This window comes from Noviherbaspirillum galbum (assembly GCF_010974945.1).
In the GTDB taxonomy this organism is placed as follows: Bacteria; Pseudomonadota; Gammaproteobacteria; order Burkholderiales; family Burkholderiaceae_D; genus Noviherbaspirillum; species Noviherbaspirillum galbum.
Window position 1 is genome coordinate 230,450 of the sequence record NZ_JAAIVB010000008.1, and the last position, 55,897, is coordinate 286,346.

General features: G+C 63.9%; 57 protein-coding genes (2 of these 57 cut by a window edge). 25 read left to right on the forward strand and 32 right to left on the reverse strand.

What is annotated here, in order from left to right; genetic code table 11:
- Positions 1-76, reverse strand: partial view of an ATP-dependent chaperone ClpB gene (gene clpB / locus G3574_RS02135; RefSeq protein WP_163960352.1) — the 5' portion only. The gene continues 2,510 nt to the left of window position 1, outside the view; 76 of the gene's 2,586 nt are visible here — the first part of the coding sequence; its start codon is at positions 74-76; the stop codon falls past the left edge of the window.
- Positions 77-210: 134 nt separating this feature from the next.
- Here clpB and G3574_RS02140 point away from each other — a divergent pair, with 134 nt between their 5' ends.
- Entirely contained in the window at positions 211-738 is a 528-nt protein-coding gene (locus tag G3574_RS02140; RefSeq protein ID WP_163960353.1) for a hypothetical protein, read from the forward strand.
- Positions 739-759: 21 nt separating this feature from the next.
- On the opposite strand, the gene crcB is transcribed toward G3574_RS02140, so the two are convergent.
- The 7 genes from crcB to kbl all read right to left on the reverse strand — a co-directional run bounded on the left by crcB (position 760) and on the right by kbl (position 6,922).
- A complete protein-coding gene (gene crcB, locus G3574_RS02145; protein WP_163960354.1) occupies positions 760-1,134 on the reverse strand; it encodes a fluoride efflux transporter CrcB in 375 nt (124 codons plus the stop codon).
- Entirely contained in the window at positions 1,131-1,601 is a 471-nt protein-coding gene (moaE, locus tag G3574_RS02150) for a molybdopterin synthase catalytic subunit MoaE (protein ID WP_163960355.1), read from the reverse strand. Before moaE ends, crcB begins: the two co-directional genes overlap by 4 nt.
- Before the next feature lies 1 nt (position 1,602).
- On the reverse strand, positions 1,603-1,860 hold the full coding sequence (moaD, locus tag G3574_RS02155; protein WP_163960356.1) for a molybdopterin converting factor subunit 1: 258 nt from the start codon (positions 1,858-1,860) through the stop codon (positions 1,603-1,605).
- A gap of 11 nt (positions 1,861-1,871) precedes the next feature.
- Positions 1,872-3,113 carry a molybdopterin molybdotransferase MoeA gene (locus tag G3574_RS02160; protein WP_163960357.1) on the reverse strand — a complete coding sequence of 414 codons (1,242 nt, stop codon included), beginning with the start codon at positions 3,111-3,113 and terminating at the stop codon, positions 1,872-1,874.
- Between the two features lie 22 nt (positions 3,114-3,135).
- Positions 3,136-4,596, reverse strand: coding sequence for a threonine synthase (thrC, locus tag G3574_RS02165; protein WP_163960358.1), 1,461 nt, complete (start codon positions 4,594-4,596; stop codon positions 3,136-3,138).
- Positions 4,597-4,704: 108 nt separating this feature from the next.
- On the reverse strand, positions 4,705-5,670 hold the full coding sequence (locus tag G3574_RS02170) for an NAD-dependent epimerase/dehydratase family protein (RefSeq protein ID WP_163960359.1): 966 nt from the start codon (positions 5,668-5,670) through the stop codon (positions 4,705-4,707).
- A gap of 43 nt (positions 5,671-5,713) precedes the next feature.
- Positions 5,714-6,922, reverse strand: coding sequence for a glycine C-acetyltransferase (gene kbl, locus G3574_RS02175; protein WP_163960360.1), 1,209 nt, complete (start codon positions 6,920-6,922; stop codon positions 5,714-5,716).
- 170 nt (positions 6,923-7,092) lie between these two features.
- Here kbl and G3574_RS02180 point away from each other — a divergent pair, with 170 nt between their 5' ends.
- Positions 7,093-7,671: a helix-turn-helix domain-containing protein gene (locus G3574_RS02180; protein ID WP_163960361.1), complete on the forward strand. Its 579-nt coding sequence runs from the start codon at positions 7,093-7,095 to the stop codon at positions 7,669-7,671.
- 47 nt (positions 7,672-7,718) lie between these two features.
- On the opposite strand, the gene G3574_RS02185 is transcribed toward G3574_RS02180, so the two are convergent.
- From G3574_RS02185 to G3574_RS02195, 3 genes are all read right to left on the reverse strand, one after another.
- Positions 7,719-9,935: a S8 family serine peptidase gene (locus G3574_RS02185; RefSeq protein ID WP_163960362.1), complete on the reverse strand. Its 2,217-nt coding sequence runs from the start codon at positions 9,933-9,935 to the stop codon at positions 7,719-7,721.
- A gap of 256 nt (positions 9,936-10,191) precedes the next feature.
- Entirely contained in the window at positions 10,192-11,514 is a 1,323-nt protein-coding gene (locus tag G3574_RS02190; RefSeq protein WP_163960363.1) for a homoserine dehydrogenase, read from the reverse strand.
- Positions 11,515-11,592: 78 nt separating this feature from the next.
- Positions 11,593-12,831, reverse strand: coding sequence for a pyridoxal phosphate-dependent aminotransferase (locus tag G3574_RS02195; protein WP_163960364.1), 1,239 nt, complete (start codon positions 12,829-12,831; stop codon positions 11,593-11,595).
- A 188-nt stretch (positions 12,832-13,019) separates the two neighbouring features.
- Between G3574_RS02195 and G3574_RS02200 the strand changes: the two genes are divergently transcribed.
- From G3574_RS02200 to G3574_RS02245, 10 genes are all read left to right on the forward strand, one after another.
- The gene (locus G3574_RS02200) at positions 13,020-13,400 is read left to right on the forward strand and encodes an Mth938-like domain-containing protein (RefSeq protein WP_163960365.1); all 381 of its coding nucleotides are present in this window, start codon (positions 13,020-13,022) and stop codon (positions 13,398-13,400) included.
- Between the two features lie 8 nt (positions 13,401-13,408).
- On the forward strand, positions 13,409-15,097 hold the full coding sequence (locus G3574_RS02205; RefSeq protein ID WP_163960366.1) for a glycosyltransferase family 39 protein: 1,689 nt from the start codon (positions 13,409-13,411) through the stop codon (positions 15,095-15,097).
- Positions 15,094-15,465 (forward strand): EamA family transporter, encoded by a 372-nt coding sequence (locus tag G3574_RS02210; protein WP_163960367.1) that lies wholly within the window; start codon positions 15,094-15,096, stop codon positions 15,463-15,465. The genes G3574_RS02205 and G3574_RS02210 overlap by 4 nt, the downstream gene beginning before the upstream one ends.
- A gap of 49 nt (positions 15,466-15,514) precedes the next feature.
- On the forward strand, positions 15,515-16,639 hold the full coding sequence (locus G3574_RS02215) for a DegT/DnrJ/EryC1/StrS family aminotransferase (protein WP_163960368.1): 1,125 nt from the start codon (positions 15,515-15,517) through the stop codon (positions 16,637-16,639).
- 33 nt (positions 16,640-16,672) lie between these two features.
- Positions 16,673-17,662, forward strand: coding sequence for a glycosyltransferase (locus tag G3574_RS02220; RefSeq protein ID WP_163960369.1), 990 nt, complete (start codon positions 16,673-16,675; stop codon positions 17,660-17,662).
- Between the two features lie 3 nt (positions 17,663-17,665).
- Positions 17,666-18,571 (forward strand): formyltransferase, encoded by a 906-nt coding sequence (locus G3574_RS02225; RefSeq protein ID WP_163960370.1) that lies wholly within the window; start codon positions 17,666-17,668, stop codon positions 18,569-18,571.
- 38 nt (positions 18,572-18,609) lie between these two features.
- Positions 18,610-19,665, forward strand: coding sequence for a bifunctional UDP-4-keto-pentose/UDP-xylose synthase (locus G3574_RS02230; RefSeq protein ID WP_163960371.1), 1,056 nt, complete (start codon positions 18,610-18,612; stop codon positions 19,663-19,665).
- 7 nt (positions 19,666-19,672) lie between these two features.
- Positions 19,673-20,620: a polysaccharide deacetylase family protein gene (locus G3574_RS02235; RefSeq protein ID WP_163960372.1), complete on the forward strand. Its 948-nt coding sequence runs from the start codon at positions 19,673-19,675 to the stop codon at positions 20,618-20,620.
- A 60-nt stretch (positions 20,621-20,680) separates the two neighbouring features.
- Entirely contained in the window at positions 20,681-21,193 is a 513-nt protein-coding gene (locus tag G3574_RS02240) for a peroxiredoxin (protein ID WP_163960373.1), read from the forward strand.
- A 215-nt stretch (positions 21,194-21,408) separates the two neighbouring features.
- Entirely contained in the window at positions 21,409-23,082 is a 1,674-nt protein-coding gene (locus tag G3574_RS02245) for a PhoH family protein (protein WP_205609622.1), read from the forward strand.
- Between the two features lie 375 nt (positions 23,083-23,457).
- Here G3574_RS02245 and G3574_RS02250 read toward each other — a convergent pair whose 3' ends face one another.
- From G3574_RS02250 to G3574_RS02260, 3 genes are all read right to left on the reverse strand, one after another.
- Positions 23,458-24,465, reverse strand: a complete 1,008-nt coding sequence (locus G3574_RS02250) for an inorganic phosphate transporter (protein ID WP_163960374.1) — start codon at positions 24,463-24,465, stop codon at positions 23,458-23,460.
- Between the two features lie 39 nt (positions 24,466-24,504).
- The gene (locus G3574_RS02255) at positions 24,505-25,131 is read right to left on the reverse strand and encodes a DUF47 domain-containing protein (protein WP_163960375.1); all 627 of its coding nucleotides are present in this window, start codon (positions 25,129-25,131) and stop codon (positions 24,505-24,507) included.
- 78 nt (positions 25,132-25,209) lie between these two features.
- Positions 25,210-26,595 (reverse strand): replicative DNA helicase, encoded by a 1,386-nt coding sequence (locus G3574_RS02260; protein WP_163960376.1) that lies wholly within the window; start codon positions 26,593-26,595, stop codon positions 25,210-25,212.
- Between the two features lie 182 nt (positions 26,596-26,777).
- Here G3574_RS02260 and G3574_RS02265 point away from each other — a divergent pair, with 182 nt between their 5' ends.
- Genes G3574_RS02265 through G3574_RS02280 form a run of 4 tightly spaced genes read left to right on the forward strand, consistent with a single transcriptional unit; the run spans position 26,778 to position 31,509 of the window.
- The gene (locus tag G3574_RS02265; RefSeq protein ID WP_163960377.1) at positions 26,778-27,230 is read left to right on the forward strand and encodes a MarR family winged helix-turn-helix transcriptional regulator; all 453 of its coding nucleotides are present in this window, start codon (positions 26,778-26,780) and stop codon (positions 27,228-27,230) included.
- Between the two features lie 9 nt (positions 27,231-27,239).
- Positions 27,240-28,730, forward strand: coding sequence for an efflux transporter outer membrane subunit (locus tag G3574_RS02270; RefSeq protein WP_163960378.1), 1,491 nt, complete (start codon positions 27,240-27,242; stop codon positions 28,728-28,730).
- Between the two features lie 27 nt (positions 28,731-28,757).
- The gene (locus G3574_RS02275) at positions 28,758-29,954 is read left to right on the forward strand and encodes an HlyD family secretion protein (protein ID WP_163960379.1); all 1,197 of its coding nucleotides are present in this window, start codon (positions 28,758-28,760) and stop codon (positions 29,952-29,954) included.
- 4 nt (positions 29,955-29,958) lie between these two features.
- Positions 29,959-31,509: a DHA2 family efflux MFS transporter permease subunit gene (locus tag G3574_RS02280; protein WP_163960380.1), complete on the forward strand. Its 1,551-nt coding sequence runs from the start codon at positions 29,959-29,961 to the stop codon at positions 31,507-31,509.
- Between the two features lie 177 nt (positions 31,510-31,686).
- On the opposite strand, the gene rplI is transcribed toward G3574_RS02280, so the two are convergent.
- The 4 genes from rplI to rpsF are packed head-to-tail and all read right to left on the reverse strand — an operon-like array spanning position 31,687 to position 33,156.
- Entirely contained in the window at positions 31,687-32,139 is a 453-nt protein-coding gene (gene rplI / locus G3574_RS02285) for a 50S ribosomal protein L9 (RefSeq protein WP_163960381.1), read from the reverse strand.
- A gap of 27 nt (positions 32,140-32,166) precedes the next feature.
- Positions 32,167-32,451 carry a 30S ribosomal protein S18 gene (rpsR, locus tag G3574_RS02290; RefSeq protein WP_007882558.1) on the reverse strand — a complete coding sequence of 95 codons (285 nt, stop codon included), beginning with the start codon at positions 32,449-32,451 and terminating at the stop codon, positions 32,167-32,169.
- A gap of 15 nt (positions 32,452-32,466) precedes the next feature.
- The gene (gene priB, locus G3574_RS02295; protein WP_163960382.1) at positions 32,467-32,769 is read right to left on the reverse strand and encodes a primosomal replication protein N; all 303 of its coding nucleotides are present in this window, start codon (positions 32,767-32,769) and stop codon (positions 32,467-32,469) included.
- 18 nt (positions 32,770-32,787) lie between these two features.
- Entirely contained in the window at positions 32,788-33,156 is a 369-nt protein-coding gene (gene rpsF / locus G3574_RS02300; RefSeq protein ID WP_163960383.1) for a 30S ribosomal protein S6, read from the reverse strand.
- A gap of 243 nt (positions 33,157-33,399) precedes the next feature.
- On the opposite strand from rpsF, the gene lexA reads away from it, so the two are divergent.
- Positions 33,400-34,059, forward strand: coding sequence for a transcriptional repressor LexA (gene lexA, locus G3574_RS02305; RefSeq protein ID WP_163960384.1), 660 nt, complete (start codon positions 33,400-33,402; stop codon positions 34,057-34,059).
- 117 nt (positions 34,060-34,176) lie between these two features.
- Here lexA and G3574_RS02310 read toward each other — a convergent pair whose 3' ends face one another.
- Positions 34,177-34,947, reverse strand: a complete 771-nt coding sequence (locus tag G3574_RS02310; RefSeq protein ID WP_163960385.1) for an RNA methyltransferase — start codon at positions 34,945-34,947, stop codon at positions 34,177-34,179.
- 132 nt (positions 34,948-35,079) lie between these two features.
- Between G3574_RS02310 and G3574_RS02315 the strand changes: the two genes are divergently transcribed.
- The 4 genes from G3574_RS02315 (at position 35,080) to G3574_RS02330 (ending at position 41,092) form a co-directional block, all read left to right on the forward strand.
- The gene (locus tag G3574_RS02315; RefSeq protein WP_205609623.1) at positions 35,080-35,865 is read left to right on the forward strand and encodes an inositol monophosphatase family protein; all 786 of its coding nucleotides are present in this window, start codon (positions 35,080-35,082) and stop codon (positions 35,863-35,865) included.
- A gap of 100 nt (positions 35,866-35,965) precedes the next feature.
- A complete protein-coding gene (locus G3574_RS02320; RefSeq protein ID WP_163960387.1) occupies positions 35,966-37,318 on the forward strand; it encodes a DEAD/DEAH box helicase in 1,353 nt (450 codons plus the stop codon).
- Positions 37,319-37,484: 166 nt separating this feature from the next.
- The gene (gene mutS / locus G3574_RS02325) at positions 37,485-40,112 is read left to right on the forward strand and encodes a DNA mismatch repair protein MutS (RefSeq protein ID WP_205609634.1); all 2,628 of its coding nucleotides are present in this window, start codon (positions 37,485-37,487) and stop codon (positions 40,110-40,112) included.
- Positions 40,109-41,092 carry a hypothetical protein gene (locus G3574_RS02330; protein ID WP_163960388.1) on the forward strand — a complete coding sequence of 328 codons (984 nt, stop codon included), beginning with the start codon at positions 40,109-40,111 and terminating at the stop codon, positions 41,090-41,092. Before mutS ends, G3574_RS02330 begins: the two co-directional genes overlap by 4 nt.
- A gap of 53 nt (positions 41,093-41,145) precedes the next feature.
- Here the strand turns inward: G3574_RS02330 and G3574_RS02335 are convergent, their stop codons facing one another.
- Entirely contained in the window at positions 41,146-41,700 is a 555-nt protein-coding gene (locus tag G3574_RS02335; protein ID WP_163960389.1) for an FKBP-type peptidyl-prolyl cis-trans isomerase, read from the reverse strand.
- A 97-nt stretch (positions 41,701-41,797) separates the two neighbouring features.
- Here G3574_RS02335 and G3574_RS02340 point away from each other — a divergent pair, with 97 nt between their 5' ends.
- Both G3574_RS02340 and G3574_RS02345 read left to right on the forward strand, forming a co-directional pair.
- Entirely contained in the window at positions 41,798-42,919 is a 1,122-nt protein-coding gene (locus G3574_RS02340) for a ribosomal protein uL16 3-hydroxylase (RefSeq protein ID WP_163960390.1), read from the forward strand.
- 293 nt (positions 42,920-43,212) lie between these two features.
- Positions 43,213-43,506, forward strand: a complete 294-nt coding sequence (locus G3574_RS02345) for a hypothetical protein (RefSeq protein WP_163960391.1) — start codon at positions 43,213-43,215, stop codon at positions 43,504-43,506.
- Positions 43,507-43,650: 144 nt separating this feature from the next.
- Here the strand turns inward: G3574_RS02345 and G3574_RS02350 are convergent, their stop codons facing one another.
- The gene (locus G3574_RS02350) at positions 43,651-44,325 is read right to left on the reverse strand and encodes a cation transporter (RefSeq protein ID WP_163960392.1); all 675 of its coding nucleotides are present in this window, start codon (positions 44,323-44,325) and stop codon (positions 43,651-43,653) included.
- A gap of 72 nt (positions 44,326-44,397) precedes the next feature.
- Here G3574_RS02350 and cadR point away from each other — a divergent pair, with 72 nt between their 5' ends.
- Entirely contained in the window at positions 44,398-44,844 is a 447-nt protein-coding gene (cadR, locus tag G3574_RS02355) for a Cd(II)/Pb(II)-responsive transcriptional regulator (protein WP_163960393.1), read from the forward strand.
- A gap of 18 nt (positions 44,845-44,862) precedes the next feature.
- On the opposite strand, the gene G3574_RS02360 is transcribed toward cadR, so the two are convergent.
- From G3574_RS02360 to G3574_RS02405, 10 genes are all read right to left on the reverse strand, one after another.
- Positions 44,863-45,639 (reverse strand): MBL fold metallo-hydrolase, encoded by a 777-nt coding sequence (locus G3574_RS02360; RefSeq protein ID WP_163960394.1) that lies wholly within the window; start codon positions 45,637-45,639, stop codon positions 44,863-44,865.
- 23 nt (positions 45,640-45,662) lie between these two features.
- Positions 45,663-46,814 carry an outer membrane protein assembly factor BamC gene (gene bamC, locus G3574_RS02365; RefSeq protein WP_163960395.1) on the reverse strand — a complete coding sequence of 384 codons (1,152 nt, stop codon included), beginning with the start codon at positions 46,812-46,814 and terminating at the stop codon, positions 45,663-45,665.
- A gap of 52 nt (positions 46,815-46,866) precedes the next feature.
- Complete coding sequence (gene dapA / locus G3574_RS02370) at positions 46,867-47,745, reverse strand: 4-hydroxy-tetrahydrodipicolinate synthase (protein WP_163960396.1); 879 nt, start codon at positions 47,743-47,745, stop codon at positions 46,867-46,869.
- An 86-nt stretch (positions 47,746-47,831) separates the two neighbouring features.
- Positions 47,832-48,464: a class I SAM-dependent methyltransferase gene (locus tag G3574_RS02375; RefSeq protein WP_163960397.1), complete on the reverse strand. Its 633-nt coding sequence runs from the start codon at positions 48,462-48,464 to the stop codon at positions 47,832-47,834.
- A 4-nt stretch (positions 48,465-48,468) separates the two neighbouring features.
- Positions 48,469-49,671, reverse strand: coding sequence for a tryptophan--tRNA ligase (locus G3574_RS02380; protein ID WP_163960398.1), 1,203 nt, complete (start codon positions 49,669-49,671; stop codon positions 48,469-48,471).
- A gap of 6 nt (positions 49,672-49,677) precedes the next feature.
- Positions 49,678-50,337 carry a site-2 protease family protein gene (locus G3574_RS02385; protein ID WP_163960399.1) on the reverse strand — a complete coding sequence of 220 codons (660 nt, stop codon included), beginning with the start codon at positions 50,335-50,337 and terminating at the stop codon, positions 49,678-49,680.
- Between the two features lie 114 nt (positions 50,338-50,451).
- Positions 50,452-51,075: an L-threonylcarbamoyladenylate synthase gene (locus tag G3574_RS02390; protein ID WP_163960400.1), complete on the reverse strand. Its 624-nt coding sequence runs from the start codon at positions 51,073-51,075 to the stop codon at positions 50,452-50,454.
- Between the two features lie 53 nt (positions 51,076-51,128).
- A complete protein-coding gene (htpX, locus tag G3574_RS02395) occupies positions 51,129-52,007 on the reverse strand; it encodes a protease HtpX (RefSeq protein WP_163960401.1) in 879 nt (292 codons plus the stop codon).
- Positions 52,008-52,235: 228 nt separating this feature from the next.
- Positions 52,236-53,072, reverse strand: a complete 837-nt coding sequence (locus G3574_RS02400; RefSeq protein WP_163960402.1) for a 3',5'-nucleoside bisphosphate phosphatase — start codon at positions 53,070-53,072, stop codon at positions 52,236-52,238.
- Between the two features lie 118 nt (positions 53,073-53,190).
- Positions 53,191-54,069, reverse strand: coding sequence for an alpha/beta fold hydrolase (locus G3574_RS02405; protein ID WP_163960403.1), 879 nt, complete (start codon positions 54,067-54,069; stop codon positions 53,191-53,193).
- Positions 54,070-54,192: 123 nt separating this feature from the next.
- On the opposite strand from G3574_RS02405, the gene G3574_RS02410 reads away from it, so the two are divergent.
- On the forward strand, positions 54,193-55,872 hold the full coding sequence (locus tag G3574_RS02410; RefSeq protein ID WP_163960404.1) for an acyl-CoA synthetase: 1,680 nt from the start codon (positions 54,193-54,195) through the stop codon (positions 55,870-55,872).
- Between the two features lie 11 nt (positions 55,873-55,883).
- Here G3574_RS02410 and G3574_RS02415 read toward each other — a convergent pair whose 3' ends face one another.
- A protein-coding gene (locus G3574_RS02415; protein ID WP_163960405.1) for a hypothetical protein crosses the window boundary here: on the reverse strand, positions 55,884-55,897 show its final stretch. The gene runs 238 nt beyond the window's last position; only the last 14 of its 252 coding nucleotides appear in the window; its start codon lies beyond the right edge, outside the window; the stop codon is at positions 55,884-55,886.

A 55,897-nucleotide genomic window follows, 5' to 3' on the forward strand; every position in this document is an offset into this window, starting at 1 on the left:
TATCATTGCCGACGGCCAGGCTCTGGGCATCGGACAAGGCTTCTTGCAATTTGGTGGTAAGTTTGTCGAGTCGCATGGAATCAACCTCCGATCATGTCTTTGATGCCAACATTGGGCTGAAAATTCGCATTTCAAGAATGGAACATCGCCATTCCCCTGCCACATTCCATCCCCCTCACCCTTCGTCTATCGCCTTCGTCAAGCATGGAATTGCATCAACTACAAGTCGCCTATCAGGCGGAAGAAGACCGCCTGGTTCTCCGGGTTTCCCTGAAGCAGGAAGACGGAAACCTGCAGGAAGTCCGGGCCTGGTTCACGCGCCGCCTGGTGCAGCGCCTGTGGCCGGCCATGAACGACCTGCTGCAGACCAAGGTGACGCTGGAGTCGCCCCAGGCGGCGCATGCGAAGTCGGAGATCGTCAGCATGGAGCGCGAGGTGATGCTCACCGAGATGCGGGCGGCCGGCTCATTCAACCAGCCCTACGAGGAAAAGGCGGTTGCCTATCCGATGGGCGAGGTGCCGATGCTGGTGCATACCGTGAACTTCAAGGCGGATCCGAACCAGCCGATCGAGCTTGCGCTGCAGGATGCCGCGGGACGCAGCATCGCCCTGAACCTGGCGCCGGCGCTGTTCCATGCCTTCTCGGAACTATTGCGCGACGGCGTGAAGACGGCGGAATGGAACCTGGAGCTTCCCGTGCCCGGCACGACCGCGCCGCGCAGCACCGCGCTCAATTGACGGCGCCCGCCACGGGGAATCTCAGCTGGTGATCAGGCGGTAGGTGGCATAGCCGGCGATGCAGAGCGCGATCGATCCGAGCAGATGCAGTGCGGAATGGGCGAGCGCCCAGGCGTAGTCGCCGCGCTGCAGGAGCAGCAGGGATTCCGCCGAAAAACTGGAAAAGGTCGTGAGGCCGCCGAGAAAGCCGGTCACCGCGAACAGGCGCCATTCCGGCGGTACGCCAGCGTGGTCGGTGAAGAAACCGACGGCGATGCCGATCAGGTAACCTCCGATCAGGTTGGCCGACAAGGTGCCGAACAGCACGTGCGCATGCAGGTTGTTGAGCCAGATGCCCAGCCACCACCGGCTCCAGGCGCCGAGCGCCGCGCCCACCCCGACCGCGAGCCAGCTCATGGCTTGCCCTGCGGACCGCCCTGCCATTTCTCGAGGGCCTTGTCGTCGCTGACGCGGGCATCGACCCAGCGTGCGCCCTGGGGCGTCGTTTCCTTCTTCCAGAACGGCGCCTGGGTCTTGAGGTAGTCCATGATGAATTCGCAGGCGGCGAAGGCTTCCCCGCGGTGCGCCGAGGTCACCGCCACCAGCACGATCTGGTCCAGCGGTTTGAGCGGCCCGATGCGATGGATCACCAGCGCCTCGAAGATGTTCCAGCGCGCCTTTGCCTGGGCGACGATGTCCTCGAGCGACTTTTCCGTCATTCCCGGATAGTGCTCCAGCTCCATCTCGCTGACACCGCTGCCGTCGTTGATGTCGCGTACCGTGCCGATGAAGGAAGCGACCGCGCCGACGCGCGCATCGCCGGCACGCAGCCCCGCGATTTCCGCACCGACGTCGAAGTCCTGGGTTTGCACGCGCACCGGCATGTCAGCCTCCCGTGACCGGCGGGAAGAACGCCACTTCGCAGCCCTCGGAGAGACGCGCCGAGGCATCGGTCATCTGCTGGTTGTAGGCCATGCGCAGCGACCGTCCGTCTGCCAGCGTTTCCGCCCACGGGCCGCCGCGCTCGCGCAGGTGGGCGCGCAGGTCGCCGATGGTCTGCACATGAGCCGGCACGGCCAGGCTTTCCTGGCTGGTGCCGAGTTTTTCACGCACGCTGGCAAAGTAGCGGAGTTGTATGTTCATGTCGTGCAAGATCAGTGCAGCAAGTAGGCGAACGGCAGGAAGCGGACCGTATCGCCCGGCGCGATGGTGGCGCCCGGGGGGGTGTCGACTAGGCCGTCGCCCCAGACGGTGGAAGTCAGCACCGCCGAACTCTGGTTTGGGAACAGGTCCAGGCCGCCCTGGGGATTGATGCGCGCGCGCAGGAATTCATTGCGCCGGTCGGCCTTGGTCCAGGCAAAGTCCGCCCGCATGGAAAACGCTTTCGGTGCGACGTCGGCCACGCCCTGCAGGCGCAGCAGGAAAGGCCGCACGAAGAGCAGGAAGGTGACGAAGCTCGATACCGGATTGCCCGGCAGTCCGAGGAAGAACGCGCCTTCCCGGCCTTCGCTGCGGATCTCGCCGAAGGCCAGCGGCTTGCCCGGCTTGATCGCGATCTGCCACATGTTGAGCCGGCCTTCTGCCTCGACCGCCGGCTTGATGTGGTCTTCCTCGCCGACCGAGACGCCCCCGGAAGTGATGATGAGGTCGTTCTGCTCCGCGGCCCGGCGCAGGGTGTCGCGCGTGGCGGCCAGCGAATCGGGAACGATGCCGTAGTCGGCGATCTCGCAGCCGAGGTTCTCCAGCAGGCCGCGCAGGGTGAAGCGGTTGGAATTGTAGATCGCGCCCGGCTTGAGGGTTTCGCCGGGCATGGCAAGTTCGTCGCCGGTGAAGAACACCGCCACGCGCGGCCGGCGCTTGACAGGCAGTTCGGCGAGGCCGACCGATGCCGCCAGCCCGAGTTCCTGCGCCCGCAGCCGCGTGCCGGCGGCAAGGATTTCGGCGCCGGCGCGGATGTCCTCGCCGGTGCGCCGTATCCATTCGCCCGGCGCGGGCGCATGGCGCACCGTCACCACGTCGCCACCGGAATCGTTCTTGCCGGCCTCGCACTGCTCCTGCATCACCACCGCGTCCGCGCCTTCCGGGATCATGGCGCCGGTGAAGATGCGCGCCGCCGAGCCCGGCTGGAGCGTGGTGCCGACCACGCCTGCGGGAATGCGCTGCGACACCGGCAGGCATGCCGCGCCGCCCGCGCAATCCGCGGCGCGGACCGCGTAGCCGTCCATCTGGGTGTTGTCCATCGGCGGCACGTTCAGGCGCGATACCTGGGAGGCGGCCAGCACGCGGCCATTCGCGGCCAGCGTGGGCACGGTTTCCGTCTCGGTGATGGGGCGGACGGCAGACAGCAGGAAGTCGAGCGCCTGCGCCGCGGTGAGCATGGGCTTTTTCTCGGTCATGGCGATGCCTGGTGGGCCGGGATCAGAGGCCGGTGTGGTTGGCAATGAAACTCTTGATGGCGGCGACGTCCGCCGGCATCACCTCGAAACGCTGCGGCAGGTCCTCGATGCGCTCGAAGCCCGCCGGACGCTTGGCGTCGCGGCCCAGGGCTTCGCGAATCGTTTCGTTGAACTTGGCCGGCAAGGCGGTCTCGAGAATCAGCATGGGCACGCCCGGCTCGACATGTTCGCGGGCGACCTTGATGCCGTCGGCGGTATGGGTATCGATGGTGATGCCGTAGCGGTCCTGCACGTCGCGGATGGTGGCGATGCGGTCGGCATGCACCGACTTGCCGGAACGGAAGCCATAGCCGGCCACCTTGCCGAACTCGTCGCCATCGCTGCCCGGCTTGCCCGAGAGGTCGAAACCGCCCTGGGTCTCGACCTTGTGGAACAAGGCCCGCACGCGGCTGGCGTCGCGTCCCAGCAGGTCGAAAACGAAGCGCTCGAAGTTCGAGGCCTTGCTGATGTCCATGCTGGGGCTGGTGGTGTGGAAGGTTTCGGCCGACTTGCGCACGCGGTAGACGCCGGTGCGGAAGAATTCGTCGAGCACGTCGTTTTCGTTGGTGGCGACCACCAGCTTGGCGATGGGCACGCCCATCATGCGGGCGATGTGGCCGGCGCAGATGTTGCCGAAATTGCCCGACGGGACGGTGAAGGACACCTTCTGTTCATTGCTGGTGGTGGCGGCGAGATAGCCGCGGATGTAGTACACCACCTGCGCCACGACACGCGCCCAGTTGATCGAATTGACCGTGCCGATCTTCTGGCGCGCCTTGAACTCGAGATCGTTCGATACCGCCTTGACCATGTCCTGGCAATCGTCGAACACGCCTTCGACGGCGATGTTGAAGATGTTGGGATCCTGCAGGCTGAACATTTGCGCCGTCTGGAAGGCGCTCATCTTCTTGTGCGGCGAAAGCATGAAGACGCGGATGCCCTTCTTGCCGCGCATCGCGTATTCCGCGGCGCTGCCGGTGTCGCCCGAGGTCGCGCCGAAGATGTTCAGTTCGGCATGCTGCTTCGCCAGCGCGTATTCGAACAGGTTGCCGAGCAATTGCATGGCCATGTCCTTGAAGGCCAGCGTCGGGCCGTTGGACAGGGCCTGCAGCACCAGCTTCCTGCCGTCCTTGTCTTCCAGCACGCGCAGGGGCGTGACCTGGGCGGCGTCCTCGCCGGCGCGGACGTTGCGGTAGACATCGGCGGTGTAGGTCTTGTGGGCCAGCGCCTTGAGGTCGGCTTCGGGAATGTCGGTGGCAAACTTCTTCAGGACCTCGAAGGCCAGGTCGGCGTACGGCAGCTTGCGCCAGGCATCGAGTTCGACGTGGCTGACCTTCGGATACTCGACCGGCAGGTAGAGGCCACCATCCGGGGCCAGGCCGCCGAGCAGGATTTGCGAAAAGGATTGCGCGGGCGCCTGCCCGCGGGTGGAGACGTATTGCATAAAAGGGAACGAAAGGATGACGGATTTGCCGCCATTATACGGCAGCCGCGCCATCGTTCCCTGCTTTCGGGACGCATGATGCGCCGCCGGTTTCCCTCTGGGCGATGTTCAGGCGGCGTGGTGCAGGCTCGGCACCCGGACATGCGCCAGCATGTCGTCCACCAGCGCGTCCAGCCCGATTGCCGCTTGCCATCCCCAGTCGGCGCGGGCATGGGTGTCGTCGATGCTGTGCGGCCAGGTATCCGCGATCTCCTGGCGCTGGTCGGGCTGGTAGCCGATTTCGAAGCCGGGAACGCGCGCCTTGATGGCGGCCGCCAGTTCGCGCGGGTTGAAGCTCAGGCCGGCGACGTTGTAGGCGGACCGGATCCGGACCTGTTCCGGCGGCGCCGCCATCAACTCGATGGTCGCCCGGATGGCGTCCGGCATGTAGATCATCGGCAAGGTGGATTCCGGCCCAAGGTAGCAGCTGTAGCGCTCGCCGCGCTTGGCCGCATGGAAGATCGCGATCGCATAGTCGGTGGTGCCGCCGCCGGGAGGCGACTTGTAGCTGATGATGCCGGGATAGCGGATGCTGCGCACGTCCACGCCGAACTTGCTGAAGTAATAGTCGCAGAGACGCTCGCCGGCCTGCTTGCTGATGCCGTAGATCGTGGTTGGATCCATGACCGCCAGCTGCGGCGTGTCCACCGCCGGCGTATGCGGCCCGAAGGCGGCGATCGACGATGGCCAGAACACCTTCAGCGGCCGTCCGGCGGCGCCGCGCTCGCGCGCCAGTTCGAGCACGTTCAGCAAGCCGTTCATGTTCAGCGTCCACGCCTTCAGCGGCGCCTGTTCGCCGGTCACGGACAGCAGCGCTGCGAGCTGGTATACCTGGGTGATGCCGTGCCGCTCGACGATGGCCTGCAGCCGCGCGGTGTCGAGCACGTCGAGGGTTTCGTAGCGCGCGGCGCCGAACTGGCTGCGCGGCGCGATGTCGGCGGCGATGACGTTGCCGGCGCCATGCAGCGCGCCGAGCGCGTCGACGAGTTCGCTGCCGATCTGGCCGTTGGCGCCAATGATGAGTATGCGTTCCATGTCGTGTCCCTTCGTCGTTTTGTCGTTGTGTCGTTGTTCGGGTTCAGGCGGGGATCAGGCCGAGTTCCTTGCCGGCCTGGCGGAAGGCGTCGAGCGCGGCGTCGAGCTGGGCGCGGGTGTGGGCGGCGGAAAGCTGGACCCGGACCCGCGCCTGTCCCATGGGCACGACCGGATAGAAGAAGCCGGTGACGAGCACGCCGAGTTCATACAGGCGCGCGGCGAAACGCTGCGCCAGCGGCGCGTCGAACAGCATCACCGGCACCACGGGATGCGTTCCCGGCTTGATGATGAAGCCCATCCCGGCGATCTCCTTGCGGAAGTAGGCGGTGTTGCCGTGCAGCCGGTCGCGCAGCTCGGTCGATGCCGACAGGCGCTCCAGCACGGCCAGCGAGGCGCCGGCGATGGCGGGCGCGAGCGAATTCGAGAACAGGTAAGGACGGGATTTCTGGCGCAAGGTCTGGATGACTTCCTTGCGGGCGGCGGTGAAGCCGCCCATCGCGCCGCCAAGGGCCTTGCCGAGCGTGCCGGTGATGATGTCGATGCGGCCCATCACGCCGTGGTGTTCATGCGTGCCGCGTCCGGTCGCGCCCATGAAGCCGGACGCGTGGCATTCGTCGATCATGACCAGCGCGCCATGCTTGTCCGCCAGGTCGCAGATGCGGTCGAGCTGGGCGATGGTGCCATCCATCGAGAACACGCCATCGGTCACGATGATCTTGTGGCGCTTGCCCGCCGCGGCCTGCAGCTGGCGCTCCAGGTCGGCCATGTCGTTGTGCTCGTAGCGGAAGCGCGCCGCCTTGCACAGGCGGATGCCGTCGATGATGGAAGCATGGTTCAAGGCATCGGAAATGATGGCGTCGTTCTCGTCGAACAGGGGCTCGAACACGCCGCCGTTGGCGTCGAAGGCGGCCGCGTACAGGATGCAGTCTTCCATGCCGAGAAAGGACGACAGGGCTTGTTCGAGTTGCTTGTGCACGGTTTGCGTGCCGCAGATGAAACGCACCGAGGAGAGTCCGTAGCCGTATTGCTCGGTGGCGTAGTCGGCGGCGCGGACCATGGATTCATCGCCGGACAGGCCGAGGTAGTTGTTGGCGCACAGGTTGATGAGGGTGCGGCCATCGTCGCACCGGACCTCTGCGCCCTGGCGCGAGGAAAGCACCCGCTCAGTCTTGTAGAGACCCTGTTCGCGCAGCGTGTCGAGCTTGCCCGCCAGTTCCGTGTAGAAATCGTTTTTCTTTGCCGTGGTATCCATGGTCAACCTGTTGAGATGAGTCGGATTTCACCCTGGAAACGGCGGTTAGCCGCCCGGGGCAAGGTCTGCTACGATGCAATTTCAGCATTCTACTGAAAATTCATCATTTCGAACTTTTGTTCGATATATTGAATTTTCATGAAACAACTAAACGACGACCCCACTCCGTTATGAAAAAGCCTGGCACCCCGAGTTCCCCGCCCGAAGTTGGCGCGACCCTGCAGAAACTTCGCCTGAAGCGGGGCCTGACCCTGGACGACCTGTCGCGCGCCGCGGGCGTATCGAAGTCGATGCTGTCGCAGATCGAACGGGAGAAGGCAAACCCGACCATCGCCGTGGCCTGGCGCCTGGCGAACGCCCTGGGCGTGGGAATCGAGGAGTTGCTGTCCCATGGGGAAGATCACAGCGAGGCCATCCACGTGCTCGAACCGCACGAAACCCCTACCCTGCCCGGCAATCATGCGGGCTACGTGCTGCGCATCCTCGGGCCGATGGAACTTGCCGGGAAATACGAATGGTATGAACTGACGCTCGCGCCGAACGGCGTGCTGCGCTCGAATCCGCACGATCCGGGCACCATGGAGCACCTAACCCTGATGCATGGCGCACTGGATGTGGAAGTGGATGGCGTGGTACGGAAACTCAAGCCCGGCGGAACGGCCCGGTACATGGCCGACCGCGGCCATGCGATTTCCAATCCGGGAAAGGTGGAGGCGAAGGCGCTACTTGTGGTGATCCACCGGGGCTGACGGCCGCCGCCGGGCGCGGCGGGCGTCAGCCATCGGTTTGAGGCCGCTTACTTGATCAGGCTGAACAAGACCGCGTGGGCAACTTCCGCGCCGCCGGCGTTCACCTCCAGGAAGCCCTGGTGGTTGCCTGGCGCCGCGCCCTGCACCGCGTCCATGCTGACCCGCACCGTCGCCGATGCCCCGGGCGCGAGCGTGACGCTGCTCTGGTCGACGCTGAACTTCACGCTCGCATCGCCGCCCGAGGTGGAAAGATTCAGGGTACGGAAGGCGTTGCTCACGTTGCGCAGGTTCACGTCAATGCTGCGCGCCTGTCCGCTGCCTGAGGGCACCGGGCCGAAGCTGACGCTGACCGGGTCGAGGGTCACCGCGGCCTGCGTGGCGCGGGAGAGGTCCTCGCGTCCGGCGCCGACCACGTTGACGTCGTTCACCATGCCGCCGGTGGCGGTCTTGACGACGCCGCGCACCGCCGTATTCACGACAGCCGAGCGCACGTCCGACGAACTCCAGTCGGGATGCTGCCCGACCAGGACCGCAGCCGAGCCTGCAAGGTGCGGCGTCGCCATCGAGGTGCCGTTGAAGAAGGCGAAGCAAGGCGGCGCTGCGCAAGAACTGGCCGGGACGGAACTCAGCACGTTGGCACCGGGCGCCATCACGTCAGGCTTGGCACGGTAGGACACCGCCGTCGGGCCCCAGCTGCTGAAGCCGGCAAGCACGTCGTTTCCGTCGGCTGAAAAGACGTAGGTGCCGGTGGCGGAGATCGTCGCCGGGCTGCCGTTCCTGGCCATCAGGGCGGCGCGGTCCGAAAGGCCCACCATGTAGGCGGGAATGGTCGGCTGGCTGGCATCGTCGTTGGTGCCCATCACCGAGGGATCGCCCGCCTCGCGGTTGACCACGAGGGCGCCCACCGCCCCGGCCGCCTGCGCATTGCGGATTTTCACCGTGAAATCGCAGACGCCGCGCGAAATCAGGGCGATGCTGCCGCTCAGGCTGTTGGCGCCCACCGGCGCGCACAAGGTGCTCAGGCCGCCGTATGGGCTGCTGGCATCGGTCACCACGTTGAGCGGCGCTGTCAGGCCGCCGGGAGGAACCGAACCGAATTCTCCCTTGACCGACTGGAAGGTCTGGCCGCCGACGGTGACCAGCGTGACGATCTTGTGCCCCACCGAGGAGGCGCCCGCCGTCAGCGCGCGTTCCGCCGCGCCGGGCGACTCGACGGTGCCGTATCCCGGACCGGAATTGCCGGCCGCGATCGCCACCACCATGTTGGCCTGGTCGAGGTTGTTGACCGCCTGCATCTCGAGGTCGAGGTTGCCGTGGTAACCGCCACCGAGGCTCATGTTGATAACATCGAAGCCATCCTGGTAAGCCGCTTCCATGGCATTGAAGATGTCTTCCGAGCGGGCGTTGGCGACATGGCCGGGAAAGACGTTGTAGTTGCCGAGCAAGGCGCGCGGCGCCACGCCGGACATCTTGTAGGGAATGGCCACGCCATCCACCGTCACCGGGGTCTCGAAGTTGCAGGCGACGGTGCCGGACACGTGGGTACCATGGGAATCGATGGCTTGCGGCGTGTAGGCATTGCTGCCTGCGCGGTTGTTGAAGACCTTCGCGGCGATCACCTTGTTGTTGGTGAAGCGGCGGTCGCCGATCTGCGACTGGGCGGCATAGCCGGCGTCGCTGAAGCAGGGATGGGTCAAGTCGATGCCGCTGTCGATGATGGCTACCCTGACGCCCGCGCCGGCAGTCGCCGGGCCGCCGGACTGGGCCCAGGCATCGGTCGCGCGGATGACGGCGAGGTCGGGGTCGGCCGCGAGGGGGTAGAACACGTTCTGGTAGCGCGTCCGGGCCGCCATCGGCGCCGCGGCCACCTGCTCCAGCGTCGCGCCGTTGAGCTGCACCGCGACCGCATTGAGGGAAATGTCGAACTCGCCTGTCACCTTCGCGTTCGGCACGTTCGCGCGCAGCCATTGCTTGAAATCGTTGCGGGCCGCCGCGAGCTGGGCGCGGTAGGACTTGACGTTCTGGTTGTTGAAGTCGATCTTCTTGCCGCGGGCCGGCTTCGTCCTGACGTAGTTCGCCAGGGCATCGCCATTGAGCTCGACGATGACCGCGCTGCGGTCCTGTCCCTCGCGCTGTGCGGTGGCGTCGCTGATGTTCGCGGCGGCGGCCGGCATCGACATGCCGATCAGTCCGGCGGCTGCCAGCATGACCGAAATCAGGCGGAGGCTTGTGGCTCCCGCCTGGCGGTTGGTGGTGTACTCCATGTTGTTTCCCTCATTGAATGGATGGAATGCAGGGCTGGTATCGATTTGTCTTCCTCGCATGCCGACCGGCGCAAGCCGGACCCGCGGCTGGCGGGCTGGCTTGGCCGATCGACAGGAAATTCTAGGATTGCCGCCCCACCATCATTTGCCTAAATGAAGGGCGATTGCGAAACCGCAAGTTTGCTCTGCAACATGGACGAAAAAAACGGCAGCCGCAGCTGCCGTTGTCATTCCCGATGGAAACGATAGGGAATATTCAGCTCAATTGTTCGAGCCGGATCTTGGAGACGTGACCGACGACGGTGTCGAGCGACTCGATCTTCTGGATCGCGGTGACAATGTTCTTTTCCTGCGTCTGGTGGGTCAGGATGATGATGTCCGCCTTGGTCTCGCCTTCGGCCGGTTCCTTCTGCAGCATGGCATCGATGGAGATGGTCGAATCGGCCAGGATGCGCGTGATGTCGGCCAGAACGCCGGGCTGGTCGGCAACCTGCATGCGCAGGTAGTAACTGGTGGTGATTTCGGACATCGGCAGCACCGGCGTGTCGGACATCGACTCCGGCTGGAAAGCCAGGTGGGGAACGCGGTTGCCTGGATCGGCGGTGGCAAGGCGGGTGATGTCGACGAGGTCGGCGATCACGGCGGAGGCGGTCGGCTCCGAGCCGGCGCCCTTGCCGTAGTACAGCGTGGCGCCGACGGCATCGCCCTGCACCAGCACCGCATTCATGGCGCCTTCGACGTTGGCGATCAGGCGCTTGGCGGGAATCAGAGTCGGATGCACGCGCAGCTCGATGCCGTCGCGGCCATTGACCTTGGTGCGCTTGGTGATGCCCAGCAGCTTGATGCGGTAGCCGAGCTGTTCGGCGTAGCGGATGTCGGTGGCCTGCAGCTTGGTGATGCCTTCCACGTGCGCCTTGTCGAACTGCACCGGGATGCCGAAGGCGATGGCCGACATGATGGTGGCCTTGTGCGCGGCGTCGACGCCTTCGATGTCGAAGGTCGGGTCGGCCTCGGCGTAGCCCAGGCGCTGGGCTTCCTTGAGCACCACGTCGAAGTCCAGGCCCTTGTCGCGCATCTCGGAAAGGATGAAGTTGGTGGTGCCGTTGATGATGCCGGCGACCCATTCGATGCGGTTGGCGGTCAGGCCTTCGCGCAAGGCCTTGATGATGGGAATGCCGCCGGCGACCGCGGCTTCGAAGGCGACCATCACGCCCTTCTCCTGCGCGGCCTTGAAGATCTCGGTGCCGTGGGTGGCAAGGAGCGCCTTGTTGGCGGTGACGACGTGCTTGCCGTTGGCGATGGCCTTCATGACGAGATCCTTCGCCACGCCATAGCCGCCGATGAGTTCGATGACGATGTCGATGTCGGGATTGGTCACCACGAGGTTGCCGTCGCTGACGACTTCGCATTCGCCGTTGGTCAGTTCCTTGGCGCGCGCCACGTTGAGGTCGGCCACCATCGCGATCTCGATCGCGCGTCCGGCCCGCCCCTTGATTTCCGCCTGGTTGCGTTTCAGGACGTTGAAGGTGCCGGAGCCGACGGTGCCGATGCCAAGGAGGCCAACTTTGATGGGTTTCATATGCGTTTGGGAGTGGTGTTGATGTTCGGGTTGCCGCGATGTCCGCGGCGCCGGGGGAGCGGCGACGCGGGAGAGGAATCAGGCGGCGTGGTGCGTGCCGTGACGGCGGCGATAGCTGTCGAGGAAGCGGGCGATGCGGCCCATGGACTCGGTCAGGTCGTCGGTGTTGGGAAGGAACACGACGCGGAAATGATCCGGGGCGATCCAGTTGAATCCGGTGCCCTGCACGATGAGCACCTTTTCCTCCGCCAGCAGCTCGTAGGCGAACTGCTGGTCGTCGGCGATGGGGTAGAGCTTCGGGTCGAGGCGCGGGAACATGTAGAGCGCCGATTTCGGCTTGACGCAGGTGACGCCCGGAATCTCGGTCAGCAGCTTGTGCGCGAGGTCGCGCTGGCGCAGCAGGCGTCCGCCGGCGCCGACGAGGTCATTGATGCTCTGGTAGCCGCCGAGCGCGGTCTGGATGGCATATTGCCCCGGCGCATTCGCGCACAGGCGCATCGAGGCCAGCATGTTCAGGCCCTCGATGTAGTCCTTCGCATGCTTTTTCTCGCCGGAAACGACCATCCATCCGGCGCGGTAGCCGCAGGAACGGTAGTTCTTGGACAGGCCGTTGAGCGTGATGCACAGGACATCGTCCGCCAGGGAGGCGATCGAGGTGTGGACGTTGCCGTCGTACAAGGTCTTGTCGTAGATCTCGTCGGCGAACACGATGAGCTGGTGCTGGCGCGCCAGTTCGATGATTTCCTGCAGCAACTCTACCGGGTAGAGCGCGCCGGTCGGGTTGTTGGGGTTGATCACCACGATCGCCTTGGTGTTCGGAGTGATCTTCTTCTTGATGTCCTCGATGTCGGGGAACCAGTCGGCCTGCTCGTCGCAGATGTAGTGCACCGGCTTGCCGCCGGACAGGCTGACCGCGGCCGTCCACAGGGGGTAGTCCGGCGCGGGCACCAGCACTTCGTCGCCGGTGTTGAGCAGCGCGTTCATGCCCATCACGATCAGCTCGGACGCGCCGTTGCCGATGTAGATGTCGTCGATGTTCACGCCGGCGATCTTCTTTTCCTGCGTGTAATGCATGATGGCCTTGCGCGGCGCGAACATGCCCTTCGAGTCGGTGTAGCCCGAGGCGTTGGACATGTTGATGATCATGTCGTGCACGATCTCGTCCGGGGCGTCGAAGCCGAACACGGCGAGGTTGCCGATGTTGAGCTTGATGATCTTGTGGCCCTCGTCCTCCATCTGCTTGGCTTTTTCAAGCACGGGACCACGGATGTCGTAGCAAACGTCTGCCAGCTTTTTCGATTTCTGAATCGGTCGCACTCGAGCAATCCCTTCGGTAGAAAAACGGACATGGGATGCAATGCTGCACCGCCAAAACGACCATTTTGCCGAAAGCAACCCGTTTTATCAATGCGTGTTGCCGCCTTTTACGATGGAAACCGCTACAATGCCGCATCTTTTTGTTCTCGTTGCCGGAAATGTATCGCCAATAACGAGTCTATACGCGCATGAAGCTACATTCGACCCAGACCCAGCATTACCAGACTGTCACGGGCTACGACGACACGGGCGTCGAGATCAATGCCGTGCGTCATGCCCATAGCCTGATCGTCCTGCCGGAAAGCGCGCCCGAGCCCTGGGCGGTGACCTCCTTCGACGACCTGACCTCGGACGACATCGCGCAGATCGCCGCCCGCAACCCGGACGTCGTGATCCTGGGCACCGGCCGCCGCCAGCGCTTCATCCATCCGCGCCTGACCGCGTCGCTGACCGACAAGCGCGTCGGCATCGAATGCATGGATAGCCAGGCTGCCTGCCGCACCTACAACATCCTGATGGGCGAAGGCCGGCGCGTCGCGCTGGCGCTCATTTTCGACCCTGCCGGATAAGCCAGCCGATGAAGGAAACCCAACCATCACGGTCCTTCATGTGGGGACTGTTCCTCGTCTTTTGCCTGGTCTGGTTCTATGCCCTTGGCGCGCGCACGCTGGTGCCGACCGACGAAGGCCGCTATGCCGAGATGGCGCGCGAGATGCTTGCCACCGGCGACTGGATCACGCCGAGGCTCAACGGCATCAAGTACTTCGAGAAGCCGCCGCTGCAAACCTGGATGAACGCACTGACCTTCGCCGCATTCGGCCTCGGCGAATGGCAGGCGCGCCTCTGGACCGGCTTGTCCGGCCTGCTCGGCGTGGTGCTGGCGGGCTACACCGCCGGCCGACTGTACGGCCGCCGCACCGGCTTCCATGCGGGCATGGTGCTAGGCTCCAGCTTCCTGTGGGCCGCGCTTTCCCATGTCAACACGCTCGACATGGGCCTGGCCGGCATGATGACCCTTTCGTTGTGCAGCCTGCTGCTTGCGCAGCGCGACGCGGCGGATCCGCGGGAGCGCCGGCGCTGGATGTGGGCTTGCTGGGCGGGCATGGCGCTGGCCGTCCTGTCCAAGGGATTGATCGGCATCGTGCTGCCCGGCGCGGTGCTGGTGCTGTACACCCTGTTCTCGCGCGACTGGGGCATCTGGAAGCGGCTGCACCTGGTCAGCGGGCTGCTGGTGTTCTTCGCCATCACCACGCCGTGGTTCGTCCTGGTGTCGATGCGCAACCCGGAATTCCCTCAGTTCTTCTTCATCCACGAACATTTCCAGCGCTTCACCAGCAAGGTCCATCATCGCGAGGGGCCCTGGTATTACTTCTTCCCCATCCTGCTGCTCGGCATCGTTCCCTGGCTCGGTTTGCTGCCGCAAAGCCTGGCCGGGGCATTGCGTCCCGCCGGCGTGAACGGGAACACGACGGCTGAGCCATCGCGTTTTCGCCCAGGGATCATGCTGCTGACCTGGAGCGCCTTCATCTTTTTCTTCTTCAGCATTTCCGGCTCGAAGCTGCCCTCCTACATCCTGCCGATATTTCCGGCGCTGGCCATCCTGATCGCGCTGGAATTCGAACGCGCATCGCCGCGCGCGCTGATTTTCACGGCCGCCGTGCTCGCGGTCGCCGGCGCGGCCGGGCTGGCCTATGCGGGGCGCATTCCCCACCTGGCGAGCAATGCCTACGAGCAGCCGCTTTACACCGCCTATGCGCCCTGGGTCATGGCCGCCGCCGCCATCGGCCTGATCGGCGCCGTGGTCGCGATGGGACACGTCCGCCGGCAGCGGGACTGGGCGCTGGTGGCGCTGGCCGTCTCCGGCTTCGCCAGCGGCCAGGCCCTGATACTCGGCCACGAGCCCCTCGGCCGCTACAAGGCCGGCATCGAGCATGTGCCGGTCATGGCCAGGAACCTGCGGCCCGACACGCCGCTGTTCGCCGTGCAGATCTACGAGCAGTCCATCCCCTTCTACCTGCGCCGGACCTTCACCCTGGTCGGCTTCGCGGATGAAATGCAGTTCGGGGTCGACCAGGAGCCGCAGCTCTGGATTCCCGAGCGCAGCGCATTCGTCGCGCGCTGGAAAGCCTTGCGGGCCGAAGACAAGCTGGCCATGGCCATCATCAATCCCGACGCCTTCGCCCAGCTCGAGCAGGAAGGCGTGCCCATGCGCGTGATCGCCCGCGATCCGCGCCGCGTCATCGTGACCAACGACATCCGCCAATGACCCTGACCACCTTCGGCTTCATCCTCACCGGCATCTTTCTCAATGCCGTAGCCCAACTGCTGCTGAAGGCGGGCACGAACGCGGTCGGCGCGATCCATCTGACGGCGGACAACTGGTTCGCCACCGGCATCAAGCTGGCGAGCCAGCTTCCCATCATCGGCGGCCTGAGCTGCTACGTGATCTCGGTGGTGGTCTGGATCATCGGCCTGTCGCGCGTCGACGTGACCATCGCTTACCCGATGCTGTCGATCGGCTACGTCGTGAATGCCGTCGGGGCATGGTATTTTCTGGGCGAAGCGGTGTCCGCCCAGCGCCTGCTCGCCATCGGCATCATCATCGTGGGCGTCGCCCTGCTAGCCAGAAGCTGAATCCCGTCAACCCATCCGCCCACCCATCGGAACAACGGAAACCAAGTCCATGAGCCAATCCCCACTGCCCTTTTCCCGCCCCAGCATCGACGAAGCCACCATCGCCGCCGTCGGCGAGGTGCTGCGCTCCGGCTGGATCACCAGCGGCCCGAAGGTACAGGCCTTCGAAGCGGCCCTGTCGGCGCTGCTCGGCAACAGGATCGTGCGTACCTACAACTCCGGCACGTGCACCATGGAGATCGCCTTGCGCATCGCAGGCATCGGCCCGGGCGACGAAGTGATCACCACGCCCATCTCCTGGGTGGCGACGGCCAACGTCATCATCGAGGTCGGCGCCACACCGGTCTTCGCCGACATCGACCCGGTAACGCGCAACATCGACCTCGACAAGCTGGAAGCCGCCATCACGCCGCGCACCCGCGCCATCATCCCTGTGTATCTCGCCGGCATGCCTGTCGACATGGACCGCCTCTACGCCATCGCCGGCAAGCACGGCCTGCGCGTGGTCGAGGACGCGGCGCAGGCGCTCGGGTCGTCGTGGAAAGGCAAGCCGATCGGCTCCTTCGGCGACTTCGTCTCGTTCAGCTTCCAGGCCAACAAGAACATCACGACCTCCGAAGGCGGCTGCCTCGTGGTCAACGATGCGGACGAGGCGAAGCTCGCGGAAAAATTCCGCCTGCAGGGCGTGGTGCGCAGCGGACTCGACGGCATCGACGTCGACGTGCTGGGCGGCAAGTTCAACATGACCGACATCGCCGCCGCCATCGGCCTCGGCCAGCTGCCTCACCTCGACGCCATCACCGCGAGGCGGCGCGCCCTCGCCCGCCATTACTTCGCCTGCTTCGGCGATGACTTCGAGGAAACGACGGGCGCGCAGCTGCCGGTCAGGGATTTCCAGAATACGAACTGGCACCTGTTCCAGATCGTACTGCCCGAACGCATCACCCGCGCCGAATTCATGGCGAAGATGCTGGAACACCAGATCGCCTGCGGCTATCACTACGCGCCCATCCACCTGTTCACGCTGTACCGCGAACGCGGATTCAAGGAAGGCATGTTCCCCGTCGCCGAGCGCGTCGGGCGTCAGATCGTCACCTTGCCAATGTTCTTCGCCTTGACCGAAAACGATGTCGAAAGGACAGTCGGCGCGGTAAAATCCGTGCTTCAACAATAATCCACTTCCGGTCCGCTTACGATCACCGCACTGATGAAACCAGACCTTTCCGTCGTCATCCCGGTCTACAACGAGGAAGCCGGCCTGCAGAAGCTGTTCGACCGCCTTTATCCGGCGCTCGACAAGCTCGGCGTCCCCTACGAAATCGTGTTCGTCAACGACGGCAGCCGCGACCGTTCCCCGCTGATCCTCGCGGACCAGTTCCGCGCCCGGCCCGACGTCACCCGCGTGGTGCTCTTCAACGGCAACTACGGCCAGCACATGGCGATCGTCGCCGGCTTCAAGGCCACGCGCGGCGAGGTGGTCGTGACCCTCGACGCCGACCTGCAGAACCCGCCCGAGGAAATCGGCAACCTGCTGCTCAAGATGCGCGAGGGCTACGACTACGTGGGTTCGATCCGGCGCGAGCGCCAGGATTCCGCGTGGCGCACCATCGCCTCCAAGGCGATGAACCGCCTGCGCGAAAAGATCACCCGCATCAAGATGACCGACCAGGGCAACATGCTGCGCGCCTACGGCCGCAACGTCATCGACCTGGTCAACCAGTGCAGCGAGGTCAACACCTTCATTCCCGCGCTCGCCTACACCTTCGCGCGGCGCCCGACCGAGATCGTGGTCGAGCACGAGGAACGCGCCGCCGGCGAATCCAAGTATTCGCTCTACAGCCTGATCCGCCTCAACTTCGACCTGGTGACCGGCTTTTCCCTCATGCCGCTGCAGATCTTTTCCATGATGGGCATCGGTCTTTCCTTCGTGTCGGCCGCGCTGTTCGTGGTGCTGCTGGCACGGCGCTTCCTGTTCGGCGCCGAGGTCGAGGGCGTGTTCACCCTGTTCGCCATCGCCTTCTTCCTGATGGGCGTGATCCTGTTCGGCATCGGCCTGGTCGGCGAATACGTGGGCCGCATCTACCAGCAGGTGCGCGGCCGTCCGCGCTTCGTGATCCAGACCATCCTCGAGCAGCAGCCCGGCCTCCCCGTGCAGGACGTGGTGCAGACGCTGCCCAAGCCCAGGGAAGAGGTCTGAGTCATGCGCGCCGTCGTATTCGCCTATCACAATGTCGGCGTCCGCTGCCTGAAGGTCCTGCTTGCGCGCGGTGTGCAGGTCGGACTCGTGGTCACGCACGAAGACAACCCCAATGAAACCATCTGGTTCGAGTCGGTCGCGGAACTCTGCCGCGAGCAGGGCATTCCCTTCATCACGCCGGACGACCCGGCATCGCAGGCGCTGAAGGACCGGGTCGCCGCGGCCAAGCCAGACATCATCTTCAGCTTCTACTACCGCCACATGCTGCCGGTCGAGGTGCTGGCAATCGCGCCGCTGGGCGCCTACAACATGCACGGCTCGCTCCTGCCGCGCTATCGCGGCCGGGTGCCGGTCAACTGGGCGGTGCTGCACGGCGAAACCGAGACCGGCGCGACGCTGCACGAGATGGCGGCCAAACCGGATGCCGGCGCCATCATCGCCCAGGCCGCCGTACCCATCTTGCCCGACGATACCGCCTTCGAGGTGTTCGGCAAGGTCACCGTCGCGGCCGAGCAGGCCCTGTGGACGGTGTTGCCGGCCATGATCGCGGGCAAGATTCCCCGGCTGCCCAACGACTTGTCGCAGGGCAGCTATTTCGGCGGCCGCAAGCCGGAAGACGGCCGCATCGACTGGTCGAAACCGGCGCAGGACATCTACAACCTGCACCGCGCCGTCGCCCCGCCCTATCCCGGCGCCTGGACCATCGCCAACGGCAAGACCTTCACCCTCGTGCAAGCCCGCCTTGCCCGCGAAAAAACGCCGGATTTGCCGCAAGGCTTGGCTGTGGTGGATAATTGCATGTTTGGCGTCTGCGGCGACGGTCGCGCGCTGCGGATCCTCGCACTGTCGGCGGATGGCCAAGCCGTCTCGCCGGGCGAGTTACAACAATTCCTGTCAACGGCCGCCTGAACCGCGTCGGCCGCCCGGCAGCCAACCAAAGAATTCCTATGAAAAAAGTCCTCATCCTGGGTGTCAACGGCTTCATCGGCCATCATCTTTCCAAGCGCATTCTCGAAACCACCGACTGGCACGTGTTCGGCATGGACATGATGACCGACCGCATCACCGACCTGCTCGAGAACGATGCCTACAAGAGCCGCATGCACTTCTTCGAGGGCGACATCACCATCAACAAGGAATGGGTGGAATACCACGTCAAAAAATGCGACGTGATCCTCCCGCTGGTGGCGATCGCCACGCCGTCCACCTATGTCAAGCAGCCGCTGCGCGTGTTCGAACTCGATTTCGAGGCCAACCTGCCCATCGTGCGCTCCGCCGCCAAGTACGGCAAGCACCTGGTCTTCCCATCGACGTCCGAGGTCTATGGCATGTGCCATGACGAAGAATTCGATCCCGAGGAATCCGAGCTGATCTGCGGCCCCATCAACAAGCCGCGCTGGATCTACTCCTGCGCCAAGCAGCTCATGGATCGCGTGATCTGGGGCTACGGCATGGAAGACAACCTGAACTTCACCCTGTTCCGCCCCTTCAACTGGATCGGCGCCGGCCTCGACAACATCCATACGCCGAAGGAAGGCAGCTCGCGGGTCGTCACCCAGTTCTTCGGCCACATCGTCCGCGGTGAAAACATCTCGCTGGTCGACGGCGGCCAGCAGAAGCGCGCCTTCACCTACATCGACGACGGCATCGATGCCCTCATGCGCATCATCGCCAACGAAGGCGGCATCGCCAGCGGCAAGATCTACAACATCGGCAACCCGACCAACAACTACTCCATCCGCGACCTCGCCGGCATGATGCTCAAGCTGGCCGCCGAATATCCGGAGTACGCCGAACAGGCCAAGAAGGTGCAGCTGGTCGAAACCACCTCCGCCGCCTACTACGGCAAGGGTTACCAGGACGTGCAGAACCGCGTCCCCAAGATCACCAACACCTGCGACGAACTCGACTGGAAGCCCACCACGACCATGCAGGACACGCTGCGCAACATCTTCGACGCCTACCGCAGCCAGGTGGCCGAGGCGCGCGCCCTGATGGACTGACGCGCCGATGCCGCTGCTCACCCTCAAGATCGACGTCGATACCTATCGCGGCACCCGGGAAGGCGCACTGAACCTGGTGCGCCTGCTGCAGCGGCACCAGGCCAACGCCACCTTCCTCTATTCGCTCGGCCCCGACCACACCGGCTGGGCCTTGCGCCGGGCCTTCCGCCCCGGGTTCTTCCAGAAGGTATCGCGCACGTCGGTGGTGGAGCACTACGGCCTCAAGACCCTGATGTATGGCGTGCTGCTGCCGGCGCCCGACATCGGCAAGACCTGCGCCGACGAGATGCGACAGGCCCAGCGCGCCGGCTTCGAATGCGGCATCCACACCTGGGACCATGTCGTCTGGCAAGACAACGTCCGGCAGCGCGACGCCGACTGGACGGCGCGCCAGATGCAGCAATCCCATGATCGCTTCCAGGCCATCTTCGGCAGCGCGCCGCGCACCCACGGCGCGGCGGGCTGGCAGATGAACGAGCATGCCTTTGCCCGGCTCGACGCCTTCGGCATGGAGTACGCGTCGGACGGCCGCTGCCTGCTCAACGACGACGGCAGCCTGGCCGACCCCGGCGCCGGTCCGTATCGCCTGCAGGCGCTGGGCAAGACGCTGTCCTGCATCCAGCTGCCGACCACCCTGCCCACGCTGGATGAACTGCTTGGCCGCACCATAAATGGGCGTGTCATCGATGCGTCAAACATCGCCGCTACCATCCTCAAGCTGACCGAGCGGCAGCGTGACCATGTATTTACCCTGCATGCGGAACTTGAAGGACAGAAACTCGCCCCCATCTTCGAACAACTGCTCGACGGCTGGCGCCAACAAGGTTATCGTTTTGCTTCGATGGCGGATTATCATGCGGAAGTGAAGCATGGCGACCTGCCTATCCTGCCAGTCCGCTGGGGCAGCCTGCCCGGTCGATCCGGCGAGCTCATCGTCCGGCCCGGCCGCGCATGACGCAGTAAAAAATAAAAACGTTCGGCGGAGATGAAGCTCTCCGCCTCCCCCCGACCCGCCATGAGCGGCGCCAACCTTGGACAGGAGACCAACGTGGCTGATGACACCCCATCCGCACTCAACCTGACGGTACCCGATTTTTCCGCTGAAATGACCAGCGGCAAGACCTTCCGCCTCGCCGACTACCGCGGCAAGACCTTGGTACTGTACTTCTACCCGAAAGACAATACGCCGGGCTGCACCACGGAAGGCATGCAGTTCCGCGACCTCTACCCCGACTTCCAGCGCGCGAACACCGAGATCTTCGGCATCAGCCGCGACAGCATCCGTTCGCACGAGGGGTTCAAGGCCAAGCTCGCCATGCCCTTCGAGCTCATTTCGGATCCGGATGAAACGGTGTGCAATTTGTTCAATGTCATGCGGATGAAGAGCATGTATGGCAAACAGGTGCGCGGCGTCGAACGCAGCACATTTGTGATTGACGGCAACGGGAAATTGGTGAAAGAATGGCGTGGAGTCAAAGTGCCCGGGCACATTGACGAAGTGTTGGAGTTCGTACAGTCGTTGGCCTAGCGAGCGAAGCGAGAAAATCGCAGAAACCATTGAATCTAAAAGTTTTTCAAGCAGAGAAGCCGTTTGTGGATGAGGTCTTTGACCTCCCCCTCAAACGGCTTTTTTGCTTTGAAGCCGGACAAGCCATTGCTCGAACGCATAGGCATGTCCATCCGCCTGCAACCGTTTGGCGCTGCACGAATCTTAGTAATGTTCCCTAACCTTTTGAGGTCCTGATGCCACTGCCCAAATTACCGGCCACACCCGCAACAATCCTCTCCCCCGACGATTATCCCAAGGCAGAGAAAGGCAAATCGGTAAAACCAGTGATGACCCTGGTCGAGACTTCCCCGCAGCAACCCGCAGAAGAGACCGCGCCCAAGGCCCGCGCCAAGACGGCCGAAAAATCCCCCGCATCCCCTACCGCCGCGAAACGCTCGTCCAAGCCCAAGGCGGTCGACAGTTCCATCAAGTCCTCGGTCAGCCGCGTTGCCGACCGCATGGGCGTGACCAAGATCTTCGTGCTCGACACGAACGTGCTGATGCACGACCCGACCTCGCTGTTCCGGTTCGAGGAGCATGACGTCTATCTTCCGATGATCACGCTCGAAGAGCTGGACAACCACAAGAAAGGCATGTCCGAAGTCGCCCGCAACGCGCGCCAGGTATCGCGTTCGCTGGATGCGCTCGTGGCAGGCGTGGATGAAAGCGCGATCGAGGACGGCATCCTGCTCAACAAGCTGGGCAACAAGGACGCCAAGGGACGCCTGCTCTTCCAGACCAAGCTTCAATCCGTGGCGCTGCCCGAAGGCCTCCCCAGCGGCAAGGCGGACAACCAGATCCTCGGCGTGGTGCGCGCCCTCGAGCAGCAGCATCCCGACCGCCCCGTGGTGCTGGTGTCGAAAGACATCAACATGCGCATCAAGGCGCGCGCCATGGGCTTGCCGGCGGAAGAATACTTCAACGACCACGTCCTCGAAGATACCGACCTGCTTTATTCCGGCATCATGCAACTGCCGGACGACTTCTGGAACAAGCATGCCAAGGGCATGGAGTCCTGGCAGGAAAACAAGCACGGCACCGGCTACACCTTTTATCGCCTGACGGGCCCGACGGTGCCCTCCTTCCTCGTCAACCAGTTCGTCTTCCTCGAACCGAAGAATGGCGAAGCGCCCTTCTACGGACAGGTCAAGCAGATCAACGGCAAGACCGCCGTCATCCAGACGCTGCGCGACTACAGCCACGGCAAGAATGGCGTCTGGGGCGTCACCGCGCGCAACCGCGAGCAGAACTTCGCGCTGAACCTGCTGATGAATCCGGAATGCGATTTCGTCACACTGCTCGGCCAGGCCGGCACCGGCAAGACGCTGCTGGCCCTCGCGGCGGGCCTCGCCCAGGTCCTGGAAACCAAGCTGTACAACGAGATCATCGTCACCCGCGTCACGGTGCCGGTCGGCGAGGACATCGGCTTCCTGCCGGGTACCGAGGAAGAAAAGATGTCGCCGTGGATGGGCGCCTTCGACGACAACCTGGAAGTGCTCAACAAGTCCGACAACGATGCCGGCGACTGGGGACGCGCCGCTACGCAGGACCTGATCCGCTCGCGCATCAAGATCAAGTCCATGAACTTCATGCGCGGCCGCACCTTCGTCAACAAGTACCTCATCATCGACGAAGCGCAGAACCTCACGCCCAAGCAGATGAAAACGCTGGTGACGCGGGCGGGGCCCGGCACCAAGATCGTCTGCCTCGGCAACATCGCGCAGATCGACACGCCTTACCTGACCGAAGGGTCGAGCGGCCTGACCTATGTGGTCGACCGGTTCAAGGGATGGTCGCACAGCGGGCATGTCACGCTGGCGCGCGGCGAGCGTTCACGCCTCGCGGATCATGCGAGTGATGTGTTGTGATTTGAGGTGATTTGCACTTGATGTGCAGGGTGGCATTCCCGTTTAGGCGGGGGTGCCATTTTTTTTTGATGTTGCTGGGTGCCGGCGTCATTGGCGGCTACTGCTGTCACTGCCTCTAGCCTTGTCATTCTCGGCTACCGCTGGCATTCGTGGCTACCGCTGGCATTCCCGCGAAGGCGGGAATCCCATTTCGGCCGTCCGGAGATACGCGAAATGGGATGCCCGCCTTCGCGGGGATGACAGAGGCATGCGCAAATGACAGAGGTATGCAGTGGATGACAAAGGCATGCGGAGCTGACAACGGCATGCGGTGGCTGGCAGCGTCATGCACTGGACGACAAAGCTCCAGGCGGCGATGTCAGCCCCAGCTTGGGATCAAAGAATCTTGGTCCCGATCCACCAGGCAATCGCCGCAACGAAAGCCGATGCCGGAATCGTCAACACCCAGGCCCAGACAATATTTCCCGCCACACCCCACCGGACCGCGGACATCTTCCGCGAGGATCCCACGCCGACAATGGCGCCGGTAATGGTATGCGTCGTCGACACCGGCACGCCCAGCGCAGTGGCCAGGAACAAGGTGATTGCGCCACCGGTTTCGGCGCAGAAACCGCCAACCGGCTTGAGCTTGGTAATCTTCTGCCCCATGGTCTTCACGATGCGCCAGCCGCCGAACAGCGTGCCGAGGCCGATCGCCGCGTAGCAGCTAAGGATGACCCACACGGGCAGGTGGTCCTTGTCGGAGCTGTAGCCGGCCGCGATCAGGAGCATCCAGATGATGCCCATGGTCTTCTGCGCATCGTTGCCGCCATGACCCAGGCTGTACATGGAGGCCGAAATCAACTGGGCGCGGCGGAACCACTTGTCCACGCGGCGCGGCGTCGATTTCACGAACAGCCAGGACACGATCACCATCATGATGGAGCCGAACACGAAGCCGAGCAGCGGCGACAGCACGATGAAGGCAATGGTCTTGATCAGGCCGGCGGAAATCAGGGATCCCGTTCCCGCCTTGGCGACCGCGGCGCCGACCAGGCCGCCGATGAGGGCGTGCGAAGACGAAGACGGAATGCCGTAGTACCAGGTGACGATGTTCCAGAAGATCGCGCCGACCAGGGCGCCGAACACCACGTAGTGGTCGACGATGCTCGGTTCGACGGTGCCCTTCCCCACCGTGGCGGCGACCTTCAATTGGAAGAAGAAGACGGCGATGACGTTGAACACGGCCGCCATGGCGACGGCGTGCTGGGGCTTGAGCACGCCGGTCGATACGACGGTCGCGATCGCGTTTGCCGCGTCGTGGAAGCCGTTCATGAAGTCGAACAGCAAGGCCAGCGCGATCAGGAAACCGAGCGTGTAGATACTGATTTCAAGGGTGTGCATAATTTTTATTGGTCCCGTTGGAATTGCACGGCATTGTCGTCAGGCATTCTCGACAATGATGCCCTCGATGATGTTGGCCACGTCCTCGCAGCGGTCGGTCACGGTTTCCAGGATTTCATAGATGGCCTTCAGCTTGATCAGCGTGCGCACGTCGGGTTCGTCGCGGAACAGCTTGGACATCGCGGCGCGCATCACGTGGTCGGCGTCGGATTCGAGGCGGTCGATTTCCTCGCACAGCGCCAGGATCTGCGTGGAGTTATCCATGTTGTGCAGCAACTCGACGGCCTGCTTGACCTTTTCGGTGCAGGCCAGGCAGAGCTCGGCCAGCCGCTTGGCTTCCGGCGTGGTGGCCTTGATGTCGTACAGGGAAATCGTCTGGGCCGCGTCTTCGAGCAGGTCGAGGATGTCATCCTGGCGCGTGATCAGTTTGTGGATGTCGTCGCGGTCGAGCGGCGTGATGAAGGTCTTGTGCAGGAGGTCGAGCGCGGCGTAGGTCACCTTGTCGGCCTGCTTCTCGATGCCTTCGATCGCATGGACGCGATTCTCGAGGTCATCGAAGTTGGTCATCAGCGCCACCATCTCCTTGGCGCCCTTGATGCACAGTTCGGCGTGCTGGTTGAAAAGCTCGAAGAATTTGCCCTCGCTGGGCATCAAACGTCCAAACATGATTGACTCTCTACGTATCGTTGATCCTGAGGTGCGAGACGGTCATTGCCGCCACGCTCATATTGGGTGCTGCAAGACTTATTCGCCGCCGAAGATGGCCTGGCCGCCGGTGTAGTTGTCGAACTTCGTGTACTCGCCGAGGAAGGTCAGGCGCACCGTGCCGATCGGACCGTTACGTTGCTTGCCGATAATGATTTCCGCAGTACCCTTGTCCGGAGAGTCGGGGTTGTAAACCTGGTCGCGATAAATGAACAGGATGACGTCGGCATCTTGTTCGATGGCACCGGATTCACGCAGGTCAGACATCACCGGACGTTTGTTAGGGCGCTGTTCAAGCGAACGGTTCAACTGCGACAACGCGATCACGGGGCAGCCGAGCTCCTTGGCCAGGCCTTTCAGGTTACGCGAGATTTCCGAAATCTCGGTCGCCCGGTTTTCGCCCGCGGAATTGGCCGACATCAACTGCAGGTAGTCGATGATGATGAGGCCGAGCTTGCCGCACTGGCGCGACAGGCGGCGCGCACGCGCGCGCAATTCGATGGAGCTGAGCGCCGGGGTTTCGTCGATGTAAAGCTGCGCATCGTTCATTTTCTGGATGGCATGCGTCAGGCGCGGCCAGTCCTCGTCGCTCAGCTTGCCGACGCGCAGGCGGCTCTGGTCGAGGCGCCCGACCGAGCCCAGCATACGCATGGCGAGCTGCGCGCCGCCCATTTCCATCGAGAACACCGCGACCGGCAGGCCGCTGTCGATCGCCACGTTCTCGCCGATGTTCAGGGAAAACGCGGTCTTGCCCATTGACGGGCGGCCCGCGACGATGATGAGGTCGCCCGCCTGCAGGCCTGAGGTCATGCGGTCGAGGTCGATGAAGCCGGTGGGCACCCCGGTGATGTCGTTCTGGTTGTCCCGGTTGTACAGCTCGTCGATGCGCTCCACCACCTGTGTGAGCAGGGGCTGGATGGCCTGGAAGCCGGTGGCGCCGCGCGCGCCCTCTTCGGCGATGGCAAAGATTTTCGATTCCGCTTCGTCGAGCAGGGATTTCACTTCCTTGCCCTGCGGGTTGAGCGCGTTGCCCGCGATTTCGTCGGCAACGGTGATCAGTTTGCGCAGCACGCCGCGGTCGCGCACGATTTCCGCGTAGCGGCGGATGTTGGCGGCGGAGGGCGTGTTTTGCGCGAGGGCATTGAGATAGGCAAGGCCGCCGACCTCGTCCGCCTTGCCGCTACTCGACAAGGCTTCATAGACGGTGATCACGTCGGCCGGCTTGGTCGCATTGATCAGCTTGACGATGTGCTGAAAGATCAGGCGGTGGTCGTACCGGTAGAAATCGTCTTCATGCACGAAGTCCGCGATGCGGTCCCAGGCCGCATTATCAAGCAGCAAGCCGCCAAGCACGGACTGTTCTGCTTCGATGGAATGAGGAGGAACTCGGAGGGAATCCAGTTGCGGATCGGTGCGGGTATTCATGGCGCGCATTATACCTGCTCGAGGTAAAGGAAAGAGAGAGTGTTCGGAATAATCAACATGTCCCGGCGGAAATCCTGATACCGCCAATTAGAGGCATTCCGGCAATTTGCTGACCTAGCATATACTGCCTTGACATTTACTGCCTAGGCAGCTATATTGTCCTGAATTCAGGAATTTTCATCATGTCGCAACGCTCTCAACCCTACAGCCTGGACAATTATTCCCCCTCGGAAAGCATCGGCTATTTGCTGAAGCGTTCCGGCATCCTGCTGTCCACGGCCGTCGACCGCGGGCTCGCGCAGTACGACATGACCCACGCGCAATTCAGCATCGTCTTCAAGCTGCTGCATGGGCATGCCCGAACGGCGGCCGAACTGGCGCGCGATTCCATGACCGACACCGGCGCCATGACCCGCATGCTCGACCGCCTGGAAGAAAAAGGCATCGTGCAGCGCATGCGCAGCAGCGCCGACCGGCGTGTGGTGGAGGTCGAACTGACGGACAAGGGCCGCCAGCTTGCCGACGACATGATGCGCGTGGCGGTGGAGGTGCTGAACCATCACCTGCGTGGCTTCGCGCCTGAAGAGATCGAACAATTCAAAGGTTTCCTGCGCCGCATGATAGCCAATGCCTGAGGCGTCAACATGAAGAACAAGACCATGCCGATTCCAGCCATGCCATCCAAACGCCTGGGCGCCCTCGCCCTGGCAGCGTCCATGCTTGCCGGTTGCGCGAGCTATGCTCCCATCCCGGCCACGGAAAAGCCGATCACCGCCGCCAGCCTCGGCGCCATGCCTGCCGTCAAGGCCAGCGACAGCCAGTGGCCGACCGATCACTGGTGGCAAGCCTATGGCGACCCGCAGCTCGACCGCCTGATCACCCATGCCCTCGACGGCGCGCCCAGCCTGGCGTCCGCGCGTGCCCGCATCGTGCGCGCGCAAGCGGCGATCGACACCACCCGCTCGGCATCCCAGCCCCATGCAAACGCCGGCCTCGACCTGAGCTACGGACGGCAGTCGGAAAACTATCTCCTTCCCAAGCCGCCGCTCGGCAAAGGAGGCGAGTACATCAGCCAAGGCTTCGCCAACGTCAATTTCGGCATGGACCTCGACCTGTGGGGCCGCAATGCCGTCCTGATCGATGCCGCGAACGCCAGCCTCCAGGCCGCCGAATTCGACCGCGACGCCGCGCGCCTCGCCCTGACGACGTCCATCGCCCGCGCCTATGCCCAGCTTGCGGCGCAGTACGAGCTGCAGGACGTTTTGCAGGCGACGCTCGAGCAGCGGCGGTCCATCGTCGGGCTCGCTCGCCAGCGCGTGTCCAGCGGACTCGACACCCAGGTGGAAGTCAAGCAGGCGCAGTCCAGCGAGGCCGCCCTGCGCATCGAGCAGCAGCAGCTCGCCACCGCGATGAAGGTCACGCGCCTGCAGATCGCCGCCTTGTCGGGCGACATGCCGGACAGCGCTGACAAGATAGCCCGCCCGCGGCTCGCATCCGCCCCGTTCTCCCTGCCGTCGTCCCTGCCGCTCGACCTGCTCGGACGCCGGCCGGAGCTCGCCGCCCAGCGCGCGCGCATCGCCGCCGCGGCCAGCGACAAAGAAGCCGCGCGCCTCGAGTTCTATCCCAACATCAACCTGACCGGCCTGATCGGCTTCCAGTCCATCGGCCTCGGGCAACTGCTGTCCGCGGGCAGCCTGACCAACAGCATCGGTCCGGCGATCCGCCTGCCGCTCTTCGACGCCGGGCGGCTGCGCGCCAATTATGCCGGCCGGGCAAGCGACGTCGATGCCGCCATCGCGCAATACAACCAGTCGGTGGTGAACGCCGCGCAGGACGTTGCCGAGCAACTCGCCCGCATCGCCGACCTCGACCAGGAAGAAGCGCTTACCCGCGATGCGCTGCAGGCATCCGAGGAAGCCTACCGCCTGGCCATGCTGCGCTACAAGGGCGGCCTGTCGCCCTACCTCACCGCCTTGACGGTGGAGGGCCAGCTGCTGACCCAGCGCCGGGCCCTGGCCAGCCTCGAGGCACGCAGGCAGGATCTCGGCATTGCCCTGGTGCGCGCGCTCGGCGGCGGCTTCGCCGATCCGTCGGCCACGCAGGCAAGCGCCGCGCCGAACGCCGTCCAACATTAATTCCAAATTCTCTTCGCAGGAACGATCATGAGCGCCATGCCAAACCAATCCTCCGCCCCCGCCACCCCCATTCGCCAGGAAGCGCCCGCCCCTTCGTCGGGCACGCCGAAGCGCAAGAAGATCATGCTGACCATCGCCTCCGTGTTCGCGGTGGCGGCGATCGGCTACGGCGCCTACTGGGCGCTGGTCTCGCGCTTCATCGAAGATACCGACAATGCCTACGTGCAGGGCAACGTGGTGCAGGTCACGCCCCAGATCGCCGGCACCGTGTCCAAGCTCTACGCGGACGACACCCAGGTGGTGAAGGCAGGCCAGCCTCTGGTCAGCTTCGACACCGCCGATGCGGAAGTCGGCCTTGCCCAGGCGGAAGCCCAGCTCGCACAGACGGTGCGGGAGGTTCGCACGCTGTTCGCCTCGCAAGCCCAGTCGGGCGCCAACCTGAGCATGCGTGATGCCGAACTCGCACGCGCGAAGGACGATCTCGCGCGCCGACGCGCCCTCGCCGGCTCGGGCGCCGTTTCGTCGGAGGAAATCCGCCATGCCGAGTCAGCGGTGAACCAGGCCCAGGCCGCGGTGAACGCCGCCAAGGAGCAGCTGAGTTCCGGCCGCGCGCTGACGGAAGGAACGACCGTCGCCAACCACCCGAACGTGCAGCGCGCCGCCGCCCGTGTACAAGAAGCGATGCTGGCGCAGCAGCGCTCCATCCTCTACGCGCCGGTCAGCGGCGAAATCGCCAAGCGCAGCGTGCAGGTCGGCCAGCGGGTCAATCCCGGCGCGCCGCTGATGGCCATCGTTCCCCTCGACCGTCTGTGGGTGGACGCCAATTTCAAGGAGTCGCAGCTGCGCGAAATGCGTGTCGGCCAGCCGGTGACGCTGACCGCCGACGTGTATGGCGGCAAGGTCAAGTATGACGGCAAGGTGGTCGGCCTCGGCGCCGGCACGGGTTCGGCCTTCGCCCTGCTTCCGGCGCAGAACGCGACCGGCAACTGGATCAAGGTGGTGCAGCGCGTGCCGGTGCGCATCTCCCTCGATCCGAAGCAGCTCGCGGAACATCCGCTGCGCATCGGCCTGTCGATGCACGCCGAAGTGGACCTGCATGACCAGGGCGGCGCGCCGCTCGGCAATGCCGTGACCGTGGCCACCCAGCAGGAAAGCACCGCCGGTCCCGCCGACAACAAGGCGAAGGAACGCATCGACGCGATCATCGCCGCCAACCTCAAGTAAAGCCATGCAAGCCAAACCGCATGTCGTGCCGCCGCCCGAACCCTTGCGCGGCGGCGCGCTGATCCTCCTGACCATTGCCGCGGCGCTGTCGACCTTCATGGAAATCCTCGACATCACCATCGCCAACGTGTCGATTCCCACGATTGCCGGCGCACTCGGCGTCTCGACCAGCCAGGGCACCTGGATCATCAGCGCCTATTCGGTGGCGGCGGCGATTGCCGTGCCGCTGACGGGCTGGCTCGCCCGCCGCATCGGCGAAGTAAAGCTGTTCACCACCTCCGTGCTGCTGTTCACGCTGATGTCGACGCTCGCCGCGTTTTCGGTCAACCTGCAGATGCTGGTTGTGCTCCGCCTGCTGCAAGGCCTGGTGTCCGGGCCGATGGTGCCCCTGTCGCAGACGCTGCTGGTCCGGAACTTCCCGCCGGAAAAGCGCGGCGCCGCCATGGGCCTGTGGGCGATGACGGTGATTCTCGCGCCGATCGCCGGGCCGCTGCTCGGTGGCTACATCAGCGACAACTACCATTGGTCATGGATTTTCCTGATCAACATTCCGATCGGGCTGTTCGGCGCCCTGACGGTCTGGAGCCTGATGCGCACGCGCGAAGCGCCGACGGTCAAGACGCCGCTGGACATCGTCGGCCTGGTGCTGCTCGTCACGGGCGTCGGCAGCCTGCAGCTGATGCTGGAAATCGGCAAGGACTACGACTGGTTCGCTTCGCCGTTCATCACCACGCTCGCGGTGATCGCGGTGGTCGCCATCACCTTCTTCATTGCCTGGGTGCTGACCTCGCGCAATCCCATCGTTGAACTGCAACTGTTCCGGGACAAGAATTACCGCTACGGCGTGATCCTGCTGTCGGTCGGTTTCATGACCTACTTCGGCACCGTCGTGATCGTGCCCTTGTGGCTGCAAGCGGTGATGGGGTACACCTCGGCGCAGGCCGGCGCGGCGATGGCGCCCATCGGCATCTTCACGCTCATCCTGTCCCCCATCATCGGCCGCAACATCCAGCGGCTCAACCTGCGCCTTCTCGCGACCTTCGCTTTCATCGTGATGGGCGCCATCTCGCTGTGGAATTCGCACATGACGCTCGACGTGGGCTTCTGGGACATCGTCAGCCCGCGTCTCATCCAGGGCATCGGCATGGCCTGCTTCTTCCTGCCCATCCAGTCGCTGATGCTGTCGAACATCACGCCCGACCACATGGCGGCGGCCTCCGGCTTGTCGAACTTCCTGCGTACCCTGGGCGCGGCGATTGGTACAGCCGTCAGCGTGACAAGCTGGGAACATCTCTCATCCTTGCACCATGCCCGACTGATGGAAAACGTCTCAGTGTATTCCCCTGCCAGCAACGAGATCTTTGCCGGCTTGCAGGCTGGCGGGCTCTCGATCGAACAGGCCTACGGCGTCGTCGAGCGCATGGTGACGGCACAAAGCTTCATGCTCGCGACGAACGAGTTCTTCATGTATTGCGCCCTCGCCTTCTTCTCGCTGACCGGCTTAGTGTGGCTGACGCGGCCAAAGAGGCTGGCCGGCGCGCCGATGGCGCATTGACATCTGGGAGGGCGTGGCCAGTCATCTTTCCGCTGGTCGCGCCTGATCGCTTGTGATTCCCGCGAAGGTGGAATTTCAATCTTGGAGTCACGCCATCGAACACGAATGCCCGCTTTCCACCTGCCCAAAAAAAAGCCCGCTTGACGCGGGCTTTTTTACATCGGTCGACTGACTCGATCAGGCTTGTTCGCCGTAGACCGACACGGTGACATCAACCACCACGTCGGTGTGCAGCGCGACGGGAATGGTGAAATCGCCAACCGTCTTCAGCGGGCCCTGGGGCATGCGAACCTGTGCCTTTTCGACCGGGAAGCCAGCCTTGGTGACGGCTTCGGCGATGTCGGCGTTGGTCACGGAACCGAACAGACGGCCATCCACGCCGGCCTTCTGGCCAACGCGAACGGTCATGCCGTTCAGCTTTTCACCCTGGGCTTGCGCTTCGGCGAGCTTCTCGCCGGCGGCCTTTTCCAGTTCAGCGCGCTTTGCCTCGAACTCGGCGACTGCGGTCGCGGTTGCGCGGCGTGCCTTGCGCTGGGGGATCAGGAAGTTGCGGGCATAGCCGTCCTTGACCTTGACGACTTCACCGAGGTTGCCGAGATTAACGACTTTTTCCAACAGAATGACTTGCATGTTTTTCTCCTATGTCGCAGTCGTCAATCAAGCGTTGTGCAGATCGGTGTACGGCAGCAGCGCGAGGTAGCGTGCGCGCTTGATGGCCGTATCCACTTGACGCTGGTAGTGTGCCTTGGTACCGGTCAGACGTGCGGGCATGATCTTGCCGTTTTCCTGGACGAAGTCCTTCAGGGTGTCCACGTCCTTGTAGTCCACTTGCTCAACGCCTGCGGCGGTGAAGCGGCAGAACTTCTTGCGCTTGAACAGCGGGTTCTGCTGCTGGCGCTTCTGTTTCAGTTTGCTCTTGTCGAATTTTTTACCGAATGCCATGGTTGGCTCCTGTATTTAAAGATCTGGTGTCAATGCCTCGATGCCCGTGAGGTGAAAGACGAGGCTTTTGCTGTTTCGATTTTTCCTGGCGAGGAAGCCGGTGAACCTAAGGGTCTCTCCCAATGCGGCCCGGTCAAGCGTGCCTGAAATTTCGCCGGCGGCTATCGCGGCGATTTCAAACTCGACTTGGCGCTGGATGCCCGCTTCGACCTGGTCCGAACGGTGCAGCAGGATGGCCGACACGATCGGAATGCCTGCCGGCGTGTACCTGAGTACGTCGCGTTCGGCGATGCTGGCAATGAGTTGAAGCTGGTTCACGCTCCCCGGCGCGGGAAATTACGATGCGGTTGCCTCGGCGCGCTGGCTCTTGGCAGCGTCTTCCTTCTGGACAGCCTTCATCATCGGGGACGGACCGGTCTCGGCCTTCTTCATCTTGACGGTCAGGTGGCGAAGCACCGCGTCATTGAACTTGAAGCCGGTCTCGATTTCCTCGAGGGTCTCGTTGTCGCACTCGATGTTCATGCAGACGTAGTGCGCCTTGGCCAGCTTCTGGATCATGTAGGCCATCTGACGGCGGCCCCAGTCTTCAACACGGTGAACCTTGCCGTTGCGGGCGGTGACGATGCCCTTGTAACGCTCGATCATGGCGGGCACTTGCTCGCTCTGATCCGGATGGACGATAAATACGATTTCATAATGACGCATGTAAGCTCCTTTTGGACGGATTGACAATCGCCCACCCTGGCGTCAACTCAGGTGTGGGAAGGGAAAGCCCTCGATGATAACCTGCCGGGAACCAAAACTCAATGGTGACGGCGCGATATCTCGCCCGGATCCGTCCGGACAAAAAAATTCCTGGCAAAAGCTTGCAATGACAAAAATCCTGTATAAAAATACAGGCTGATTGCATGAACAGGAAAAGTGCGTCCAGCGCCTTTAAACATTGCCATGATTAAACTTACAGCGCGTCAGGAACAGATTCTCAACCTGATCCGGGAAGCCATCGACAACACCGGCTTCCCTCCCACACGAGCAGAAATCGCTGCCGAACTCGGCTTCCGCTCCGCCAATGCAGCCGAGGAACACCTCCAGGCACTGGCCAGAAAGGGCGCGATCGAAATCGCCCCGGGCACATCCCGCGGCATCCGGCTCAAGGACATGGGAGAATCCGGGCCTCGCCTCGGCGCCCGGCAGTTGTCCCTCCCCCATCCCGCCATCATGCAGCTCAGCCTGCCGCTGATCGGCCGCGTGGCCGCAGGTTCGCCCATCCTGGCGCAGGAACACATCGAGGCGACCTACAACGTCGACGCCTCGCTGTTCTCCGCACGTCCCGACTTCCTGCTGAAGGTGAAGGGACTCTCCATGCGCGACGCGGGCATCATGGACGGGGACCTCCTCGCAGTCAAGAAAATCGATGCCGCCAAGAATGGCCAGATCGTGGTCGCCCGACTCGGCGAGGAAGTCACGGTGAAGCGCTACAAGAAATCGGGCTCGCTGATCGAACTGCTGCCCGAGAACCCTGACTTCAAGCCCATCAAGGTAGATACCGACAAGGACGAGTTCGCCTTGGAAGGCTTGGCTGTCGGCCTGCTCCGCGCCTGGGGTTAAGCTGGAATCAGCCGGGGATTCCATACGGGTCTGACCTCGGCTCACTTGCCAATGTCGCCAGCGCTGCCAATGCCGTTTCGCGGCAGCGCCAGGAGACCCACTTGGAATGCAAACCGCCTATTTGCGCGACTTCTCCAGGATCAGGCGCGCAATGCCTCGCAGGATGTTCACCTCTTCCGTCTCCAGACCGGTCCGTGAAAAAAGTCGCTTGAGACGTGGCATCAGCTTTTTCGGATTGGTTGGATCGAGGAACTCAAGCGCGATCAAGGCCTCTTCAAGGTGGGCATACATGCCATCGATCTGCGCGAGACTGGCAGCCTCGCCCTGGAAGCCGACCAGGCCCGCGGACAAGGGTTGCTCTTCCAGCACTGCCGTCCGCACCTCATAAGCCAGCAATTGCACTGCTTGCGCGAGATTCAGCGAGGAGTACGCCGGATTGGCGGGAATGTTGATGAGCACGTTGCACTTCGCGATCACCTCGTTGGACAAACCATAACGCTCGCTGCCAAAAATCAGCGCGGGCACCAGGTCGGTTCGCGCCCCGAGTTCCGCGGCGAGTTTCCTCGGGCTCGCTACCGGCGGCGAGTATTCCCTCAAGCGCGCGCTCAATGCCGCCGCGTAGTTGCAGCCTTCAAGCGCTTCCTCGATGGAACCCACCACGCGTGCCTGAGCAAGCACATCCAAGGCTCCACTTGCGAACGCAATCGCCTCTTCGTGCTCCAACGCATCTGAAAACCGCGGATTGACCAGCACGAGTTGCGAGAACCCCATGGTCTTGATGGCACGCGCTGCCGCGCCGATGTTGCCTGGATGGCTGGTCTCGACAAGCACGAAACGTAGCTTTTCGAAAAGAACGGAAAGAGAACTAGGGGATTGTGGCTGGTTCATTTAAAATAGCGGCATCGCAGGCGCAGCAGTGCGCCGCATCGCTCCTTAATCAACATTTCCTGTGGTTCCGCACGCGGTAGGCGACGGTACCGCAATTCTAACGGAAGCCCGACGGAACACCTTATGCATCCCATGCTGAATACGGCTGTCAAAGCCGCCCGACGCGCTGGAACGGTCATCAACCGCGCCACATTCGACCTCGATCGCATCAAGGTCACCGAAAAAGGACAAAACGATTTCGTCACCGAAGTCGACAAGGCCGCCGAGCAGGCCGTCATCGATGTCCTCAAGACCGCGTACCCGGACCACGCCTTTCTCGCCGAGGAAACGGGCGCTTCCGCCAACATGCACGACCAGCATGAGAACGTCTGGATCATCGATCCCATCGACGGCACCACAAACTTCATCCACGGCTTTCCGCAATACTGCGTCTCGATTGCCTTGCAGCAGCGCGGCCAGATTACCCAGGCCGTGGTTTACGACCCGACCCGCAACGACCTGTTCACCGCCACAAAGGGCGCGGGTGCCTACCTGAACGAAAAGCGTATCCGCGTGAGCCGCCGCGACAAGATGGCCGATTCCCTTATCGGCACCGGCTTCCCCTTCCGCGACAACGATCAGCTCGACGAATACCTCAAGATGTTCCGCATCATGACCGAGCGCTGCGCCGGCCTGCGCCGTCCCGGCGCGGCCGCGCTCGACCTCGCCTACGTTGCCTGCGGCCGTCTCGACGGCTTCTTCGAGAAAGGCCTGCATCCCTGGGACATGGCCGCCGGCTCGCTCCTGATCACCGAAGCGGGCGGCATCGTCGGCACCTTCGCGGGCGAATCCGACTACCTGTACAACGGCCAGGTGCTCGCCGGCTCGCCCAAGATCTTCGCGCAGATGGTGCAGCTGCTGTCCCCCTTCGCCAAGTAATTTCCCCTGTCGCGCGGCCGGCCAGACCGCCGCGCGCTTTCACGTTGCGCCGCGGGCGACGCCGTCGCCGCTGCGCCATCCCTTTTTTTGAAGAGACTCCATGTCGTTTACCGAACTCGGCTTGACCGATGAAATCGTGCGCGCTGTCACCGAACAAGGCTACAGCGCCCCTACCCCCATCCAGCGCCAGGCGATTCCCGCCGTCCTGCAAGGCGGCGACCTGCTTGCCGGCGCCCAGACCGGCACCGGCAAGACCGCCGGCTTCACGCTGCCCATCCTGCAGCGCCTGGTGAAGTCGCCGGTAAAGCAGGTTGGCCGGTCGCGCGCGATCCGCGCGCTGATCCTCACGCCCACTCGCGAACTCGCTGCACAGGTCGAGGAAAGCGTGCGCACCTACGGCAAGTACCTGAAGCTGCGCTCGGCCGTCATTTTCGGCGGCGTCGGCATCCATCCGCAGATCAAGCTGCTGCAGGAAGGCGTGGACATCCTGGTCGCAACGCCGGGACGCCTGCTCGACCACATGCAGCAAGGCACCATCGACCTCAGGCACATCGAGATTCTCGTGCTCGACGAAGCCGACCGCATGCTCGACATGGGCTTCATCCGCGACATCCGGCGCGTGCTCGCCGCACTGCCGCCGCAGCGCCAGAACCTGCTGTTCTCCGCCACCTTTTCCGACGAGATCAAGGCGCTGGCCGACGGCCTCCTGAATTCGCCCGCCACCATCGAAGTGGCGCGCCGCAATTCCACGGTCGAAGTCATCACCCAGAAGATCCACCCGGTCGACCGCAACCGCAAGCATCCCCTCCTGAGCCACCTCATCCGCAGCCAGGACTGGACGCAGGTGCTCGTGTTCACGCGAACCAAGCACGGCGCCAACAAGCTGGTCGAGCAGCTCGAGAAGGATGGCATCAGCGCGATGGCCATTCATGGCAACAAGAGCCAGTCGGCCCGCACCCGCGCCCTGTCCGAGTTCAAGGAAAACAAGCTGCGTGTCCTGGTAGCCACCGACATCGCCGCGCGCGGCATCGACATCGACCAGCTGCCGCACGTGGTGAACTATGACTTGCCGAACGTCCCGGAAGACTACGTTCACCGCATCGGCCGCACCGGCCGGGCCGGCGCCACCGGCGAAGCGGTGTCCCTAGTGTGCGTGGACGAACACGACATGCTGAAGGGCATCGAAAAGCTGATCAAGCAATCCCTGCCCCGCGAAGTGGTCCCCGGCTTCGAGCCCGACCCGAATGCCAAGCCGCAGCCCATCCAACTGCGCAGCAATGACGGCCCGCGCCATCGCCAGCCCTCGCGCAAGCCGGCTCAGCAGGCCCGGCCGGCCCAGCCGAAACCCGCACAGCCCTCAGGCGAGCGCCGGTCTCCCGCGCCCGCACCCGCTGCCGGGGATGCGCCGGCACGCCGCCGCCGCAGGCGCAAGCCCGCCGCCACGGCCGCCTGAATGCCGCCCTTGCAAGCTGCACGACGACCTCCATTTCCCCAGTAAAATGGAGGTCTGATTCAGACTGTCGACGCGAAAGAAGCACATGGATTTGAAGCCCGTCGTTTTGCCCGCGAAGGACGCGGTTGCCCAGCCGCTGGATGAACTGCTGGCCGGCCACACGCCGATGATGCAGCAGTATCTCCGCATCAAGGCCAGCTATCCGGAGACGCTGGTGTTCTACCGGATGGGCGATTTCTATGAACTCTTTTTCGAGGACGCGGAAAAAGGCGCGCGCCTGCTCGGCATCACGCTGACCCAGCGCGGCGCGTCCAACGGCAACCCGGTGAAGATGGCCGGCGTGCCGTTCCATTCGGCGGAGCAGTATCTCGCCAAGCTGATCCGCTTCGGCGAATCCGTCGCCATCTGCGAGCAGATCGGCGATCCGGCGACCAGCAAGGGACCGGTCGAGCGCAAGGTCATCCGCGTCGTCACCCCGGGCACGCTGACCGACTCCGACCTCTTGCCGGAAAAGGCCGAACGTCCCCTGCTCGCCGTCTGCGTCTCGCAGCAGCGCAAAGGCACGAGCATCGGGCTGGCATGGCTTTCGATGGCCAGCGGCGCGCTGCGGCTAATGGAAATCGGCGGCGACGCCAAGGCCCTCGACACCCGCCTGCGCCAGGAACTGGAACGCATCTGCCCGGCGGAGATCCTGGTGTCGGACGATCTCGACCAGTTCGGGATCGACAAGGCCGGCGGCAAGCTGACGCACGCGCCGCAATGGCACTTCGACCAGGAGCACGGCAGGAAGGCCTTGCACGAACAGCTCGGCGTGGCCAGCCTCGACGGCTTCGGCGCCGAAAGCTGCACCGCCGCCATCGGCGCGGCCGGGGCGCTCCTGCGCTATGCCCAATCCACGCAAGGCAAAGGCTTGCAGCACGTGCGCAGCCTCGCGGTCGAAACCGAAAACGAATACATCGGCCTGGATGCGGCGACCCGTCGCAACCTCGAGCTGACCGAACCGCTGCGCGGCCAGGAAGGCGGCGCCACCGCGCCGACGCTGTTTTCCCAGCTCGACCATTGCCGGACCTCGATGGGCTCGCGCCTGCTGCGGCACCTGTTGCATCATCCTCGGCGCGACCAGACCGTCGCCAAGGCCCGGCACGCCGCCATCCACGCCCTCATGGGCGGCGATGCGTCCTCCGGCCTGGCGACCACCCTGGCCGCGGTGCCCGACATCGAACGCATCACCACGCGCGTCGCACTGCTGTCGGCGCGGCCCCGAGACCTCGCAGGCCTGCGCGCCGGCCTGCAGCAACTGCCTTCGCTGCGCGCCTACGTTGCCATGTGCAACAAGGAAGCCGATGCCTCGCTGCTGCGCGCGATACACAATGCCCTCGCCACGCCCGGCGAATGCCTCGACCTGCTCGAACGCGCGATCGCGCTCGAACCGGCGGCACTGGTGCGCGATGGCGGCGTGATCGCCCGCGGCTACGATGCCGATCTCGACGAACTGCGCGCGCTGTCGGAAAACGCGGGCCAGTTCCTCGTCGACCTGGAGACCCGCGAACGGGCGCGCACAGGCATTGCCAACCTGCGCGTCGAATACAACAAGGTGCATGGCTTCTACATCGAAGTCACCAACGGGCAGGCGGACAAGGTCCCTGACGACTACCGGCGCCGGCAAACCCTGAAGAACGCGGAACGCTACATCACGCCGGAGCTGAAGGCGTTCGAAGACAAGGCGCTGTCGGCGCAGGAACGCGCGCTCTCGCGCGAAAAATTCCTCTACGACACCGTCCTGCAAGAGATGGCGCCCCATATCGGCGCCCTGCAGCGGATTGCCCGCGCGCTGGCCCAGCTCGACGTGCTGGTGGCGCTTGCCGACCATGCCGCGCGCAACAACTGGTGCGCTCCGCAACTCGTGGACGAACCTTCGATCTGCATCGAGCAGGGCCGCCACCCCGTGGTGGAAAACCAGATCGAGCGATTCATCGCCAACGACTGCCTGCTCACCACCGAACGCAAGCTGCTGCTGATCACCGGCCCGAACATGGGCGGCAAGTCGACCTTCATGCGCCAGGTCGCGCTGATCACCCTGCTGGCCTACGTCGGCAGCTTCGTGCCGGCGGCGAGCGCGCGCATCGGGCCGATCGACCGCATCTTCACGCGCATCGGAGCGGCCGACGACCTGGCCGGCGGGCGTTCCACCTTCATGGTGGAGATGACCGAATCGGCGGCCATCCTGAACGGCGCCACCGAGCAATCGCTGGTCCTGATGGATGAAGTCGGACGCGGCACCTCGACCTTCGACGGCCTCGCGCTCGCCTGGGCGATCGCCCGGCACCTGATCGAAGCGACCCGCAGCTTCACGCTGTTCGCCACGCACTACTTCGAGCTCACGCAATTGCCCGAGGCACATCCGTCCGCCGCGAACGTCCACCTTTCGGCGGTCGAGCACAAGGACCGCATCGTCTTCCTGCACGCGGTGCAGCCGGGCCCTGCGTCGCAAAGCTACGGCCTTCAGGTGGCGCAACTCGCGGGCGTGCCGCAGGCCGTGATCCGGGCCGCGCGCAAGCACCTGGCGTCGCTGGAAGCGCATTCGGTGCAATCGACCCCGCAATTCGACCTCTTCGCCTCGCCCGCCTATGAAACCGGAACGGCGACGGCGGAGGATTCCGCGCCGCAGGCCGCGACCATGCCGCCCGCCACCGCGGAAGTCATCGATGCCCTCGCCGAACTCGATCCCGACGCGCTGACGCCGCGCCAGGCGCTGGATGCGCTGTACCGGCTGAAGCAGTTGACGGCATCGTGAACCCGCAACGCGGCCCTTCCGGCAGCGACCGGCGCGGGCAACGGCGTCATGCGTTCCCGCGCCTTCTTACCTGCGCCTTCCTGCTTGCGCTGGCGCATGGGAGCGCAAGCCTGGCGGCGCCGCGCGAATTCACCTTCGGCATACTCGCGCACGCGGCGCAGGGCCCGGATCCGGAACAGGCGCTGCGCACCGCGATCGCCGACACCGATGACGAAAACCACGCCTTCGTGGTGGCGAGCGGCCTGAAGACAGACAAGGAACCCTGCAACGATGCGCTCTACGAGCGGCGTGCAGAGGTGCTCAAGTCGGCGAAGAACGGCATCGTCCCTTCGCTGGCCGCGCATGACTGGTCGGCGTGCACCACGGATGGCGCGGCGCCCTCGCCTTCATCCGCGATCGGCCGCCTGGCCCGCCTCAGGGACCTGCTCTATGCGGATGATTTTTCCCTCGGCGGCAGCCGGATTCCGGTGGTCCGCCAGTCATCCAACGTGAAGTTTCGCGCGTACGCGGAGAACATGCGGTGGGAGATCGAGGGCATCATGTTCGCGACCGTCAACCTGCCCGCGAACAACAACAACTTCGTGGCTGACGCAGGACGAAACAGCGAATTCGAAGATCGCCTCGTGGCGAACCGCGACTGGCTGCGGCGGGTCTTCCTGCATGCCGCCAAGATGAAGGCGCGCGGCATCGTGCTGTTCTGCGACGGCAATCCGCTGGCCGTCCAGGCAAATGTCAGGCGCGACGGATTCACGGAAATCCGCCGCCAGCTGCTGGGCCTGGCCAAGGAATTCGAAGGCAGGATACTGGTGGCGCATGGCCAGGCGCCGGACGGCGCCAAGCCGGCGGGAACGATTGCCTGGAAGGGAAACCTCGGGGAATTGGCCGCGTACGAAGGAATCTTTCGCCTCGCCGCGGGCGGAACCAGTCCCGGCATATTTCGACTGGTGACGGACTTACCCCAGGCGACCATCCGGCCGTAACCTCTTGCGCGGAGGCTGGCCGGATGCTGCCCTGCTGAATCGGTACTTCGGTTTTACTGCAGCGGATGGCTGCGGAAATGATCGCCCGCCTCGCCTTCATCCTCGTCGTCGCCGTGGTCATGACCGTGGTGACCATGCGCGCCATGCACATGACCGTGCGAGACTTCTTCATCGCTTGCCGCGCGCACCTCGGCGACCTTGAGCGCGAAGCGTAGCGCGATGCCGGCGAGCGGATGATTGCCATCGAGCACGACCTTGTCGTCGGCGATCTCGGTGACGGTGAAGATCATGGATTCATCGCCGGCGTCGTCGCTGTCGGGCGTGCCTTCGAACTGCATGCCGACCTCGATCGGCTCGGGCAAGCGGCTGCGCGATTCGATCTTCACGAGATCGGCGTCATACTCGCCAAAGGCATCTTCCGGTTCGACCTGGAGGATGGTTTCGAAACCGGGCTCCTTGCCATCCAGCGCCTCTTCGATCTTCGGCAGCGTGTTTTCGTAGCCGCCGTGCAAGTAGACCATGGGTTCGCGGCCTTCCTCGATCAGGTTGCCCTGCGCGTCCGACAACGTGTAATGAACAGAGACGACGGTATTCTTGGCAATCTTCATGGTCTTTCCTTTCAAATGACAGACTGGCATTATACGCTCCAGCCCAAGACCGGACCGCTTGCGTCCGCATTCGCCGCACTTCCTCCTCACCCGATCCATGACAAAACTTGCTTTGCTCGGCGGTATGACGCCGCAACAATTCCTGCGTGATTACTGGCACAAGAAACCGCTGCTGATCCGCCAGGCCATTCCCGGATTCCAGGCCCTGCTGAAGCGCGAGGCCCTGTTCGAGATGGCCTCGCGCGACGACGTCGAATCGCGCCTCATCTCTCACTTCGACAATCACTGGGAAATGCAGAAGGGCCCGCTGTCCGCGCTGCCTTCCGTCGCGAAGGAGCAATGGACCTTGCTCGTGCAAGGCGTGAACCTGCACGACGATGCCGCCGACCAGCTCATGCAGCAGTTCCGCTTCCTGCCCGACGCGCGCCTCGACGACCTCATGATCAGCTACGCAACCGACGGCGGCGGCGTCGGTCCGCACTTCGATTCGTATGACGTTTTCCTGCTGCAGGCGCACGGCAAGCGGAGGTGGCGCATCGGGGCGCAGAAGGACCTGTCGCTCGTCGAAGGCATGCCGCTCAAGATCCTGAAGAACTTCCGTCCCCAGGAAGAGTATGTGCTCGAGCCTGGCGACATGCTCTACCTGCCGCCGCACTATGCCCATGACGGCATCGCGGAGGGTGAATGCATGACCTACTCGATCGGCTTCCGCACGCCGCACTACCAGGAACTCGCCGAAGCCTTCCTGCAATTCATGGCCGACACCATCGAGATCGAAGGACGGTATGCCGACCCTGACCTGGCACCGGTAAGGCATCCCGCCGAAATCAGCACGGCCATGGTGGGCAAGGTGAGCGAAGAGATCGCGAAGATCCGCTTTTCCGAAGACGACATCACCGTCTTCCTCGGCGAGTATCTCTCCGAACCGAAGTCCACAGTATTCTTCGACTCGCCCGACAAGCCCTTGTCGCCCGCGCGCTTCCGCAGTGCCGCGCTCAAGCGCGGCGTGGCGCTCTCGCGCAAGACGCGCATGCTGTATCGCGGCGGTCACGTCTTCATCAATGGTGAATCGTTCCGTGCGGGACGCGCCGACAAGCCTTCGCTGGTTCGTCTTGCCGATGCGCGAAGACTGGCGCCCGAGGAGGTCGGCGCCGTGTCGGAAGACGTTTTCGAAGCGCTTCTTGCGTGGTACGAGGACGGCTGGCTGGAACTGGGTTGAGGTCCGGTGCGCCGACCGGCGCACCTTGTTTCAAGGATGCTGCAAGGCGGGACGCGATTGGGGAGCGCTTTGCTTTTCCCCGCGGAATCAGAACCGTTGCATGCTTACAAAACGCTGACTTTCCGATATGAGCGTCCTCTCCTGTTGCAAAAAGTTCGCTATAATTGCGTGTTAGGAAGTTTTCAGCCGTCGCAGTGCAACAATCTAGTTTCCTGTTGAAAACGCCTACGAGCGATAATTACCGGTAATTATTCATCGCGCACAATATTTTGATAAACCTTGAAGGAACATTCATGAAAAAGACCCTGTTGATCGCTTCCCTGCTGGCTGTTGCTCTGGCTGCTTGCGGCAAGAAAGAAGAAGCTGCTGCTCCCGCACCCGCACCGGCTCCGGCAGCATCCGCACCGGCCGACACCGCACCCGCTGCTCCCGCTGCATCCGCACCGGCTGCTTCCGCAGACGCTGCTGCTCCCGCTGCTCCGGCTGCTTCCGCACCCGCTGCTTCCGCAGACGCTGCTGCTCCCGCTGCTTCCGCACCGGCTGCTTCCGCACCCGCTGCTGCTGCAGGCGCATCCGCTTCCAAGTAATCGTCAGATTACAAAAGCAAAGCCGACCATCCGGTCGGCTTTTTTCATGCCTGTCCAGTTCTGCACGGCCTGAATGCGCTGGTTTGAGCTCTCCCCGGGACAAGTACCGGTATCGTTTTCCGCATCGTCCTCAGCGTCGTTTTCCTAACGGCGTTTCAGCACGACGCCGCGCGCCTTCACCGGGCGGTATTGCGGTTTCGCCTCGCTGCGCAATTCAGTCAATGCATGCAGGATCACCGTGCGCGCGCCCATCAAGCCGAGCACACCCATGAACGCCGCGACCACGACGTCCGGCCAGCCCGTGCCCGTACCGAACACGCCGAGCGCCGCAAGCATCACGGCCACGTTGCCAATCGCATCGTTGCGGGTGCAGAGCCAGACGGCGCGCATGTTTGAATCGCCATTCCGGTAAGCGTACAGCAGCGCCGCCACGAATCCGTTCGTGACCAGCGCCAGCATGCCGATCAGGCCCATGGTCTCCGCCTTGGGCACCGTGCCGCTGAAGACATGCCAGCCGGTCACGGCAAGCACGCCGGCGCCGTACAGCCCCATCATCGCGCCCTTGACCAGCGCGGTTCGCGAGCGCCACACCGGGGCGAGTCCGAGTACGAACAGCGACACGCCATAGTTGGCGGCGTCGCCGAAGAAGTCCACGGCGTCCGCGAGCAGGGATGCCGACCCGGCATTCCACCCTGAAAGCATCTCAACCACGAACATTCCCGCATTCAACACCAGGGCAATCCACAGCACGCGTCGATACGCCGGATCGACGGGCGGCTTGTCCGAAGAACATCCTCCATTACAGCACGCAGACATCATCACTCCTTTCTTGTATATTGCGATTACAAACCCTGTAGCCGCTACAGGGTCAAGCGATTTTCAGGAGTGACGATGCGAATTGGCGAATTGGCGAAACGGGCGGGCACCGACGTGGAAACGGTGCGCTATTACGAGCGAAGCGGACTGATCAAGGAGCCGGCCCGCAATACGGCGGGGTACCGCGCCTATCGGGAAGACCAGCTCGAGCGGCTGCAATTCATCCGCCACTGCCGGTCGCTGCAAATGTCCCTGGCGGACATTCGCGTCCTGCTCGATTTGAAGGATGATCCGGCCGCGGGATGCGAGGAAGTCAACCGGCTGCTGGATCATCATATCGAGCGGATCCGCGAACAGGTCATGGCGCTGCGCCAGCTGGAGACGCAACTGACCACGCTGCGCCACCAATGCGGCGCGCCGCAGTCGATCGGCACCTGCGCCATCATGCAGAACCTGTCGGAGTCGGCCGAACGCCAAGAGTGCGCCTGCCATGATGGCAATGCGGAGCGTGCAGCACACTAAGCGGACGCGAAATGCTTGCTAGATAACGTCGGTCCAGCCGAAGCCCTCTTCCTGGCAGGCGATGCGCAGTGCGATCGCCATGCCGCCGATACCCTCTTCCAGCGCGGCTTGCGCCAATTGCGGCGTATTGTTCTGCTTGCTCAGGTGGGCGCCAATGACGGTCTTCAGCCGGGACTTGTCGAGCGAGCGCAGGATGTCCGTGCTGGAAGCATTCGAGAGATGGCCGAACTTGCCGCCGATGCGTCGGCGCAGCGAAGGTGGATAGGTGGAATTCGCGAGCATCTCGAGATCGTGATTGCATTCGAGCAGCAAGGCATCGCATCCGCCCAGGGTTTCTACGAGGTAAGGCGTGACATGGCCCGCGTCGGTCAGCACGCCAAGCCGGCGGGCGCCATCGCTCGCGACATATTGCAGCGGCTCGCGCGCATCATGCGGCACGGTGTAGGGCAGCAGCAGCAGGTCGCCGATGCTGAAGGCTTCGCCATCGCGGCAAAGCGATACCTCGACGCCGTCGGCGTCGCGTCGCGCCGCCTGATACGTGCCGTAGGAAAGCCACACCGGGATGCGGTGCCGCCGCGCGAACTTGAAGACGCCGCCGACATGGTCGGAATGCTCATGCGTGACGATCACCCCGGACAGGCTCCCGGCTTGCACGCCGAGCCGCTCCAGTCGGCGTTCTGTTTCGCGGATGGTGAAGCCGCAGTCCAGCATGACCGTAGTGCTGGTCGTGCCGGATGCGGCGGTGATCAGGAGCGCATTGCCTTCGCTGCCGCTCCCAAGGCTGGCAAATTTCAAGAGAAAGACGTCGGAAGTGGGACTTACTTGAGCTGTTCGTTGAGCAGCGACAGGATCTTGTCGGCGGCGGCGGAATTGTCAGGCTTTCCGCTGCCATCCTGGACCTGGACCTGGCTGTTGCCGGAGACGGAACGCACCTTCACGCGATAACGCTGCGCCGTCTTCGCCTTGTCGTCGGAGCCGAAGCTGAAGAGCTTGGCGAAGAAGCCCTTCTCCGTCTTGGCATCGGTGTTCGGGTCGATGTAGCGCACGAAGTACACGCCTTCGGTGCGATCGCGGTCTTCCACGGTGAAGCCGACGCGGTCGAGCGCCAGACCGACACGCCGCCATGCGCGGTCGAAGGCTTCGTCGACCTGGACGTAGTTGCCATTCGCATCCTTGACCATGCGGGCCCGCACCGGCTGCATCGGCGTGCTCTCGACGCTGGCCTTGGTGACCTGAGCGCGTGCATTGTCGGCGCCGAGCCGGGCCATCAGGCGCGACAGGAATTCGGCCTCGAGTTCGGGATCCGGATTGCGCGGCGTCCACATGGTGGTGTCTTTTTGCGTGCCGACCAGGACTTCCTGCATGCCGCGATGGCTGATGTAGATCTCGGTCGTGCCATCCGGTCCGCGTTCCAGGCGGGTGCGGAACTTGTCGCGCTCGCCGGTGGAGTACAGGGAATCCAGCGCCTTGCCGATGGTGCTGCGGATGATGTCCTGGGGAATCTTGGCGCGGTTTTCCGCCCAGTCGGTTTCCATGACACCCGCCTGCGGGTTTTCGGAATTGATGAGGAAACCGGAATCCTGCCAGAAGTCCTTCACTTGCGGCCAAAGGACTTCGGGGGCCTGCTTCACGACCAGCCAGCGCTGGCTGCCGGCGCGCTGGATCTGCATGTCGGGCGCGCTGTTGGCGGCGATGACCACGCCGGTGGAGGGACGAGCGCCCTGCGCCTGGTTGAAGCCCGACGCGGTGGCGGTGCCGCGGTTGGTATCGGGAATGGCATAGCGGTTTTCCCGCTGGAGCTGGGTCAGGTCCGGCGGCACTTCGAGAGTAGGCGCCTTGCCTGCGCTTTTATATTCGACCTTGTCCGGTTCCAGCAACGATCCGACCGAGCTGCAGCCGGCCAAACCGGCCACTGCCAGCGCAAGGGGAAGTCCACGTCGTACGATCAGAGTCTTGTTGCGAATAGTCATGTCGAAGCTAGAAAAGTCTCAGGAAGTTGCCCGGCCGCTATGGAGGCGGCGCTTATTGTAATACGCCGGATTCGCGCAGCGCGGCGCGCACCGTGTCGTGCAGGGAATCGGCGAGCGGCACGAGCGGCAGGCGGATGCCGGCCGGCATCAGGCCCATCTCGGCCATCGCCCACTTGACCGGCACGGGATTCGGCTCGACGAAGAGCTTGGCATGCAGCGGCAGCAGCTTGTTGTTGATGGCCACCGCCTCGGCAACCTTGCCGTTCATGGCGGCCATGCAGAGTTCATGCATGCCGCGCGGGGCAACGTTGGCGGTCACCGAGATATTGCCGCGCGCGCCGCAGAACATCAGCGCCATCGCGGTCGGATCGTCGCCGGAGTACACCGAGAAGCTCTTGGGCGCCAGGCGCAGCAGCTCGGTGCCGCGCCCGATGTTGCCGGTGGCATCCTTCACGCCGATCACGCCAGGAACTTCGGCGAGGCGCAGGATGGTCTCGTTGGACATATCGGCCACGGTGCGGCCGGGAACGTTGTACAGGATGGCGGGCAGGTCCACCGACTCGACGATCTTGCGGAAGTGCTGGTACATGCCTTCCTGCGTCGGGCGGTTGTAATAGGGGACGACCAGCAGGGAGGCATCGGCGCCGACTTCCTTGGCGTAGCGGGTCAGCTCGATGGCTTCCGCCGTGGAATTGCCGCCCGTGCCGGCGATGACCGGGATGCGCTTCGCGGTGTGTTCGACCGCGAGCCGGATCAGTTCGCAATGCTCTTCGACGGACACCGTCGGCGACTCGCCGGTGGTGCCGACGATGACGATGCCGTCCGTGCCTTCCGCGATATGCCAGTCGATCAGCTTGCGCAGACCAGGCAGGTCGAGACTGCCGTCCGGATGCATGGGAGTGACGATGGCGACGATGCTGCCTTGAATCATGGTGATCTGATAACCGAATGAGGTAAAGCGATGATTGTAGCGGATGTCCGCTCCCGTGGGGAAACCCCGGCGTTCATTCCGCGCCTTCAGCCTGCCCGGCCATCGATGCGCAAGGCGGTCGCCGGCTGTCCGGGCGCGGCCTTCATGACGCAGATGCGCTGCACCATGGCCGGCTTCGGGGCATCGACATAGCCGTCTTCGTAGGCGATGACGCGCAGTTCGCTGTCGCGCGCCATCTCGAGCAGTTCCCCGGGCTGCAGCAGGAAACGCGGGCTAGACGGCCTGCCGAACTGCTCGTTGCCGGTGGCGAAGGTCTCATAGATGAGCACGCCGCCGGGCGCGAGGCAATCGAGGATGCCGGGGAACAGCGGCCGGTGGAGGTAGTTCGTGACCACCACGCCGGCGAAGGCCGCCGCCGGAAACGGCCAGGCGGCCGGCGCTTCGTCGGTGCCTTCGAGATCGACCTGCCAGGTAACGATGCCCTCCTGGGCGGCGCGGGCCAGGGCCTCGGCGTCGCGGTCGACAGCCAGCACGGGATGGCCGAGCGCGGCCAGCAGGCGGGCGTGCCGGCCGCCGCCACAGGCAAGGTCGAGCACCTCTCCAGACGGGATCAGCGGCGCGAAGCGAAGCACCCAGGCCGAGGGCTGGTCTTGCGCGGCATGGGGTCCGGGCGCAGGTTGGGAAGCCGGCTCGGAAGCGGGCAGCGAATCGGCGCTCATGGTCTCAGCTATAGCTCAGACCCATGGCTTCACGCACGTCGCGCATGGTTTCCTGGGCCAGCTTGCGGGCGGCCTCGCAGCCGTCGGCCACGATGGCGCGCACCAGCGAGGGATCGTCGAGATACTTCTGCGCGCGCTCGCGCATCGGCTCCTGCTCCTTGAGCACCGCATCGATCACCGGCTGCTTGCATTCGAGGCAGCCGATGCCTGCCGAACGGCAGCCCTTCTGCACCCATTCCTTGGTCGCGTCGTCGGAATACACCTTGTGCAGCTGCCAGACCGGGCACTTCTCCGGTTCGCCCGGATCGGTGCGTCGCACGCGCGCCGGGTCGGTGGGCATGGTGCGCATCTTCTTGATCACCGATTCACGGTCTTCGCGCAGGGCGATGGAATTGCCGTAGCTCTTGGACATCTTCTGCCCGTCGAGGCCGGGCATGCGCGAGGCTTCGGTCAGCTTGGCCTGGGGTTCGACGAGGATGATCTTGCGGCTGCCTTCGAGGTAGCCGAAGAGCCGCTCGCGGTCGATCTGCGACAGGTTCTGTGCTTCGTCCAGCATGGCCTTGGCCTGTTCCAGCGCGTCGGCATTGCCTTTCTCCTGGTAGTCGGCGCGCAGCTCGGTATACAGCTTGGCGCGCTTGCTGCCGAGCTTCTTGACGGCTTCCTTGGCTTTGTCCTCGAATCCCTTTTCCTTGCCGTACAAGTGATTGAAGCGGCGCGCCAGCTCGCGCATCATCTCGATGTGCGGCACCTGGTCTTCGCCCACCGGCACCTGGCTGGCGCGGTAGATCAGCACGTCGGCCGCCTGCAGGAGCGGGTAGCCGAGGAAGCCGTAGGTGGCGAGGTCGCGGTCGGCGAGCTTTTCCTGCTGGTCCTTGTAGGTCGGCACGCGCTCGAGCCAGCCGAGGGGCGTGGCCATCGACAGCAGCAGGTGCAGCTCGGCGTGCTCCGGCACCTTGGACTGGATGAAGATGGTCGCCTGCGACGGATCGATGCCGGCGGCGAGCCAGTCGATCACCATGTCCCAGGTGCTGGACTCGATGATGCTCGGGTCGTCGTAGTGCGTCGTCAGCGCATGCCAGTCGGCGACGAAGAACAGGCAGGGCAGTTCGGACTGCATCTTGATCCAGTTCTTGAGCGCACCGTGATAGTGGCCAAGATGCATCGCGCCAGTCGGGCGCATTCCGGAAACAACGCGGTCTGGGTACATAGTCGTTCAGCTAAAAAGTAGGGTCAGGGGGGAAAGCAGCAGTTGCAGGAGGGTGCTGGCCAGGCTCATGACCGGCACCATCCAGAAATACAGCACCTTCAGCATCACCAGGGCCATCACGATGAAGAAGCCGTAGGGTTCGATGCGGGAAAACTTGTAGGCGTACTTGTGCGGCAGGAAGCTGGTGACCACCCTTCCCCCGTCGAGCGGCGGAATGGGAAAAAGGTTGAAGGCGAACACCACCAGGTTGGTGAGGATGCCGGCGTGGGCCATCTTCAGGAAGAAGGGCTCGTCGACGTCCATGGCATTGAGCAGGATGCCCAGCACCGACCACAGGAAAGCCATGATGAAGTTGGCGGCAGGGCCCGCGAGCGCCACCCAGGCCATCTGGCGCTTGGGGTTGCGCAGGTTACCGTATTCCACGGGCACCGGCTTGGCATAGCCGAAGAGGAAGGCACCTGAGGTTGCCACGTACAGCAGCACGGGAATGATGAGGGTGCCGAAGGGATCGATGTGCTTGGCCGGATTGAGGCTCATGCGCCCCTGCATGTAGGCCGTGGAGTCGCCGAAATAGCGCGCGGCATAGGCATGGGCCGCTTCGTGCAGGGTGATGGCGAAGATCACCGGCAATGCGTAAACGGCAAGGGTTTGTATGATGTCATCCATGAGGGGTGATTCTAACAGAGCGAGGAAGGGCTGCCGTCCCGGATTGCGTCCGGGCATGCAGGCGAGCCCGCGGGGCGCGGCCCGTGCGGGAAGGACATGTGCGGCGGCCCTGCTCTACAGCCCGAAAACCGCCGGGTCTCCCCTGCCCTGCCGCACCAACTCGGGTTCGCTCGCGGTCAGGTCGACGACCGTGGTCGGCTCCATGCTGCAGGCGCCGCCGTCGATGACCAGCTCGATCTGCTTTTCGAGATGTTCGCGCACCTCTTCGGGGTCGGTCAGCGGGTCGCGTTCGTCGGGCAGGATGAGCGTGGTTCCCAGCAATGGCTGGCCGAGTTCCTCGAGCAGGGCGTGCGCGATGGCATTTTCGGGTACGCGCAGGCCGATGGTCTTGCGCGACGGATGGGACAGCCGCCGCGGCACTTCCCGGGTCGCCTCGAGAATGACGGTGAAGGGTCCCGGCGTGGCGGCCTTCAGCATGCGGTACTGGCGATTGTCGACCTTGGCGTACTGGGCGATTTCGCTGAGGTCGCGGCACAGCAGCGTCAGGTGGTGCTTGTCGTCGACGCCACGCAGCCGGCGCAGGCGTTCCACCGCCTGCTTGTCGTCGAGGTGGCAGACCAGCGCGTAGCAGGAGTCGGTGGGCAAGGCGACGATGCCGCCGCCGTGCACGATCTGGGCCGCCTGCTTGATGAGGCGGAGCTGCGGATTTTCCGGATGGATTTGAAAGTATTGGCTCATGAAAAGAAGAACGGCGGTGTCGCTAGACAGCCGCCGTTCGGAAAAGATCAGGTTTATTGGGCGCTTCGCAAGGCAGCGATGCGCTCCTCTATCGGCGGATGGCTCGCGAACAGCGCCGCGAAACCGGATCCGCCACCATTGATACCGAACGACTTGAATGCCTGGGGCATGCTTTCCGGCGGCTCGAGGCCGCCGAGGCGGGCCAGCGCCTTCACCATCGGCTGGGGCGAACCGAGCAGCTTGGCCGAACCCGCGTCGGCGCGGAATTCACGGTAACGCGAAAACCATGCCACGATCATCGACGCGACGATGCCAAACAGGATCTCGCATACGAACACGGTGATCATGTAGCCGATGCCCGGGCCGCGGTTATCGTCGCGCGACAGCATGCGATCGACGAAGAAGCCCACCACGCGCGCCAGAAACACCACAAAGGTATTCACCACGCCCTGGATCAGGGTCAGGGTGACCATGTCGCCATTGGAGACGTGGGCGATTTCATGGCCGAGCACGGCTTCCACTTCTTCCTTCGTCATGCCTTCCAGCAAGCCGGTGGAGACGGCGACCAGCGCGGAATTCTTGAAGGCGCCCGTGGCGAAGGCATTGGCCTCGCCTTCGTAGATTGCCACCTCGGGCATGGCGATGCCCGCCCGGTCGGCCAGGCGCTTGACGGTGTCCAGCAACCAGAGCTCGGTCGAGGAGGACGGCGTGTCGATGACGCGCGCGCCGGTCGACCACTTGGCCATGGTCTTGCTCAGCAGCAGAGAGATGATCGCGCCCGTGAAGCCGACCACCAGCGAGTACACCATCAGCGTGCCCAGTTGCAGGCCGTTCGCCGTCAGGAAGCGATTCACCCCAAGCAGCGACAGCACGACCGACATGACCAGCATGACGGCGAGGTTCGTGGCCAGGAACAGGAAAATGCGTTTCATGCGTTTGTCTCCTTGGATGAAGGCAAGAGCGAAATGGGGTTAAATGAATGAAATTTCAAGTGGCTGGATGATGCCACAAAGACAGCCCGCAAAGGCGGAAGAGTTGGTGAGAAAAACTGGAAGGATCGGTCACGCGCGGCGTGACCCATGGCCATTCGCGCGACGGAGGATGCGCGTGATGAGGGAGGAAGCGGTAACTGCAACGGCAGCCTGGGGCTGCCCGTCCGGTCAGATCTGCCAGTCCTTCCAGACCGGCGTGAGCGATTCAGGCAGCGGCGGCAGCGCGCCGAGATCGATGGGCGACTCGCCGGGCGCATGGAAATCCGAGCCGCGCGATGCCAGCAGGCCATAGCGCCTGGCCACGCCGGCGAAGATGCCATATTCCTCGACCGTATGGCTGCCGGTGACGACCTCCACGCCGGTGCCGCCGAGCTGCTTGAATTCGGTAAGCAAGGCATCGAGCTGCATGTCGGAGAAATCGTAGCGTCCCGGATGCGCGACAACCGCCGTGCCGCCGGCGCCGCGGATCCAGGTGACCGCTTCCTTGAGCGTGGCCCAGCGATGCGGGACAAACCCCGGCTTGCCGTCCGTCAAGTAGTTGCGGAACACCTCGGCGGTGTCCTGGCAGACGCCCTTCTCCACCAGGAAGCGGGCGAAGTGGGTACGCGAGATGAGGTCGGGGTTGCCGACGAATTCCAGCGCGCCCTCGTAGGCACCCTCGATGCCGACCGCCGCAAGCTGCGCGGCCATTTCGCGGGCGCGCCGCTCCCTTCCGCTGCGGGTGCTGGCGAGGCCGCGCACGAGGTCCTCGTTGCGCTCGTCGATCTGCAGGCCGACGATGTGCACCGTCTTCTCCGACCAGGTGATCGAGATTTCCACGCCGGGCACGAAGCGCATGCCGAGCGCGTCCGCCGCCGCACGGGCTTCGGCGATGCCGCCGACTTCATCGTGGTCGGTCAAGGCCCAGACCTGCACGCCATTGGCGCTGGCGCGCGCAGCCACCTCGGCCGGAGCGAGGGCTCCGTCGGAAACGGTGGAATGGCAATGGAGATCGACGTTGAGCATGGTTCGGGCAGGAGAAACGGAAATGGAAGCGCTGGCCTCCATTGTACGACGAGACGCCGGGGAATTCATGCCGGACGATGTCTTGCCGGGCCGCCAAGCCTCCGGCCCCGGGCGGTCGTCAGCGCGGAATGAAGGATTCGATCAATTCGGCCAGGCGTTCCGGCTGGTCGTGGTGAAGCATGTGGCCGGCTTCGCCGAGCACGGCGGTGCTCACCTTGGCCAGCGCCTTGATGCGCCGGTCGATTTCCTCGCGGGCGCTTTCCTTCGGGCCCATCCAGCGCAAGGCATCTGTGTCTTCCGCTTCCACCCAGAGCACGTCGGCCTTGATCGCACGCCAGCAGGCAAGCACTTCCTCGATGCGGTACAGGACGGGATTGCTCAGCTTGTGCGCCGGGTCGCCGAGGATGATCCATTCGCCATCCGCATTCTGGGAGGCCCAGTGCGCCGCGAGGAAGGCGGCGCGCTCGGTGCTCAGCCGCGGATTGTTCCGCTGCAGGCGCGTGGCCACCTCTTCCAGGCTGCCGTAGGGCCGCATCTTGGGAATGTGGCGCAGCTCGTCCATCCACTTGGCATAGCGCTCCGGCGCCTGGTCGGGACGGCTGCCGGGCAGGCCGAAGCCTTCGAGGTTCACCAGCCTGGCAACGCGGGTAGGACGCGCGCCGGCGTAGATGCAGGCGATGTTGCCGCCCATGCTGTGGCCGATGAGATTGGCGGGGATGCCGGCGGAGTAATGATCGAGGATGGCGTCGAGGTCGCCGAGATAATCGGGAAACCAGTAGGTATCGGAATGATTGCTTTCCGTCAAACCGAAGCCGCGCCAGTCTGGTGCAATCACGTGCCAGTCGCGCGGCAGGGCGTCGACGACGAACTGGAACGAGGCCGCCACGTCCATCCAGCCGTGCAGCATGAACAGCTTTGGCGCGCCCGGCTCGCCCCAATGGCGCACGTGGTATTTCAGGCCGCGGATGTCCAGGAATTCCGAACGAGATGGTTTCATGGTGATGATGAGAAGCTGCAAGGCAGCGGATATCGAATTAGAATCGGACGGCTCGCTTGGCAGAACGGCAAGGATGCCGCCAGGCGGAAGGCAAGATAGACCGAAGATTATACCGGAGAGAAGATGGCCCACACAGACCGCCGCTCCCAGCGCGACGACTACGACGAACTCTACAACGGATTCCGCTGGCAGGTGCCTGACGAATTCAACATCGCGGAGGTGTGCTGCGCGCGATGGGCCGGCGATGACGGTCGCATCGCGGTGTACTACGAAGACGACCAGGGATACTCCGGCACCCTGACCTACGCCGAATTGCAGCGCCAGGCGAACCGCCTGTCGAACGTGCTGCAGGCGCGCGGCGCCCGGCGCGGCGACCGCATCGCGATCATCCTGCCGCAGCGGGTCGAAACCGCGGTCGCCCACATCGCCTGCCACCAGATCGGCGCGGTGGCCATGCCGATGTCCATCCTGTTCGGTCCGGACGCGCTGGAATACCGCCTGCAGAACAGCGAAGCCGTGGTGGCGATCGTCGACCAGGCGGCAGCGGCGGCCCTGCAGGAGATACGCGCCCAGTGCCCCGCGCTGCGCGAGGTGATCGCCGTCGACTGCGCCCTGCCCGGCGCGCTCGACTGGGCGGAGGAGATGCAGTCGGCGCTCGAGCATTTCATGCCGGTGCGCACGCGGCATTCCGATCCAGCGGTGCTGATCTACACCAGCGGCACCACCGGCGCGCCCAAGGGCGCCCTGATCCCGCATGCCGCCATCATCGGCAACCTGACGGGTTTCGTCGCCTCCCAGAACTGGTTCCCGCAGGATGGCGATGTCTTCTGGTCGCCCGCCGACTGGGCATGGACCGGGGGCCTGATGGACGCCCTGCTCCCCACCCTCTATTTCGGCAAGCCCATCGTCGGCTATCGCGGGCGATTTTCCGCAGACACCGCATTCGCCCTGCTCGAAAAATACGGCGTCACCAACACCTTCCTGTTTCCCACCGCGCTGAAGATGATGATGAAAGCCTTTCCGGCGCCGCGCGACAGGTTCAAGCTCAAGCTGCGGGCCATCATGAGCGCGGGCGAAGCGGTCGGCGACGCGGTGTTCAACTGGTGCGAGACCGCCCTTGGCGTCACGCCTAACGAAATGTTCGGCCAGACCGAGATGAACTACATCGTCGGCAACAGCGCCCGGCGCTGGCCGGCCAAGCCGGGAAGCATGGGACGACCCTACCCCGGCCACCTGGTCGCGGTGATCGACGACGAGGGCAACCGCGCCAAGCCGGGGGAAATCGGCGAAGTGGCGATCCGCCGCACCGACATCCACGGCCACCCCGATCCGATCTTCTTCCTCGGCTACTGGCGCAATCCGGAAGCAACCCAGGCCAAGTACACCGGCGACTGGTGCCGCACGGGCGACCTGGCGAGCATGGACGAGGACGGCTATCTCTGGTACCAGGGCCGTGCCGACGACATGTTCAAGGCGGCCGGCTATCGCATCGGGCCGTCGGAGATCGAGAACTGCCTGGTGAAGCATCCTTCGGTGGCGAACGCCGCCGTCGTGCCCAAGCCGGACGCGGAACGCGGCGCGCTGGTGAAAGCCTATGTAGTGCTGGTGGCGGGCACGGCGCGCAGTCCCGAGGACGACGCGCGTCTGGTGCGCGAACTGCAGGAACACGTGCGTGGCAAGCTCGCGCCCTACGAATATCCGAAGGAGATCGAGTTCATCGAGGAATTGCCGATGACGACCACTGGCAAGGTGCAGCGGCGCATCCTGCGCCTGCGGGAGCAGGAACGGGCGCAGGCTGACTGAAGGAGTTCGGCTTATTTCTTTTCGT

Excerpts from the sequence above, each read along its gene's own strand:
- crcB (WP_163960354.1), bottom strand. The coding sequence starts at position 1,134 with ATGAGCTGGCTCGCGGTCGGGGTGGGCGCGGCGCTCGGCGCCTGGAGC.
- moaE (WP_163960355.1), bottom strand. The coding sequence starts at position 1,601 with ATGCCGGTGCGCGTGCAAACCCAGGACTTCGACGTCGGTGCGGAAATC.
- moaD (WP_163960356.1), bottom strand. The coding sequence starts at position 1,860 with ATGAACATACAACTCCGCTACTTTGCCAGCGTGCGTGAAAAACTCGGC.
- G3574_RS02160 (WP_163960357.1), bottom strand. The coding sequence starts at position 3,113 with ATGACCGAGAAAAAGCCCATGCTCACCGCGGCGCAGGCGCTCGACTTC.
- thrC (WP_163960358.1), bottom strand. The coding sequence starts at position 4,596 with ATGCAATACGTCTCCACCCGCGGGCAGGCGCCCGCGCAATCCTTTTCG.
- G3574_RS02170 (WP_163960359.1), bottom strand. The coding sequence starts at position 5,670 with ATGGAACGCATACTCATCATTGGCGCCAACGGCCAGATCGGCAGCGAA.
- kbl (WP_163960360.1), bottom strand. The coding sequence starts at position 6,922 with ATGGATACCACGGCAAAGAAAAACGATTTCTACACGGAACTGGCGGGC.
- G3574_RS02180 (WP_163960361.1), top strand. The coding sequence starts at position 7,093 with ATGAAAAAGCCTGGCACCCCGAGTTCCCCGCCCGAAGTTGGCGCGACC.
- G3574_RS02185 (WP_163960362.1), bottom strand. The coding sequence starts at position 9,935 with ATGGAGTACACCACCAACCGCCAGGCGGGAGCCACAAGCCTCCGCCTG.
- G3574_RS02190 (WP_163960363.1), bottom strand. The coding sequence starts at position 11,514 with ATGAAACCCATCAAAGTTGGCCTCCTTGGCATCGGCACCGTCGGCTCC.
- G3574_RS02200 (WP_163960365.1), top strand. The coding sequence starts at position 13,020 with ATGAAGCTACATTCGACCCAGACCCAGCATTACCAGACTGTCACGGGC.
- G3574_RS02205 (WP_163960366.1), top strand. The coding sequence starts at position 13,409 with ATGAAGGAAACCCAACCATCACGGTCCTTCATGTGGGGACTGTTCCTC.
- G3574_RS02210 (WP_163960367.1), top strand. The coding sequence starts at position 15,094 with ATGACCCTGACCACCTTCGGCTTCATCCTCACCGGCATCTTTCTCAAT.
- G3574_RS02215 (WP_163960368.1), top strand. The coding sequence starts at position 15,515 with ATGAGCCAATCCCCACTGCCCTTTTCCCGCCCCAGCATCGACGAAGCC.
- G3574_RS02220 (WP_163960369.1), top strand. The coding sequence starts at position 16,673 with ATGAAACCAGACCTTTCCGTCGTCATCCCGGTCTACAACGAGGAAGCC.
- G3574_RS02225 (WP_163960370.1), top strand. The coding sequence starts at position 17,666 with ATGCGCGCCGTCGTATTCGCCTATCACAATGTCGGCGTCCGCTGCCTG.
- G3574_RS02230 (WP_163960371.1), top strand. The coding sequence starts at position 18,610 with ATGAAAAAAGTCCTCATCCTGGGTGTCAACGGCTTCATCGGCCATCAT.
- G3574_RS02235 (WP_163960372.1), top strand. The coding sequence starts at position 19,673 with ATGCCGCTGCTCACCCTCAAGATCGACGTCGATACCTATCGCGGCACC.
- G3574_RS02240 (WP_163960373.1), top strand. The coding sequence starts at position 20,681 with ATGAGCGGCGCCAACCTTGGACAGGAGACCAACGTGGCTGATGACACC.
- G3574_RS02245 (WP_205609622.1), top strand. The coding sequence starts at position 21,409 with ATGCCACTGCCCAAATTACCGGCCACACCCGCAACAATCCTCTCCCCC.
- G3574_RS02250 (WP_163960374.1), bottom strand. The coding sequence starts at position 24,465 with ATGCACACCCTTGAAATCAGTATCTACACGCTCGGTTTCCTGATCGCG.
- G3574_RS02255 (WP_163960375.1), bottom strand. The coding sequence starts at position 25,131 with ATGTTTGGACGTTTGATGCCCAGCGAGGGCAAATTCTTCGAGCTTTTC.
- G3574_RS02260 (WP_163960376.1), bottom strand. The coding sequence starts at position 26,595 with ATGAATACCCGCACCGATCCGCAACTGGATTCCCTCCGAGTTCCTCCT.
- G3574_RS02265 (WP_163960377.1), top strand. The coding sequence starts at position 26,778 with ATGTCGCAACGCTCTCAACCCTACAGCCTGGACAATTATTCCCCCTCG.
- G3574_RS02270 (WP_163960378.1), top strand. The coding sequence starts at position 27,240 with ATGAAGAACAAGACCATGCCGATTCCAGCCATGCCATCCAAACGCCTG.
- G3574_RS02275 (WP_163960379.1), top strand. The coding sequence starts at position 28,758 with ATGAGCGCCATGCCAAACCAATCCTCCGCCCCCGCCACCCCCATTCGC.
- G3574_RS02280 (WP_163960380.1), top strand. The coding sequence starts at position 29,959 with ATGCAAGCCAAACCGCATGTCGTGCCGCCGCCCGAACCCTTGCGCGGC.
- rplI (WP_163960381.1), bottom strand. The coding sequence starts at position 32,139 with ATGCAAGTCATTCTGTTGGAAAAAGTCGTTAATCTCGGCAACCTCGGT.
- rpsR (WP_007882558.1), bottom strand. The coding sequence starts at position 32,451 with ATGGCATTCGGTAAAAAATTCGACAAGAGCAAACTGAAACAGAAGCGC.
- rpsF (WP_163960383.1), bottom strand. The coding sequence starts at position 33,156 with ATGCGTCATTATGAAATCGTATTTATCGTCCATCCGGATCAGAGCGAG.
- lexA (WP_163960384.1), top strand. The coding sequence starts at position 33,400 with ATGATTAAACTTACAGCGCGTCAGGAACAGATTCTCAACCTGATCCGG.
- G3574_RS02310 (WP_163960385.1), bottom strand. The coding sequence starts at position 34,947 with ATGAACCAGCCACAATCCCCTAGTTCTCTTTCCGTTCTTTTCGAAAAG.
- G3574_RS02315 (WP_205609623.1), top strand. The coding sequence starts at position 35,080 with ATGCTGAATACGGCTGTCAAAGCCGCCCGACGCGCTGGAACGGTCATC.
- G3574_RS02320 (WP_163960387.1), top strand. The coding sequence starts at position 35,966 with ATGTCGTTTACCGAACTCGGCTTGACCGATGAAATCGTGCGCGCTGTC.
- mutS (WP_205609634.1), top strand. The coding sequence starts at position 37,485 with ATGATGCAGCAGTATCTCCGCATCAAGGCCAGCTATCCGGAGACGCTG.
- G3574_RS02335 (WP_163960389.1), bottom strand. The coding sequence starts at position 41,700 with ATGAAGATTGCCAAGAATACCGTCGTCTCTGTTCATTACACGTTGTCG.
- G3574_RS02340 (WP_163960390.1), top strand. The coding sequence starts at position 41,798 with ATGACAAAACTTGCTTTGCTCGGCGGTATGACGCCGCAACAATTCCTG.
- G3574_RS02345 (WP_163960391.1), top strand. The coding sequence starts at position 43,213 with ATGAAAAAGACCCTGTTGATCGCTTCCCTGCTGGCTGTTGCTCTGGCT.
- G3574_RS02350 (WP_163960392.1), bottom strand. The coding sequence starts at position 44,325 with ATGATGTCTGCGTGCTGTAATGGAGGATGTTCTTCGGACAAGCCGCCC.
- cadR (WP_163960393.1), top strand. The coding sequence starts at position 44,398 with ATGCGAATTGGCGAATTGGCGAAACGGGCGGGCACCGACGTGGAAACG.
- bamC (WP_163960395.1), bottom strand. The coding sequence starts at position 46,814 with ATGACTATTCGCAACAAGACTCTGATCGTACGACGTGGACTTCCCCTT.
- dapA (WP_163960396.1), bottom strand. The coding sequence starts at position 47,745 with ATGATTCAAGGCAGCATCGTCGCCATCGTCACTCCCATGCATCCGGAC.
- G3574_RS02375 (WP_163960397.1), bottom strand. The coding sequence starts at position 48,464 with ATGAGCGCCGATTCGCTGCCCGCTTCCGAGCCGGCTTCCCAACCTGCG.
- G3574_RS02380 (WP_163960398.1), bottom strand. The coding sequence starts at position 49,671 with ATGTACCCAGACCGCGTTGTTTCCGGAATGCGCCCGACTGGCGCGATG.
- G3574_RS02385 (WP_163960399.1), bottom strand. The coding sequence starts at position 50,337 with ATGGATGACATCATACAAACCCTTGCCGTTTACGCATTGCCGGTGATC.
- G3574_RS02390 (WP_163960400.1), bottom strand. The coding sequence starts at position 51,075 with ATGAGCCAATACTTTCAAATCCATCCGGAAAATCCGCAGCTCCGCCTC.
- htpX (WP_163960401.1), bottom strand. The coding sequence starts at position 52,007 with ATGAAACGCATTTTCCTGTTCCTGGCCACGAACCTCGCCGTCATGCTG.
- G3574_RS02400 (WP_163960402.1), bottom strand. The coding sequence starts at position 53,072 with ATGCTCAACGTCGATCTCCATTGCCATTCCACCGTTTCCGACGGAGCC.
- G3574_RS02405 (WP_163960403.1), bottom strand. The coding sequence starts at position 54,069 with ATGAAACCATCTCGTTCGGAATTCCTGGACATCCGCGGCCTGAAATAC.
- G3574_RS02410 (WP_163960404.1), top strand. The coding sequence starts at position 54,193 with ATGGCCCACACAGACCGCCGCTCCCAGCGCGACGACTACGACGAACTC.